The following is a 57,671-nucleotide window of genomic DNA, read 5'->3' on the forward strand; positions in this document are numbered from 1 at the left end:
ATGATTTTATGGCGGCTACTTTACACGCAAGACAGGGGGGAAACCGAGGGAAATTGCGGGGTGCAGAGGGGGGCGTCCTCCTTGACGCCGACGCAGCTTAGAGACAGTGTGATTGATTCTCAAGTGCTATTTTTACATTGGTTTGGCCCAATGATGCCGGGCTTCTCTTGCCAACCGATATTCTTTTGATATTATCCGCGCCATCGAATTTGCAGCACCCAAAGACTTCATTAGCCTGAAGGTAAAAGCCAGAATAACTGGCAAAAAAAAGACCCGGCAAAAAGCCGGGTCAAAAACCGTGATTAGCCTGATGAGGAGATAGTCCAGAAGACCGACCTAAGGTCATTTGGACAATCGACTGATCTCGCGATCAGCTGCATGCAATAATAATCATTCTCGTTTGGAAGTCAAATGAATTTATCTGCACGATGGGAAAATTCTTTCCCGTCTTCCCCAGAAGTACCTTCGCTTCACACGTTCTGATGCGCTTGCAATGACCGATCGATCATCGCCTTGGCCATGTCGATCATGTGCACCGTCGAAAACGCCAGGTCGCGGCTTGCACCGTGCAGGTTACTGGCGGACTCGTGTGCAGTCGCCGCAGCGCATCGCAACAAATCCGAGGCATGAACCAGTGCTTCTTCAGCACTGATACCCGGGTTCACATCAAAGAAACGCTCGACCGTCGCGGCTTCGGACACAGTTGGTTTCAAGTAGTAATCCAATGCTCGTTGCGCGGCAGCACTGCCTTTTGGCGAGGTCAGGGTGGTATCGATTTGCATGTCTGGCAGGTCGTTGCTGGGTAACGTCATGACGATGGCAAGCTCCGTGATAGATTCAGATCCGTGAATCCATCCTAGTACGAACTGTATTTGTGACAGGGATTTAAATACTACAATTTGTGTTTTGTTGGTCGGAGTACCCCACGTATCGTGCCGCACATGGATAAATGGATTGAGTTGGTCAAAGCCAAGATGAGTGAGCTCAAAGTCACTCAAGAGGTACTCGCCGACCGCCTCGGGATGTCCCAGGGTGGCGTGGGTCACTGGCTGAATAAACGCCGTTCGCCGAGCATCGAAGACATGAATCGTGTCTTGCGCGCGCTCGGGATGGATTTTCTGGAAGTGGCGATGGTGATTCGCGAGGTCTTGCAGGATGACGAGCCTTGCCTGACACACAAGTACAACCCGTACTTCCGCTACCCGGTCAGTGACTGGCGGGAGCCCGCGCAAGTGCGTGACGGTGAGTTATCGGTCTACGGCAAGCCGCGTTTCGAACTGACCGATTACCACGCGCAGGGTGCTGCGTTCTGGCTGGAGGTGGTGGGCGATGCGATGACTGCGCCAACGGGCATAAGTATCGCCGAGGGCATGATGATCCTGGTCGATCCGGCCATTGTGCCAGAGCCCGGAAAACTGGTGATCGCGCAGTGGTCGGACAGCACCGAGGCGACCTTTCGCAAACTGATCGAAGAGGGCGGGCAGCGTTACCTGGTCCCGCTCAATCCGACGTATCCGAAAGCCCTTTTCACCGAGGAGTGTCGAATACTCGGCGTAGTGGTTCAGGCAACGGCCAAATTCTAATCAGATCGGTCCTCGCAAAACGTAGGACCGATCTTCATTTCACGCTTCTTCCAGTTCGACCAACGCACTGCCTTCGCTGACCATTTCGCCTTCCTGGCAATACAAGGCCTTGATCACACCCGCGTGGGGCGCACGAATGCTGTGCTCCATTTTCATTGCTTCCAACACCACCAATTGCGCCCCGGCTTCGACCGTTTGCCCGGCCTCCACCAGGACTCGCACGATGCTGCCGTTCATCGGGGCCGTGAGACCGCCCTGATGGCTGTGGCTGGCTTCGACGGCGCTGATCGGGTCGTAGGACTCGATACGGCGCAGTTCACCTTCCCATTGCAGATAGACAGAGTCGCCACGACGGAGGGTCCGATGCTGGCGGCGCACGCCGTTGTGCTCGGTCAGCAATTGCTCGCCTTTGAGTTGCGCCGTGCAGATGTCGCCCAGGGTCAACGCCCGGTCCTGGTTTTCGCAGCTCAGGTGCAGGGTGATTTCCTTCGGCAATCCGGCACGGAAACCATTACTGATCCCCCACGGCGAACTCACGTCATCAGCGCGCGGTGAAGCTGGCTGGCTCTGGGCGACCGCCTGCGCAGCGGCTTGCCAGAACGCGTCATCGAGGTCCGAGGGCGCTGGCAACAATTGCTCCTGAAAACGCGGGATAAACCCGGTGTCCAGCTCTGCCGCCGCAAACGCAGGGTGCGCGATGATCCGGCGCAGGAAGTTGATATTGGTCTTGAGCCCGCCAATCGCAAACTCATCGAGCATGCTCAGCAAGCGCAGACGCGCCTGTTCGCGGTCCTCGCCCCAGGCAATCAGCTTGCCCAGCATCGGGTCGTAGAATGGCGAAATTTCATCGCCTTCCTCGACACCGCTATCAACCCGACGTCCGGGGCCTGCGGCGGATTCGCGATACAGGTCCAGGCGGCCGGTGGCCGGCAGGAAGTCATTGGCCGGGTCCTCGGCGTACAGCCGCACTTCAATCGCGTGACCGATCAGCGGAACCTCGGCCTGAGTCATCGGCAGCGCTTCGCCACGAGCCACACGAATCTGCCAGGCCACGAGATCGAGCCCCGTGATGGCTTCGGTGACCGGGTGTTCCACCTGCAAGCGCGTGTTCATCTCCATAAAGAAGAACTCACCGCGCGAATCCAGCAGAAACTCCACGGTGCCGGCGCCGACATAACCGATGGCTTGCGCCGAACGCACAGCCGCCTCGCCCATGGCACGACGCAGTTCCGGGCTCAAGCCTGGCGCGGGGGCTTCCTCGACGACTTTTTGATGGCGACGCTGGATCGAGCAGTCACGTTCATTCAAGTACAAGCAGTTGCCATGCTGATCGGCGAAGACCTGGATTTCCACATGACGCGGTTTGAGGAGGTACTTCTCCACCAGCATCCGCGAATCGCCGAAGGACGATTTCGCTTCACGCTGGGCCGAGGCCAGGGCTTCGGCCAACTGGCTGACATCCTCGACCACTTTCATGCCTTTGCCGCCACCGCCGGCGGTGGCCTTGAGCAGCACCGGATAACCGATGCGTTCGCAGGCATCGCGGAAGGTGTCGAAGTCTTGCGCTTCGCCGTGATAGCCGGGGACCAACGGTACGCCGGCGGTTTCCATCAGCGCTTTGGCCGCGGATTTACTGCCCATGGCGTCGATGGCCGAGGCGGGTGGGCCGAGGAAAATCAGGCCTGCCTCTTCAATCGCGCGGGCGAACCCGGCGTTCTCCGACAAAAAGCCATAACCCGGATGAATCGCCTGAGCACCGCTGGCCTTGGCGGCAGCAATCAGTTTGTCGATTTGCAGGTAACTGTCGGCGGCTTTGCTGCCACCGAGGTCGACGCGGATATCCGCTTCGCGGCTGTGGCGCGCGTCGCGGTCAGTGGCGCTGTGCACGGCCACGGTGGTCAGGCCCAGGGCTTTGGCGGTGCGCATCACGCGGCAGGCGATTTCGCCACGGTTGGCCACCAGCAGGGTGGTGAGAACAGGTGCGCTCATCAACGCGGCTCCTTCGTGGTGGGGGCCTGCCAGCTCGGCGGACGTTTTTGCAGAAAAGCGCGCAGGCCTTCCTGACCTTCAGGGCTGACGCGGATACGGGCGATGGCATTTTCGGTGTAGCGGCGCAGTGCCGGAGTCAATTCGCCGTGACTGACTTCGCGCAGCAGATCCTTGCTGGCGCGCATGGCGGCCGGGCTGTTGAGTAGCAGGTTGTCGATCCACTGATCGACCTTTTGCTCCAGCTCAGTGGCCGGATAGCTCTCCGACAACAAGCCGATTTCCCGCGCCCGTTGCCCGCCGAAACGTTCGGCAGTCAGGGCATAACGGCGTGTCGCGCGTTCGCCAATGGCTTGCACCACGAACGGGCTGATGACCGCCGGCGCCAGGCCGATGCGCACTTCCGACAGGCAGAACTGCGCGTCATCGGCGCCAATGGCCATGTCGCAGCAACTGATCAGGCCCAGTGCACCGCCGAATGCCGCGCCTTGCACCACGGCCACTGTCGGGATTTTCAACTTGGCGAGGTTGTACATCAATTCCGCCAGTTCCCGGGCGTCGTCGAGGTTGGTGTTGTAATCGAGCTCGGCCGACTGCTGCATCCACGCCAGGTCTGCGCCGGCGCTGAAATGCTTGCCGCGCCCGCGCACCAGCAAAAAGCGCAGGCTGGTGTCGCTGGCCACGGTATCCAGCGCGAGGATCAGTTCGCGGATCATTTCAGCATTGAACGCGTTGTTCTTTTCTTCACGGCTGAGCCACAGGGTGGCGAAACCCCGTGGGTCGGTCAGCAGTTCGAGGGTATTGAAGTCGCTCATGGTTTTCTCCCGATCACATCCGGAACACGCCGAAGCGGCTCGGTTCGATAGGCGCGTTCAACGACGCGGACAAGGCCAGGGCCAGCACATCGCGAGTCTGCGCCGGGTCGATGACACCGTCGTCCCACAGCCGTGCGCTGGAGTAGTAGGGGTGACCCTGTTCTTCATATTGATCGAGGATTGGTTGCTTGATCTCGGCTTCCTGCTCGGCGCTGAAACCATGACCACTGCGCTCGGCCTGCTCGCGTTTGACCTGCACCAACACCCCGGCGGCTTGCTCGGCGCCCATCACGCCGATGCGAGCGTTCGGCCACATCCACAGGAAGCGCGGGTCGTAGGCTCGCCCGCACATGCCGTAGTTGCCGGCACCAAAACTGCCGCCAATGATCACGGTAAATTTCGGCACTTTGGCGCACGCCACAGCGGTCACCAGTTTCGCGCCATGCTTGGCGATGCCACCAGCCTCGTATTTCTGGCCGACCATGAACCCGGTAATGTTTTGCAGGAACAGCAACGGAATGCCGCGCTGACAGGCCAGTTCGATGAAGTGCGCGCCTTTCTGCGCGGCTTCGGCGAACAGGATGCCGTTGTTGGCGAGGATCGCGATCGGGTAACCGTGCAAGTGGGCAAAGCCGCAGACCAGTGTGGTCCCGAACAGTGCCTTGAATTCGTCAAACACCGAACCGTCGACCAGGCGCGCAATGACTTCGCGTACATCGAACGGTTGCTTGGCGTCCGCCGACACCACGCCGTACAGCTCGTCGTTGCTGTACAGCGGAGCAATCGGCGCACGTTGTTGCAGCTCGCCGAGTTTGCGCCAGTTGAGGTTGGCGACACTGCGTCGGGCAATGGCCAGGGCGTGTTCATCGCTCTCGGCGTAGTGGTCGGCCACCCCGGAAATCTTGCAATGCACATCGGCCCCGCCAAGGTCTTCGGCGCTGACCACTTCACCGGTCGCGGCTTTCACCAGCGGTGGGCCGGCGAGGAAAATCGTCGCCTGCTGACGAACCATGATCGCTTCGTCAGCCATCGCTGGCACATACGCGCCACCGGCGGTGCAGGAGCCCATGACCACCGCAATTTGCGGAATGCCCATGGCGCTCATGTTGGCCTGGTTGAAGAAGATTCGTCCGAAGTGCTCGCGATCCGGGAACACTTCATCCTGGCGCGGCAAATTGGCGCCGCCAGAGTCCACCAGATAGATGCACGGCAGGCGATTCTGCTGGGCGATGGTCTGGGCGCGCAGGTGTTTTTTCACCGTTAGCGGGTAGTACGAGCCGCCTTTGACCGTGGCGTCGTTGGCGACGATCATGCACTCGACGCCTTCCACGCGGCCGATCCCGGCGATTACGCCAGCGGCTGGAACGTCTTCACCGTAGACCTCGTAGGCCGCCAGTTGACTGATCTCAAGAAACGGCGAACCCGGATCGAGCAAGCGGTTGATCCGCTCGCGGGGCAGCAATTTGCCCCGCGAGGTGTGGCGTTCTTGTGCCTTCGGGCCGCCACCTTGCTGCACTTGGGCGAGCAGGGTGTGCAGGGCGTCGACCTGTTTGAGCATCGCCGCGCTGTTGGCCGCGAACTCCGCCGAACGGGGGTTGAGCTGGGTATGCAGGATAGCCATGGACAGCTCCGTTTAGCGGGTTTCGTTGAACAGTTCGCGACCGATAAGCATGCGACGGATCTCGCTGGTACCGGCGCCGATTTCGTACAGCTTGGCGTCACGCAGCAGACGACCCGCCGGGAATTCATTGATGTAACCGTTGCCCCCCAGAATCTGGATCGCGTCGAGGGCCATTTGCGTGGCGCGTTCGGCGCTGTAGAGGATCACGCCGGCAGCGTCCTTGCGCGTGGTTTCGCCACGTTCGCAAGCCTGGGCCACGGCGTACAGGTAGGCGCGGCTGGCGTTGAGCTGGGTGTACATGTCGGCGACTTTGCCCTGGATCAACTGGAATTCGCCGATGCTTTGGCCGAACTGCTTGCGGTCGTGGATGTAGGGAACGATCAAGTCCATGCAGGCCTGCATGATGCCGGTCGGGCCACCCGAAAGGACGACGCGCTCGTAGTCGAGGCCGCTCATCAATACTTTCACGCCGCCGTTGAGCACGCCGAGGATGTTTTCTTCCGGCACTTCGACGTCATCGAAAAACAGTTCGCAGGTGTTCGAGCCGCGCATGCCGAGCTTGTCGAACTTGTTGCTGCGGCTGAAGCCTTTCCAGTCGCGCTCGACGATGAATGCGGTGATGCCGTGCGGACCTTTTTCCAGGTCGGTCTTGGCGTAGATCACGTAGGTGTTGGCGTCCGGACCGTTGGTGATCCAGGTCTTGCTGCCATTGAGCACGTACTTGTCGCCACGTTTGTCAGCGCGCAGTTTCATCGAGACCACGTCGGAACCGGCATTCGGCTCACTCATGGCCAGGGCGCCGATGTGCTCGCCGCTGATCAGCTTCGGCAGGTATTTGGATTTCTGTTCGTGGTTGCCGTTGCGGTTGATCTGGTTGACGCAGAGGTTGGAGTGGGCGCCGTAGGACAAGGCAACCGACGCCGAGCCGCGGCTGATTTCTTCCATGATCACCACATGGGCCAGGTAACCCAGGCCAGCACCGCCGTACTCCTCTGGCACGGTGACGCCGAGCAGGCCCATGTCGCCGAATTTGCGCCACAGGTCAGCGGGGAACAGGTTGTCGATGTCGATCTGAGCGGCGCGCGGTGCGATCTCTTTGGCGACGAAGGACTGAACCTGATCGCGCAACATGTCGATGGTTTCACCGAGGGCAAAATTCAGGGATGGGTAGCTCATGGGTCACCTTTTGGCTTTTTTGTAGGGTGGGGAGGGCAGTGATTCGGCTCTCACCTTTACGTTAACGTAAGCCTGTGACGAATGGCTGTCAATCACCCTTTACGTTAACGTCAACTTGAGCGAGAGTAGAGGCAGTTCTGAACGATCGGGGCTACTCATATGCCTCGGTCCAACAACCCACTAATAAAGACAATAGGGGTCGTCATGGATCAACCCAGTGCAAGCCCGCAGCGCAGCTATACCCGAGGTTCCCAAAACAAAGCCTTGCTGGCGATGACCATCGGCCAGGCATTTGATAACACCGTTGCGCAGTACCCGACCGGGGAGGCGCTGGTCGTGCGCCATCAGCAGTTGCGATACACCTGGCAGCAACTGGCCGACGTCGTAGACCTGCACGCCAGAGCGCTTCTGGCGCTGGGCCTGCAAGCGGGTGACCGTCTCGGCATTTGGGCACCGAACTGCGCCCAGTGGTGTATCACCCAGTTCGCCACGGCGAAAATCGGCGTGATTCTGGTCAACATCAACCCGGCCTATCGCAGCTCCGAACTCGAATATGTGCTCAAGCAGTCGGGTTGCCAATGGCTGGTCTGCGCCGGCGCGTTCAAAACCTCCAACTATCACGGGATGCTGCAAGGCCTCGTTCCCGAACTGGCCGAGCAATCCATCGGAAAGTTGCACAGTGAACGCCTGCCCGACCTGCGCGGTGTCATCAGTCTGGATGTGCAGCCGCCTTCAGGTTTCCTGCCGTGGTCACAATTGGCCGATCTGGCCGCTAGCGTTTCGACTGAGCAGTTGCAAGAACGCCAGGACAGCCTGCATTTCGATCAGCCGGTGAACATCCAGTACACCTCCGGCACCACCGGGTTCCCGAAAGGCGCGACCCTCAGTCACTACAATATTCTCAACAACGGTTACATGGTCGGCGAAAGCCTGGGCCTGACCGCCAATGATCGCCTGGTGATCCCGGTGCCGCTGTATCACTGCTTCGGCATGGTCATGGGCAATCTCGGCTGCGTCACTCATGGCAGCACCATGATTTACCCGAGTGATGCCTTCGATCCGCTGCTGACCCTGACCACTGTCGCTGAAGAAAAAGCCACAGCGTTGTATGGCGTACCGACCATGTTCATCGCCATGCTCGATCAGCCCAGCCGGGCCGAATTCGACCTGTCGAGCCTGCGCACCGGGATCATGGCCGGTGCAACGTGCCCGATCGAGGTGATGCGCCGGGTCATCAACGAAATGCACATGAACGAAGTGCAGATTGCCTATGGCATGACGGAAACAAGCCCGGTGTCGTTGCAGACCGGTCCGTCAGACGAACTGGAGTTGCGCGTAACCACGGTCGGTCGCACCCAGCCGCAACTGGAAAGCAAAATCATCGACGAGGCCGGCAACCTCGTGCCGCGCGGCACCATTGGCGAACTGTGCACCCGTGGTTACAGCGTGATGCTCGGCTATTGGAACAACCCGCAAGGCACGGCGGAAGCCATCGATCAGGCCGGCTGGATGCATACCGGCGACCTGGCGAGCATGAATGACGAGGGCTACGTGTGCATTGCCGGACGCAACAAGGACATGATCATCCGTGGCGGTGAAAATGTTTACCCGCGGGAGTTGGAAGAGTTCTTCTTCACCCACCCGGCGGTGGCTGACGTGCAGGTGATCGGCATCCCGTGCTCGCGTTATGGCGAAGAGATTGTCGCCTGGATCAAATTCCACCCTGGCCACAGCGCTACCGAGCAAGAGCTGCAAGCCTGGTGCAAGGATCGCATCGCGCACTTCAAGACGCCGCGTTACTTCAAATTCGTCGAGGAGTTTCCGATGACGGTGACTGGCAAGATCCAGAAATTCCGTATGCGTGAGATCAGTATCGAAGAACTGCGCGGTAACCAAGACTGAAGGGAACCCCTGTGGGAGCGAGCTTGCTCGCGATAGCGGTAGCACATCCAGCAAAGATGTCGACTGACCCACCGCTATCGCGAGCAAGCTCGCTCCCACAGGGGATAGTGAAAACCTGAATGCCAGAAAGCACAAAGGGGAGCCGAAGCTCCCCTTTAATTTTGTCGTTGCGCGTGCTCTTTTTTTATTATTGAGGGGCGGTCTGTTTTTGTTTTTAGTGACCGTGACCCTTTACCGCTGTTTTTGTCGATCCCCATCCGGGATCAAGAGCAAACGTATTTTTTTGAGCGCTGATCTACTTTTTCGCTAAGCGATCCAACCAGTTCGGGAGCTACCTGAGGGTAGTTTTATTGTTCTCTGCCCGGTTGCGGGTGACTCCGAAAAGCACCCTGAAAAGCACACCTTCTCCAAAAAAATCTGTTAGCTGCGTCTCTGCCGTGTTGTTTTTGTTATGTCAGAGTCGTTACGTCTTATTTTTATTAGGTTTGCTGCTTTTTTTGTTCTTGTTATGCAGTAGAGATAGCAGAAGCCGTGCCAACTTTTAAAAACCCTTTAAAATCAAAGCTTTGTGATTTTGTAAGGTTTTGCGCCTCAGGTAAAACCCTAGAATCTGTTTCCGTGTTACTCGCTTGCGCCCACCATTGAGACCGCGCGGTAACACCCAGACACACTCACTGTGCGCTGCGAGCCTTGGCCACGCGCGAACCGGTCACACGCCCCAACACCGTGCAAATCTGCTGACCGGCCAGAATCAATGCATCCAGATTGATACCCGTCTCGATTCCCAGGCCGTTGAGCAGGTAAACCACATCTTCAGTGGCAACGTTACCGCTGGCGCCCTTGGCGTACGGGCAGCCGCCGAGGCCGGCGATGGAACTGTCGAACACCGAGATACCTTCCAGCAGGCTGGCGTAGATGTTGGCCATGGCCTGGCCGTAGGTGTCGTGGAAGTGCCCGGCGAGTTTTTCGCGGGGCACGCTGGCCGAGACCACTTCGAACATCTTGCGGGTGGCGCCAGCGGTGCCCGTGCCGATCGTGTCGCCCAATGACACTTCATAACAGCCCATCGCATAGAGCTCGCGCGCAACCAGGGCGACTTGCTCGGGGGCGACGTTACCTTCGTAAGGGCAGCCCAGCACGCAGGACACGTAACCGCGCACGCTCACGCCGTGTTGTTTGGCCGCCTCCATGATGGGCACGAAACGCTCCAGGCTTTCGCTGATCGAGCAGTTGATGTTGCGTTGGGAAAACGCCTCGGAGGCGGCGGCGAACACGGCCACCTCCTTTACACCCGCCGCCATTGCGTCTTCAAACCCGCGCAGGTTGGGGGCGAGCGCGCCGTAGGTGACGCCCGGCTTGCGCTGGATCTGAGTGAAGACCTCGGCGGAACCGGCCATTTGCGGCACCCACTTTGGCGAAACGAAACTGCCGACTTCTATATAGCCAAGGCCTGCGGCGGTCAGCGCGTCGACCAGTTGCACCTTGTCGGCAACGCTGATGGGCTGGGCTTCGTTTTGCAGACCGTCGCGTGGGCCGACTTCGACAATGCGTACGTGGGTAGGAAGGGACATGGCGTTGGACCTGTTGTAATTGTCTGAATGTTCACAGAACCCTGTAGGAGCCAAGCTTGCTCGCGATAGCGGTATGGCCTTCAACATCGATGTCGACTGACCTGACGCTTTCGCGAGCAAGCTCAGCTCCTACACGACCTGTTGGCTCTTGATCGTTTGCTCCAGCGCCTGGACGCAACGCTCCTGCGCGGTATCCAGTTCCAGCTTCATCTGTTCGATGTCGAGCATTTGCTGCTCCAGCTGTTCGCGGCGTTCGGCGATTTTGGTCAGCATGGTTTGCAGCTGTTTCTGATTGCCGCCGGTGGGGTCATACAGCTCGATCAGCTCGCGGCATTCAGCCAGGGAGAAGCCGATGCGCTTACCCCGAAGGATAAGCTTCAGACTGACCTTGTCGCGGGGTGAATAGATGCGTTCCTGACCGCGACGTTCGGGGCTGAGCAGGCCTTGCTCTTCATAAAAGCGGATGGCCCGCGTGGTGATGTCGAGCTCGCGGGCGAGGTCGGAAATGCTATAGGTCTGGCTGCTCATGGAGGCGCTCGAAAAAGGTCATGGCGCTAAGCTAATGGCAGGTTGACGTTTACGTCAAGGGGCAGGGGCCATCAGTGTTCTTGCTGGCCTCTTCGCGAGCAAGCCCGCTCCCACATTGGATCTGCGTCGAACGAAAATGCTACGTTCACTGGAGATCTAGTGTGGGAGCGGGCTTGCTCGCGAAGGGGGCGCCTCGGTCTACAGTCCTACACTTTTTCGAGCTTCTTCTCATGCGCCGTCACCTGCTGGCACAACTCGATCATCTGCTCGCGCATCCAGCGGTTGGCCGGGTCCTGGTCGGTGCTTTCATGCCAGTAGAGGTGCGTTTCCACCGGTGGCACGTCGTTGACCGGCAGGCTGAAGGCGTGCAAGTCATTGCGACGGGCGAAGCGCTCCGGCACGGTCATGACCATGTCGGTCTGCTGTAACACTTGCGAGGCCATCAAATAGTGCTGGGACCGAAGCGCGATCTTGCGCTGGATGCCCATCTTCCCCAGAGCCAGGTCGACATGGCCCAGACCGCTGCGGCGGCTGGAAATGTGGATGTGGGTCAGCGACAGGTAATCATCCAGGGTGAATTTCTCTTTACCCGCCAGCGGATGCCCCTTGCGCATGGCGCACACGTAGCGGTCTTCCATCAACTTGACGTGACGCACCTGCGGGTCGGTGTTGAGCGGCGCATCCACCGCGAAGTCGAGACGCCCGGCCGCCAGTTCCTTGGTGGTCTCGCGGCGCTTGGACAGGAAGCTTTCGATGATCACTGTCGGGGCCAGACGGCGCAGGCGCTGGAACAGCGGCGGCAGGATCACCGCTTCAGTGAGGTCGGTCATGCTGATGCGGTAGGTCTTGACCGCCTGCAGCGGGTTGAATATGCGGCTTTCCTGCACCGATACGCGCAGTAGAGAGAGGGCGTTACGCACCGGCCCGATGATGTTCTGCGCCATCGGCGTCGGCACCATGCCTTGGGCGGTGCGTACAAACAACGGATCGTTGAAGGTCTCGCGCAGGCGAGCCAGAGCGTTCGAGACCGCTGGCTGAGTAATGCCGACAATCTGCCCGGCACGGGTCAGGTTGGCTTCGGTGTAGATCGCGTCGAAGACGATGAAAAGGTTGAGGTCGACCTTGCTCAGATTCATTGCGCTGCACTCTTATTGTTTGGGGCATTTCGTTGTGGCCGGAGGCCTTGGCGATCACCCGATCATATATCGGTGATGAATGTTAATACACGCCGAGAATAGGCTAGGTAAATTATCAGCGCTGTTCTAGCATCAATCGCATGACCTAAACAACCTCTGCCCAAGAAGGTAATTGCTCATGGATTTCGCTTATTCGCCCAAGGTGCAAGAACTGCGTGAGCGCGTGACCGCGTTCATGGACACTTACGTTTATCCCGCCGAAGCCGTGTTCGAGCGCCAGGTTGCCGAAGGTGATCGCTGGCAGCCGACCGCGATCATGGAAGAACTTAAACTCAAGGCCAAGGCTGAAGGTCTGTGGAATTTGTTTCTGCCTGAGTCCGAACTCGGTGCCGGCCTGACCAACCTCGAATACGCGCCATTGGCTGAAATCATGGGCCGCTCGTTGCTGGGGCCAGAACCGTTCAACTGCTCGGCACCCGACACCGGCAACATGGAAGTGTTGGTGCGTTACGCCAACGAAGAACAGAAACAACGCTGGCTCGAACCACTGCTGCGCGGCGAGATCCGCTCGGCGTTCGCCATGACCGAGCCGGACGTTGCGTCCTCCGACGCCACCAACATGGCCGCCCGCGCCGTGCGTGATGGTGACGAGTGGGTCATCAACGGCAAAAAATGGTGGACCTCAGGTGCCTGCGATCCACGCTGCAAAATTCTGATTTTCATGGGCCTGAGTAACCCGGATGCACCGCGCCACGCACAGCACTCGATGATTCTGGTGCCGGTGGATGCCCCGGGCGTGAAGATCGTGCGTCCGCTGCCTGTGTTCGGTTATGACGACGCGCCTCACGGCCACGCCGAAGTGCTGTTCGAAAACGTCCGCGTGCCGTACGAAAACGTCCTGTTGGGCGAAGGGCGCGGCTTCGAAATCGCTCAGGGCCGCCTTGGCCCAGGCCGGATTCACCACTGCATGCGTTCGATCGGCATGGCTGAACGGGCGCTGGAATTGATGTGCAAACGCTCGGTCAGCCGTACTGCGTTCGGTAAGCCGTTGGCACGCCTGGGTGGCAATATCGACAAGATTGCCGACTCGCGGATGGAAATCGACATGGCACGCCTGCTGACATTAAAAGCGGCGTACATGATGGACACCGTGGGCAACAAGGTGGCGAAGAGCGAAATCGCGCAGATCAAGGTGGTTGCGCCAAACGTGGCATTGCGGGTCATCGACCGGGCGATCCAGATCCATGGCGGGGCCGGGGTGTCCAACGATTTCCCGCTGGCCTACATGTATGCGATGCAGCGCACCCTGCGCCTGGCCGACGGCCCGGACGAAGTACACCGCGCAGCCATTGGCAAGTTCGAGATCGGCAAGTACGTGCCCAAAGAGATGATGCGTAGCGGGCAGTAAGTTAGACCGCGTCATCGTTCATCGCGGGCAAGCCCAGCTCCCACAGGTACAGCGTGACCCCTGTGGGAGCCGAGCTTGCTCGCGATAGCGTCAGCCGATCCACCGTATCAGCATCTGACTCAATACACCCAAACCTCAACCCGCCGATTCTTGATCCGCCCCTCATCGCCGCTATTGGTCGCCACCGGCATTTCGGCGCCAAAACCGCGGATCTCGCGAAACACCACACCGCTTTTCACCAATTCCCGCCGCACGGCCATCGCCCGCAGCTTCGACAGCAGATCGGCACGCGCCGGGTCACTCTTGGCGTCACCAAACCCTACCAGCGTGACCTCGCGGTTGGTCTTGCCGTGCTGCTTTATATAGTCGAGCACCCGTGACAGGTCTTGCTGGGCCTTGTTGTCCAGCGTGGCACTGCCTTCTTCAAAGCGGAAATTCACCGACAGTCGCTGAGCATGGCGACTGAGCGCCTGGTAAGCCTCGGGCATCAGCGCGTTCGGCGTCACCGTGATGGCCTGGACGGTCTGAGCGATAAAACCGTTGGCCGCGACAATCGCCTGGCCTTTATTGCTTTGAGCGAACGTCGCCAAGGCCTCGGCCCAAGGGTTTTGGGCGTGGGGCGGCAGGTAAAAGAACAGCCGGCGCGACAGCGGATAGTCTTCCGTGGCGATCAGGCTATTGAGTGGCAGCATTGCCTGGGATTGGCCGTCGACGATGGCCACGGCTTTGGCCTGGCGCACATACGGCAGGCCGATGAAACCGATGCCTTGCGGGTCCAGACTGACCGCGTCGGACAATTGCTCACTGGATTCGAAGCGTTTCGCAGCGCTGTTGAGCGTTTTTCCACGACGGCTGAGGACTAATTCCTTGAAGGTGTCGTAGGTGCCCGATTGGTCATCCCGCGCATACAAATGAATGGCGCCGCCTCTGCCGCCGAGTTCTTCCCAGGTTTTGACTTCGCCACTGAAAATTCGCGCCAGTTGTTCGGTATCGAGTTGGTTCAGCGGGTTTTGCGGGTGCAGGATGATGGCCAGCCCATCGATCGCGATGACTTGTTCGGCGTCGGGGCTTTTGAAGTCGCCCAAGGGTTCTAGGTCGACCCGTTCGCTGTCCTTGATCGGGCGCGAAGACGCGGCGAGGTCGGCGGACCTGTTTTTCAGCGCGGTGAAACCGGTGCTGGAACCGTGGGCCGCGACCTCCACCACGACGCGATGGCCTTGGGCCGTTTCGCCGACAACTTGCAGTTCGTTGGCTTTGTCCGGTGCTTCGCTGTGAACCTTGAGCAGGCCCTGTTCGCGCAGCATGCCTTCGACCAGCGCCGGACCCAAGGCCGCACCGATGGTGTTGGAACCCTGGATGCGCAGCACCGGGCCATTGGCGGTTGTCGGTAAATCACCGGCCGATGCCGTCAATGGCAGGCCGGCGCACAGCATCAACACAAACAAAACGCGCAGCGTCATGCCCGCACCTTAAAAAAACAAAGAAAGTGCGGGGACAATAAGTCAGCAAGGTTTCCGAAAGATGACAGTTAACTTATGTGGGAGCGAGCTTGCTCGCGATGACGGTGGCACTTCCAACATCTATGTTGGCTGAAAGTCCCCAATCGCGAGCAAGCTCCCACATTTTGATTTGTGTAAAGCCTGGGATCAGCTCAACTCAAGCCAGATCGGCGCGTGATCGGACGGTTTTTCCATCCCGCGCAGGTCGTAATCCACGCCGGCGTCCTTGATCCGTGGCAACAAGCCATGGGAGGCCATGATCAAGTCAATCCGCAGCCCGCGCTTGGGTTCATCTTCAAAGCCACGACTGCGGTAGTCGAACCAACTGAAACGATCGGCCACGTCCGGGTTGAGGTGACGGAAACTGTCCACCAGGCCCCAGTTTTTCAGACGTGCCATCCATTCGCGCTCTTCCGGCAAGAAACTGCATTTGCCGGTTTTCAGCCAGCGTTTCATGTTGTCCGGGCCGATGCCGATGTCGCAGTCTTCCGGGGAAATATTGACGTCACCCATCACCACCAGCGGCTGATCGTTGCTGAACTGGCTTTCCAGCAATTGTTGCAGGTCGCTGTAGAAACGTTCCTTGGCCGGGAACTTGGTTGGGTGATCGCGGCTTTCGCCCTGTGGGAAATAGCCGTTCATGATCGTCACCGGCACGCCGTTGGCGTCGGCGAATGTGCCCCAGATGAAGCGGCGCTGAGCGTCTTCTTCATCGGTGGCGAACCCTTTGTGCAGTGCCAGCGGTTCTTTGCGCGAGAGCAGGGCGACGCCGTAATGGCCTTTCTGCCCATGGAAGTACACGTGATAGCCCAGCGCCTGAACCTCGGCCAGGGGGAACTGGTCGTCGTGAACCTTGGTTTCCTGCAGGCCGATGACGTCTGGCTGATGTTTTTCAATCAGCGCCGCCAGCTGATGTGGGCGAGCACGCAGCCCGTTGATGTTGAAGGAGACGATCTTCATGGTCGGCAGTCCTGGCAAAAGGGCGATGCTAGCTGACATGTAGGAATCGGGCCAGCGTGGGGTGAGGGGATTCGTGTCCGGAGGTAGGTCTTTCATCGCCAATGCGGGCCTCATCGCGAGCAGGCTCACTCCTACAGTCCGAGTCTGGTCTATACCTTTGTGGGAGCCGAGCTTGTTCCGGGCGGCGTTCCGACGATGGCGTCATCACAGTCAACACTGATATCGATCAGTAGGGAACTGTGTCAGCACCGATAGGCTCGTACCAAGAAGAGCACAGCCATTTGAGCTGTACCGGGGAGATTAACCGTTATGCCTGAAACCTCTACCGCCCTTGCCGATATCCACATGCTCGACAGCGGCTATGCCCACGAAGCGCGCTCCCTGCTTTACCACGCTTACCGCCACGAACCGACCTTCGGTTACCTGTTCGAGGCCGAACGCCCCGGTTATGAACATCGCGTGCGGGCGACCGTGCGTGAGCTGGTCAAGCAGCACTTTGTCCAGGAGTTGCCGGCCATTGGCCTGCTGGTCAACGACCGTTTGATCGGTATTGCGCTGATCGCGCCGCCGCAACGACGCCTGGGCATCACCGAAAGTTGGGCCTGGCGTTTACGCATGGTGCTCAGTGCCGGGTTTCGTTGCACCCGCCGCTACCTCGACTACCACGCCGCCGTCGCGGCCTGTCTGCCCACGGACTCGGTCCATGTGTTGCCGCTGCTGGGCATTCACCCGCAATTTCAGGGCAAACATTTTGGCGAGCAACTGCTGCAAGCGGTGCATAACTGGTGCGCCGTCGATGAAACCTCCGAGGGTGTGATCCTCGACACCGGGAATCCTCGCTACCTGGAGTTCTATAAACGTCAGGGTTACGAGGAAATCGGCGAGGTCGCTGTAGGACCCATCCGCGAGCACGTTTTTTTCCATGCCAATCCGCAGGTTTTGCACACCGCGACGGCATAAACGGTAGAACTTTAACGCCTCCCCACGCTCTATCACGCTCCCAAGCTCGTGATAGCATCCGTGCCTATGAAGTTTCCAGGAAGATTTACCAGTGGCGTACTGATGCTGTTAACCAGCAGTGCGGCACTGGCCCAAAGTGAATTGGATGTGCGGATCAAACCGTCCAATGATGAGCTGAAAGCCAATGTAGAGGGCTATATCGGCAACCTCGGCGATCGTGACGAAGAAGCGCTGCTGCGCTTCAGTCGTGGCGCCGAGCAGCAGGCGCGCAAGGCCGCCCAGGCCTTGGGTTATTACCAGCCGCAGATCGACAGTAATGTGAAGGGTGGCAAGACGCCGCGCCTGGTGCTCAACATCGACCCCGGCGAGCCGGTACACCTGCGCAATGTCACGATTCGCGTCGACGGCCCGGCGGCTTCCCTCAAATCTTTTCGTGTGCCCCAAGGCGCGTCGCTGAAAACTGGCGCGGTGCTCAATCATGGTCATTACGAAGACGCCAAGCGCCTGATCCAGAATCAAGCCTCGCGCTTCGGCTTTTTCAGTGGTCACTTCACCAGCCAGAAGTTGTCGGTGGACCCGCGCGCCGGCGTGGCCGATATCGAACTGATCTACAACAGCGGCCCGCGTTATGCGCTGGGCAAGGTCAGTTTCGAAGGCGACACGCCTTTCGATGAAGACCTGCTGCAACGCATGGTGCCGTTCAAGGCCGGCGCGCCTTATGACTCTGAGCTCATCGCCGAGCTCAATCAGGCGTTGCAATCGAGTGGCTATTTCGAAGGTGTGCGCGTCGATGCAGCACCCACGGCATCCAAAGATGACGTGATCCCGGTGGACGTCAAACTCGAAACGCGCAAGCCGCGAACCATGGGCCTGGGCCTGGGTTATTCCACGGACGTCGGTCCCCGGATCAAGGCCAACTGGACCCGGCACTGGGTCAATCCGCAGGGGCATAGTTATGGCTGGGAAGCCGAGCTATCGGCGCCCCGGCAAAACGTCGGGCTGTTCTACGACATCCCGCTGGACCCGCCACTGACCGACAAACTGCGTTTTGCCGGTGGTTACCAGAACGAAGACATCGCCGGCACCGACACCCACAGCAAGCTGCTGACCCTCGGCCCGGAATGGCACAGCAAGTTACCCAGTGGCTGGCAGCGCGTGGTGTCGTTGAAATGGCAGCGTGAGGATTACTCACTGGGTGACGACGCGGGTTTGAGTACGTTGCTGATGCCCGGCGTCAGCTATTCCTACCTGAAAAGTGACAACCGCATCGACCCGCACAACGGCTATCGCCTGCAATTCGAGTCCAAAGTGGCGAAAGAAGGCCTGGGTTCAGACAGCAACTTGCTATACGGCACCGCGTTGGTGAAAGGCTTGACCACGGTCTTTGACAAACACCGCTTTCTCGGCCGGGTGCAGGTGGGCGGCAGCGCCACCAATGGCTTCAGCTCAGTCCCGCCGTCGCTGCGGTTTTTCGCCGGTGGTGATCAGAGCGTGCGCGGTTACGACTATCAAAGCCTGTCCCCGGAAAACTCCGAGGGCGACCGCATCGGCGGCCGCTACATGGTCGCAGCCAGCGCCGAATACCAATATTCCGTCGCCGAAAAATGGCGGGTCGCGACCTTCGTTGATCAGGGCAACGCCTTCAATACACTCGAATTGCCGAACCTCAAGACCGGTGTGGGTATCGGCGTGCGCTGGGTCTCGCCGGTAGGGCCGATCCGTCTTGACCTGGCCCATGCGCTGGACGACGACGGCGGCATTCGACTGCACTTTTCCATGGGGCCTGAGCTTTGAATCGTGGTTTGAAAATAACGCTGCTGGCGATTCTGGCGCTGCTGATGCTGGTGCTGCTGAGCGTGGTGTCGGTGCTGGGTACAGCCACGGGCAGCCGCTGGGCTTTAGGGTTTGTACCGGGTCTGACCGTCGAGAATTTCCAGGGCCGTTTGGGCGGACAGTGGAGCGCCGATCATGTGCTGTGGCAGCAAGACACCCGCCGGGTTGAACTGAGCAAGGTGATTTTCGCCTGGTCACCGTTGTGCCTGACGCGCATGACCCTGTGCCTTGAGCAAGTGAAGGCTGACCAGGTCAGCCTGCAATTTCCCCCGGGCGCTGAAGAGCAAAGCAGCGGGCCGCTCAGCCTTCCGGAATTGAAGTTGCCCGTGGCGATCGAGCTGGGTGACGTCCAGGTCGGCAGCCTGCTGTTCAATGGCAGCGAAGCGCTCAAAGGCCTGCAATTGGCGGCGCACTGGACGGTGCAAGGCTTGCAGATCGACTCGGTGAAGTTGCAACGCGATGACCTGAGCCTGAACCTCTCCGGCCTGTTGCAGCCCAGCGGTAATTGGCCACTCAAGGCTGAAGGCAATCTGACCCTGGCGACCCCGGGGCCTTGGACACTGGCGTTGAAGGTTGACGGCGATCTGCTGAAAACCCTGAACTTGAAAGCCGACAGCAGCGGTTACCTGAACGGGCAACTGACCGCTGAACTGCAACCCTTGGTGGAAAACCTGCCGGCCAAGGTGCGGATCACCGCCTATGGCTTCAAGGCCAGTGCCGACCTGCCGGACACGCTGCAACTCAATCAACTGGAACTGACCGGCGACGGCGACCTGAAAAACGGTTATCAATTGCTCGGCAAAGCCTCTTTGCCCGCCGAGCAAGGCCCGGTCGCGTTACTGCTGCAAGGCAAGGTCGACGCCAAGGGCGCGCAGATTGCCGGGTTGGACCTGACGGCCAACGACAAGCAATCCCTCAAACTCACCGGGCAGTTGGACTGGAGCAAAGGCCTGAGCGCCGATGCGAAGATCGACTGGCAGGATTTCCCGTGGCACCGACTCTATCCGCTGATCGACGAACCGGACGTCGCGTTGCGCCGCTTCAATGGCGACATCTCCTACACCGACGGAAAATACCTTGGCAGCTTCAACGCTGCACTGGATGGGCCGGCCGGCGCTTTCACCCTGAACAGCCCGTTCAGCGGCGACCTGACGAGAATCTACCTGCAACAGATTGAGCTCCAGGCGGGGCAGGGCAAGGCCGAAGGGCATCTGAACCTGCAATTCGCCGACGGCATTGCCTGGGATACGGCGCTCGACCTCTCGGCGATCAACCCGGCGTATTGGGTGGCGGAACTGCCGGGCACCCTCGCTGGGCCCTTGCGCAGCAAAGGCGAGATGAAAAATGAACAGCTCAGCCTGACCGCCGACCTCGATCTGAAAGGCAAACTGCGTGGCCAGCCGGCGGTGATTCAGGCCAAGGCTGACGGTGGCGGCGAGCAATGGAACCTCAATGCGCTGCACGTTCGTCTGGGCGACAACAGCATCAATGGCAAAGGCAGCCTGCAGCAGAAACTCGCCGGGCAGATCGACATCAACCTGCCGCGTCTGGCGCAACTCTGGCCGCAACTTCGTGGGCAACTGAACGGGCGCATCGATGTCGCCGGTACGCTGAAGGCGCCGCAAGGCAAGCTAGGGCTGCAAGGTTCGCAACTGGCGTTCCAGGACAATCGCCTGCAAAGCCTGAACCTGGACGCGACCCTCGACAGTGCGCAACGGGCGAAAATCGAGCTCAAGGGCAGCGGCATCCAGGCCGGTGATACGTCGCTGGGAACGCTGACCGCCAGCGGTCAGGGCGACATCAAAAACCAGAAACTGACGCTCGACCTGCAAGGGCCGAAGCTCAAATTGGCGCTCGGCCTCGATGGCAATCTGAATCAGGGCAACTGGCGCGGGCGCTTGGCCAACGGCGATATCCAGGCCGGCGGGCAAGACTGGAAGCTGCAAAGCCCGGCGAAACTGGAACGACTGGCGGACGGCCAAATCACCTTCGGGGCACATTGCTGGGCGTCCGGCCCGGCCAGTCTGTGTGGTGAGGATTCGCGCCTGATGCCTGAGCCGAAGTTGCGTTATCACCTCAAGCAGTTCCCGATCGACAGCCTGGCGCAGTGGTTGCCGAAAGATTTCGCCTGGAAGGGCAGTCTCAATGCCGACCTGCAACTGGACTTGCCGGCCAGCGGTCCGAACGGCCAGATCAGCATCGACGCCAGCGGCGGTACGTTGCGCATGAAGGAAAAGGACCAGTGGCTGGACTTCCCGTACCAGACGCTGAAAATCACCAGCAAACTCACGCCCAAACGCATCGACACTGACCTCAACTTCGTCGGCGGCAAGCTCGGCGAGCTGATGGTCCAGGCGCAGATCAATCCGCTGCCCAAGAGCAAACCTGTGAGCGGCTCGTTCCGCCTCAGTGGGCTGGACCTGTCGGTGGCGCGGCCATTCGTGCCGATGGTCGAAAAGCTGACCGGGCGTTTGAATGGCAGTGGCACGATTTCCGGTGGCCTGTTGGCGCCGCAGGTCAACGGCAGCCTGCTGCTCAGCGACGGTGAAGTCTCCGGGGCCGAGTTGCCGATGGCGCTGCAAGCCTTGCAACTGCGCGCGGTAATTGCCGGTGAAACCGTGCAATTGGACGGCGACTGGAAAAGCGGCAAGACCGGGCAGGGTACTCTCAGCGGCAACATCGACTGGGGGCAGGCACTCATGGTCGACCTGGCGCTCAAGGGCTCGCAATTACCGGTCACCGTCGAGCCTTACGCCAAGCTGGAAGTCGCGCCCGACCTGAAGATCTCGATGAAAGGTGACGAGTTGGCCATCGCCGGCAAAGTACTGGTGCCCAGAGGCGAGATCACCATTCGTGAGTTGCCGCCTTCCACAGTCAAGGTGTCCGATGACGTGGTGATCGTCGGTCAGCAGACCGAAGAGGGCAAACCACCCCTGGCCATGAAGATGGACATCGATGTGGTGGTCGGCGAAGACAAACTGAGCTTTGCCGGGTTTGGCCTGACCGCGAATGTGCAGGGGCATGTGCACATTGGCGACAACCTGGACACACGCGGCGAGTTGTGGCTCAACGACGGGCGTTATCGCGCCTACGGTCAGCGCTTGACCGTGCGCCGGGCGCGCTTGTTGTTTGCCGGCCCGCTCGATCAGCCTTACCTGGACGTCGAGGCGATTCGCCAGACCGATGACGTGATTGCCGGTATACGCCTGAGCGGCAGCGCCGAACAACCGACCACGCAGATCTTCTCCGAGCCGGCCATGAGCCAGGAGCAGGCCTTGTCCTATCTGGTACTGGGTCGTCCGCTGAGCAGCAACGGCGAAGATAACAACATGCTTGCCCAAGCTGCGCTTGGGTTGGGCTTGATGGGCAGTTCGGGAGTGACTGGCGGGCTGGCCAAGGACCTGGGGATTCAGGATTTCCAGCTCGATACCCAGGGCAGTGGCAGCACCACCAGCGTGGTTGCCAGCGGCAATATCTCCGAGAAGCTCAGTTTGCGTTATGGCGTTGGCGTGTTTGAACCGTCCAACACCATTGCCTTGCGCTACAAGCTGAGCAAGAAGGTCTACCTCGAAGCCGCCAGCGGCGTGGCCAGTTCGCTGGACATCTTCTACAAGCGGGATTTCTAAGACCCCGTCACTTTTTCAAACCGAGTCGCTGCCATCGCGGGCAAGCCCGCTCCCACAGGGGATTACACCGATCCTGTGGGAGCGGGCTTGCCCGCGATAGCGTCCGTGCGCGCGCCACAATATCCGACGCCTTTGGTCAACTAAATACGAAGCAACCTAACTATTGCGTTGACATTGGCTGCCTAGGCAGTAACATCTCGTCATACATTCTCTGCCTAGGCAGCTAATTGGTGGCCAGATGAAACATTTCTCTCCGGACGATTTCCAGAATTGCCACCTCGGGCTCCTGCTCGGGCGCGCCGCGCTGCTCAAGGACCGGATTCTCGACACCCATATGGAACCCCACGGCATCACCGCCGCGCAGTTCAAAGTGCTGATCATCATTGGCCAATACGGCGTCGATACGCCGGCCGAGCTGTGCCGTCATCTGTCGCTGGACAGTGGTTCGATGACCCGCATGCTCGATCGTCTGGAACAGAAGGGTTTCCTCGCCCGCCAACGCAGCGAGGCGGATCGCCGCCAGGTTCAACTGGTACTGACCGAAGACGGCCAGAAGCTCGCCGACCGCCTGCCGCACATCGGTGCAGAAGCGATGAACGAACTGGCCGGCGCCATCACCCCTGAAGAACTCAAGACCCTGGAACACATCCTCAAGAAAATCCTGGTGGCTGCCGGTGACTCGATCACCCTGCTGCGGGTAGGTGACAAATGAACAGTAAAACCCTGCGCACGAGCCTGAGTCTGGTGCTGTTGGCCATGACGCTGGCGGGTTGCGCCAGCTACAGCGGCCTGACCACCGAAGGCGTCAGCCTCGATGCGAAAAACCTGAAGGCCGGACAATCGTTGAACGGCGTCACGTTGTCGCCAGCGGCCTGGCCAAAAAACGATTGGTGGAAAAGCCTCGGTGATCCGCAGCTGGACGGTTTGATCCACGAAGCTTTGCACGACAGCCCGGACATGCAAATTGCCGACGCCCGTGCCCACCAGGCCAGCGCTGCCGCTTACGCCGCCGACGCCGCCCGCATGCCGACCCTCGACGCGAGCGCTGGCGTCAGCCGTTCGCGACTCTCCCGGGATCAGGACCCGAGCGGGCAGGGCGGTACTTACGCCACCGTGCGTAACATCGGTGCCAGCTTCAATTACAACTTCGACCTCTGGGGCGGTCAGCGTGACGCCTGGGAAGCGGCGTTGGGCGAAGCCCGCGCTGCCGAAGTCGATCAGCAGGCCGCCCAGTTGACCTTGTCCGCCGATGTTGCCCGCGCCTACAGCGATCTGGGTCAGGCGCACATCGTTTACGACCTGGCCAACGAGGACCTCAAGCGCACCCGGCAAATGCTCGATCTGGGCCAGCGTCGCTTGAGTTCGGGCATCGACAGCCAGTATCAGTTCCAGCAAACCGAAAGCCTGGAAGCCACTTCCGAAGCCAGCCTGATCGACGCTGAAAAACGCCTGAACAGCGCAAAAATCGCCCTGGCGGTGTTGCTCGGCAAAGGCCCGGATCGCGGCAACGAAATCGCCCGTCCAAAAATCCTCCAGGCCAGCGCCGTGGCATTGCCGTCGGTATTGCCCGCCGAGTTGCTGGGTCGCCGCCCGGACCTGGTGGCTGCACGCTGGCGGGTCGAGGCGGCGAGCAAGAACATTGCCGCCGGCAAGACCCAGTTCTATCCCAACTTGAACCTCAGCGCCGCCGCCGGTGCCGAATCGTTGTTAGGGGATGCCATGTTCGGGTCGGCCAGTCGCTTCTTTAATGTCGCGCCGACCATTTCGGTGCCGATTTTCGACGGCGGCCGGCTGCGCGCCGACCTCGATTCGCGCGATGCCGATTACGACCTCGCGGTGGCGCAGTACAACAAAAGCCTGGTGAAAGCGCTCGGCGATGTCAGCGACACGATCAACCAGTTACGCGATATCGGCCGGCAAATCGGTGCTCAGCAGCACGCCACCGACATTGCCCAGGATTCTTACAACACCGTGGTCCAGCGGTACGGTTCCGGCATCGGTAACTACCTGGACGTGCTCAGCATCGAGCAGCAATTGCTCCAGGCCCAGCGTCAGCTGGCCAACCTGAATGCCGAGCAGATCGACTTGTCGATCCAATTGATGCAAGCGCTGGGCGGCGGATTTCAGGGCGAAACCCTGACCGCAGCCAACGCCATCCCAGCCACGCAGCACAACTAATTCAAGGTATTTGTCATGGCCACCGTCGATACACCTCAAGCCCCGCATAACGCTCAAGACACGGGCAATCCGCGTAAACGCAAAGTCATGCTGGTCGCTCTGGCCATCGTGGTTGTCCTCGCCGGAGTCGGCGTCTGGGGTTATCACGAACTCTACGGGCGCTGGAATGAAAGCACCGACGACGCCTACGTCAACGGCAACGTCGTGGAAATCACCCCGCTGGTGACTGGCACCGTGGTCAGTATCGGCGCTGATGATGGCGACCTCGTCCACGAAGGCCAGGTGCTGATCAACTTCGACCCGAACGACGCCGAAGTCGGCCTGCAAAGTGCCCAGGCCAATCTGGCCCGCACCGTGCGCCAGGTGCGTGGTTTGTACAGTAACGTCGATGGCATGAAGGCTCAGGTCAACGCGCAACAAGCCGAAGTGCAGAAGGCGCAGGACAACTTCAATCGCCGGAAAAACCTCGCCGCCGGCGGTGCGATTTCCCAGGAAGAGCTGTCCCACGCTCGCGATGACCTGACTTCGGCGCAAAACGCCCTGGCCAACGCCAAACAGCAGCTGAAAACCACCAGCGCGCTGGTCGATGACACCGTGGTTTCGTCGCACCCGGACGTGATGTCGGCCGCCGCGCAACTGCGTCAGGCCTACCTGAACAACTCGCGCAGCACCTTGATCGCGCCGGTCACCGGTTACGTGGCCAAACGCTCCGTGCAATTGGGTCAACGGGTTCAGCCGGGCACTGCGCTGATGGCCGTGATTCCACTGGATCAGCTGTGGATCGATGCCAACTTCAAGGAAACCCAACTGCGTGACATGCGCATCGGTCAACCTGTGGACATCGAAGCCGACCTGTACGGCAGCGACGTGAAATTCAGCGGCACCATCGACAGCCTTGGCGCCGGCACCGGCAGCGCGTTTGCCCTGCTCCCGGCGCAAAACGCTACCGGTAACTGGATCAAGATCGTGCAACGGGTGCCGGTGCGGATCCACATCAACGCCGAAGAACTGGCCAAGCATCCGCTGCGGGTTGGTTTGTCGACGCTGGTCAATGTGAACCTGCGCGACCAGAGCGGCCCGGTACTGGCACAACAACCGCCGCAAAAGGCCTCGTTCAGCACCAATGTCTACGATCGTCAGTTGGCCGAGGCCGACGCAATGATCACCCAATTGATCCACGACAACAGCGCCGCGGTCAGCAAAACCGCGCAACGCTGATTCGCCCTGTGGGAGCGAGCTTGCTCGCGATGGCGCATTAACATTCAACAGCTTTGTTGGTTGACCCACCGCCATCGCGAGCAAGCTCGCTCCCACAAGGTCAGCTGCGTCAGTAACAGGCGCTGCGCCCACCCGGTTTCAAAGGATTCGCGATGAGCAATAACGCCTCTTTCACGCCGCCCAGCCTGTTGCTCAGCACCATCGGCCTGTCGCTGGCGACCTTCATGCAAGTGCTCGACACCACCATCGCCAACGTGGCGCTGCCGACCATTTCCGGCAACCTGGGCGTGAGTTCGGAGCAGGGCACCTGGGTGATTACTTCATTTGCCGTGAGCAACGCCATTGCGCTGCCGCTGACCGGTTGGCTCAGTCGGCGCTTCGGTGAAGTGAAGCTGTTTCTGTGGGCCACGGTGCTGTTTGTGCTGGCCTCGTTTCTCTGCGGTATCTCGACCTCGATGCCGGAGCTGATCGGCTTTCGGGTGTTGCAAGGGCTGGTCGCCGGTCCGTTATACCCAATGACCCAAACGCTGCTGATCGCGGTTTATCCGCCCGCCAGACGCGGCATGGCCCTGGCGTTGTTGGCGATGGTCACGGTGGTGGCGCCGATTGCCGGGCCGATTCTCGGTGGCTGGATTACCGACAGCTACAGCTGGCCGTGGATCTTCTTCATCAACGTGCCCATCGGCATTTTCGCGGTGATGGTGGTGCGCCAGCAGCTCAAGGCACGGCCGGTGGAAACCAGCCGTCAGCCGATGGATTACGTTGGTTTGATCACACTGATCATTGGTGTCGGGGCCTTGCAGGTGATTCTCGACAAGGGCAATGACCTGGACTGGTTCGAGTCGAACTTCATCATCCTCGGCGCGGCCATTTCAGCGATTGCGCTGGCGGTGTTTGTGATCTGGGAAATGACCGACAAGCATCCGGTGGTCAACCTGCGGCTGTTTGCCTATCGCAACTTCCGCATCGGCACGCTGGTGCTGGTGTTGGGGTACGCCGGGTTCTTCGGCATCAACCTGATCCTGCCGCAGTGGCTGCAAACCCAAATGGGCTACACCGCGACCTGGGCCGGTCTGGCCGTGGCGCCAATCGGGATTCTGCCGGTGATCCTGTCGCCATTTGTTGGCAAGTATGCGCACGATTTCGACCTGCGATTGTTGGCCGGGTTGGCGTTTTTGGCGATTGGCCTGAGTTGTTTCATGCGCGCCGGGTTCACCAATGAAGTCGACTTCCAGCACATTGCCCTGGTGCAACTGTTCATGGGCATTGGCGTGGCGCTGTTCTTCATGCCGACCCTGAGCATCCTGATGTCAGACCTGCCACCGCACCAGATCGCCGATGGCGCGGGCCTCGCGACCTTCCTGCGCACCTTGGGCGGTAGTTTTGCGGCGTCGTTGACCACCTGGATCTGGATTCGCCGGGCGGATCAGCACCACGCGTACCTGAGTGAAAGCATCACCACTTACGACCCGGCAACCCGCGATGCGTTGAACACGCTGGGCGGGGCGGGGAGTCCGGCGTATGCGCAACTCGATCATGTGCTGACCAGTCAGGCGTACATGCTTTCCACCGTGGATTACTTCACGTTGCTGGGGTGGGGGTTCATGGGGTTGATACTGATTGTGTGGCTGGCGAAACCACCGTTTGCGGCCAAAGCAGGGCCGGCGGCATCCGGTCACTAGAGTCAGGTGAAGAGCCAATGTGGGAGCGGGCTTGCTCGCGAATGCGGTGTAACAGTCAACTAAGATGTTGAATGCTAATCCACCTTCGCGAGCAAGCCCGCTCCCACAAGGGATTTGTGTTGAGCCGTTAGTTGGTGGGGGCCGCAAGTTGCGGCGGCGGGGCGAAGTCGAACGGTGCCAACGCAAACCCGTTCTCATCCACCTGCAACGCCCAACCCTGACGATCCCAATCCCCCAACACAATGCGCTTGGCCGCCTGCTCGCCAAGTTGCAGTTTATGGATGGCAGGGCGGTGGGTGTGCCCGTGGATCAAGGTCTTCACCCCGTATTCCTGCATGATTCGCGGAATTTCCTCGGGCGTGACATCAACAATGTCATTGGCCTTCATCCGCGTTTGCGTGCGGCTTTCACTGCGCAGCTTGCGGGCCAGTTTATGGCGCGTGCGCAGCGGCAAGTGACGCAGGATGAACAGGGTGACGGGGTTGCGCAGGTAACGACGCAGCTTCATATAGGCTTCGTCGCGGGTGCAGAGGCTGTCGCCGTGCATCAACAGCACCGGCTCGCCATAAAACTGCACGACACTCGGGTCCTTCAACAACGTGCAGCCGGCCTGTTTGCAGAAGGCCTGGCCGAGCATGAAGTCGCGATTGCCGTGCATCAGAAAAATGGCCGTGCCGCTGTCGCTCAATTCGCGCAGGGCCTGGCAGATGGAGCGCTGAAAGGGCGTCATGGCATCGTCGCCAATCCACGCTTCGAAAAAGTCGCCCAGAATGTACAACGCACTCGCCGAGCGGGCGCGTCCGGCGAGCAAATCCAGAAACGCCCGGGTGATGTCCGGGCGCTCCTCTTCCAGATGCAAGTCTGAAATCAGCAATATCACTCAATGATCTCGGCTTTCTCGATGATCACGTCGTCTGCTGGAACGTCCTGGTGGCCGGACTTGGAAGTGGTGGCCACGCCTTTGATCTTGTCGACAACGTCGGTGCCGGCAGTCACTTTACCGAATACCGCGTAGCCCCAACCCTGGACATTCTTGCCGCTGTGGTTCAGGAAGCTGTTGTCAGCCACGTTGATGAAAAACTGGGCGGAAGCCGAATGCGGCTCCATGGTGCGGGCCATGGCAACGGTGTACTTGTCGTTGGAAAGACCGTTGTCAGCTTCGTTCTGGATGCTTGGGCGCTTGTCTTTCTTTTCTTTCATGCCTGGCTCGAAACCGCCGCCCTGGATCATGAAGTTACCGATGACGCGGTGGAAAACGGTGTTTTCGTAGTGACCGGCTTTAACGTATTCGACGAAGTTGGCCACGGTGATCGGGGCTTTCTCGGCGTTCAGTTCCAGGACGATGTCGCCATGGTTGGTGGTCAGTTTGACTTGGGTCATGATCGGTACTCTATCTGGGAATTCGTGGGTTTCGGGGCATTACAGCCCCCAACCGGTTTGGCCAGTAACAGCCAAGGTGCGCAGTTTAGCGTGCCGGACGCGAATTTCGAGGCTGTTTTTCATTTATGGCCTATTAAATACGACCGTTTGCAGGCGCGCTCTGTCAGGTGCTTGACAGCATCGGCTATGATAGCGGCTTTGTTTTATCTGGCCCTTCTTCTGGCCGCGCACTTGTACGTTCAAGGATCCTATGAGCAAGCCCACTGTCGACCCTACCTCGAATGCCAAGACCGGCCCTGCCGTGCCGGTCAATTTCCTGCGCCCGATCATCCAGGCGGACCTGGACTCGGGTAAGCACACGCAGATCGTCACCCGTTTCCCGCCTGAGCCCAACGGCTACCTGCACATCGGTCACGCCAAGTCGATCTGTGTGAACTTCGGCCTGGCCCAGGAGTTCGGCGGCGTCACGCACCTGCGTTTCGACGACACCAACCCGGCCAAGGAAGACCAGGAATACATCGACGCGATCGAAAGCGACGTCAAATGGCTGGGCTTCCAATGGTCCGGCGAAGTGCGCTACGCCTCGCAGTATTTCGACCAGTTGCACGACTGGGCCGTCGAACTGATCAAGTCCGGCAACGCCTATGTCGACGACCTGAGCCCTGAACAGGCCAAGGAATACCGTGGCACCTTGACCGAACCGGGCAAGAACAGCCCGTTCCGCGAGCGTTCCGTGGAAGAAAACCTGGACCTGTTCGCCCGCATGAAGGCTGGCGAGTTCCCGGACGGCGCACGCGTGCTGCGAGCCAAGATCGACATGGCCTCGCCGAACATGAACCTGCGCGACCCGATCATGTACCGCATCCGTCACGCTCACCACCACCAGACCGGTGACAAGTGGTGCATCTATCCGAACTACGACTTCACCCACGGTCAGTCGGACGCCATCGAAGGCATCACCCACTCGATCTGCACCCTGGAGTTCGAAAGCCATCGTCCGCTGTACGAGTGGTTCCTCGAAAACCTGCCAGTGCCGGCCAACCCGCGCCAGTACGAGTTCAGCCGTCTGAACCTGAACTACACCATCACCAGCAAGCGCAAGCTCAAGCAACTGGTCGATGAAAAGCACGTCAACGGCTGGGACGACCCGCGCATGTCCACGCTGTCGGGCTTCCGCCGCCGTGGCTACACGCCGAAATCGATCCGCAACTTCTGCGAAATGATCGGCACCAACCGTTCTGACGGCGTGGTCGACTTCGGCATGCTCGAATTCAGCATCCGCGACGACCTCGACCAGAGCGCGCCGCGTGCCATGTGCGTGCTGCGCCCGCTGAAAGTCGTGATCACCAACTACCCGGAAGGCCAGGTCGAGAACCTCGAACTGCCGTGCCACCCGAAAGAAGACATGGGCATGCGCGTTCTGCCGTTCGCCCGTGAAATCTACATCGACCGTGAAGACTTCATGGAAGAGCCGCCAAAAGGTTACAAGCGCCTGGAACCGGCCGGCGAAGTGCGTCTGCGTGGCAGCTACGTGATCCGTGCCGACGAAGCGATCAAGGACGCCGACGGCAACATCGTCGAGCTGCGTTGCTCATACGACCCGGACACCCTGGGCAAGAACCCTGAAGGCCGCAAGGTCAAAGGCGTGGTGCACTGGGTGCCAGCGGCTGCCAGCGTCGAGTGCGAAGTGCGCCTGTACGATCGCCTGTTCCGTTCGGCCAACCCTGAGAAGGCCGAAGACAGCGCCAGTTTCCTGGACAACATCAACCCTGATTCGCTGCAGGTACTCACCGGTTGTCGTGCCGAGCCTTCGCTGGGCAACGCACAGCCGGAAGACCGTTTCCAGTTCGAGCGCGAAGGTTACTTCGTCGCGGATATCAAGGACTCGAAACCAGGTCAGCCGGTATTCAACCGTACCGTGACTCTGCGTGATTCGTGGGGCCAGTGATTTAGTGACAGGCCTGACCGGCCTGTATAGAAAGGCAACTAACGTGCTTACGATCTACAACACGCTCACCAAGAGCAAAGAAGTCTTCAAGCCGCTGGATGGCAACAAGGTGCGCATGTACGTCTGCGGGATGACCGTGTACGACTACTGCCACCTGGGCCATGGCCGCAGCATGGTTGCGTTCGACCTGGTGACCCGCTGGTTGCGGTTCAGCGGTTACGACCTGACCTACGTGCGCAACATCACTGACATCGACGACAAGATCATCAATCGTGCCCGCGAGAACGGCGAGTCGTTCGAAGCCTTGACCGAGCGCATGATCGCGGCGATGCACGAAGACGAAGCGCGCCTGAACATCAAGAAGCCGGACATGGAACCGCGCGCCACCGGGCATATCCCCGGCATGCACGCGATGATCCAGACCCTGATCGACAAGGGTTACGCCTACGCCCCGGGCAATGGCGACGTGTACTACCGCGTCGCCAAGTTCATGGGCTACGGCAAGCTGTCGCGCAAGAAAATCGAAGACCTGCGCATCGGCGCGCGGATCGAAGTCGACGAGTCCAAGCAGGACCCGCTGGACTTCGTGCTGTGGAAGGGCGCCAAGCCGGGCGAGCCGAGCTGGGAATCGCCGTGGGGCGCCGGGCGTCCGGGCTGGCACATCGAGTGCTCGGTGATGTCGACCTGCTGCCTGGGCGAGACTTTCGACATTCATGGCGGCGGCAGCGACCTTGAGTTCCCGCACCACGAAAACGAAATCGCCCAGAGCGAAGCGGCCACCGGCAAGACCTACGCCAACGCGTGGATGCATTGCGGCATGATTCGTATCAATGGCGAGAAGATGTCCAAGTCCTTGAACAACTTCTTCACCATTCGCGACGTGCTCGACAAGTACCACCCGGAAGTCGTGCGTTACCTGCTGGTGTCGAGCCACTACCGCAGCGCGATCAACTACTCGGAAGACAACCTCAAGGACGCCAAAGGCGCACTCGAGCGTTTCTACCACGCGTTGAAAGGCCTGCCGAACGTGGCACCGGCTGGCGGCGAAGCCTTCGTCGAGCGTTTCACTCAGGTGATGAACGACGACTTCGGCACGCCAGAAGCCTGCGCCGTGCTGTTCGAGATGGTGCGTGAGATCAACCGCCTGCGCGAGAGCGATCTCGATGCAGCGGCCGGTCTGGCTGCGCGCCTGAAAGAACTGGCCAGCGTGCTGGGTGTGTTGCAGCTCGAAGCCGATGACTTCCTGCAAGCGGGCGCCGAAGGGCGTGTCGATGCCGCTGAAGTGGATGCGCTGATTGCTGCGCGTCTGGCGGCACGTGCTGCCAAAGACTGGGCCGAATCCGACCGCATCCGCGACCAGCTCACCGCCATGGGCGTGGTGCTGGAAGACGGCAAGGGCGGTACGACCTGGCGCCTGGCTGACTGATTGCCTTGATCGCTACAAAACAAAACCCGCCTTGTGCGGGTTTTTGTTTTTTTTTGGGGGGGCTCAAGTGCAGCAGTGGCTCGGCTGATGCTATCGCGGGCAAGCCTTGCTCCTACGGGACAGAGTCGTTCACCGAACCTGTGTACGGCGCAATCCTGTAGGAGCAAGGCTTGCCCGCGATTGACTGCGTAGCAGTCAGCTTTCTGACTGGCGCAATCGCTTGTAAAGGGTATTACGACTAACCCCCAGTCGCCGCGCCAGATACGAAATGTTCCCCCCGGCCGCCGGCAACTGCCGATTCAAATCCTTGACATCGTAGACCCATTCGAGCGAATGCTTTCAGTCTATAGTCGCAGGTGCTCTATTAACTCATTTTTTGAGCAACCAATTTTACGGTGGCATATTTTTTATCGGGACCAACAAGTCGCTCTGTGTAGTGTTTGATAATAAACGTTTTCTCCAAAATTTTTTTTACCTCTCCGGAAACACCCAGTTCACGCCAGTTTTCACCGTTGCCACCGATACTTTCATAAATTAAAAAACCAGATGGTTTAATTATGTCGATTAAATTTTCTATTAAATATTTATTGTAAAAATGAATGATGATTGCGGCTGAAAAAGAATTGCTTTTGAATGGTAGTGGTTTTCTGCAGTCCAAAACAATTGGGTTTATATTCTTATGGTCTAAGTACCATGAATTGCTAAAGCTTTTATGAGAAAAATCTGCAGCCACTACATTTAAATTATATTTGGATAATAGTGCCGAATTACGACCGTACCCGCATCCCGCATCAAGAACAGCTGACCCTTCATGTAAAGTCAAGGCTGAAAGCACCCCCTCTAAGAAACTAGAAGGGTCGTCGGATAGCGGCTTTTTATGTCGACTGTAATGACTGTCGAATTGACTATTTCTTAATCTCATAAGGAGCCTGCGAAAATTGCTCTGCAAATTAAAAACAAAATTACCACTGCATGCCCCATAAGCAATTTTAAAGCCATCAGGTCCTGTTGACCTGCGCTGAAAGTTTAAGATAGCTCAAGAGGTTCGATAACGCCTTCTCGTGCCTGGTGGGGAGTCTCAATTTTCGTGAAAGGCTTTGCGCCGCATCCGTCAAGGACGGTAATAGAGGAATTATATGGCGCCATCTCTGTGCTCCCGTTTTTCGCTCTTCTATAGCCTTTACTAAAAAGCGTGTCGTCTGTCAGGTTATGGGCGAGTAAAAGGCCACTAGTCGATTCCATATTGACATCACTGATATGTGTCAGCGAGACTCCTAAAAACCACAAGAACGATAGGGAAATTCGAGATGAAAAAACGCTCCTTTCTGGTACCGATGGCCACTCTTGCAGCTGCGATGGCAACTGAACAAGCATCAGCAATAGCGACCCACGAGGTTATAGAACCAATAACCGACGCCCCAAACACATTCCCGGCTGAAGCTCAAAGCGAAAACCTTTCGGTGCGCGGTGGCAGTGATCAATTCGCCTTTGTTCTCAAACGCGGAGACCAAGGTCAGATGATGGCCTACCACACCTCCCATGCCTCGCACGCCTCGCATGCCTCGCACACCTCTCACACTTCAGGCTCCTGATGGGTTACTCACATAAGCTCGTTTTTGATGAGCGGCTTTACGACGCGCAGGTTTTGCAGAAAGCCGCTTATCGTTCGATGAATTTTCTGACGGTTGATATCGCGGCCGATAAGGGGATGTTTATCTGCGCCTTGTCCTCGAATATCGGCGTTGATGAGTTGTCCTTCCTATCTGCCGTTCAAGAGTTCAAGAAGGATGTGCTCGACTATCAATTGCGCCACCAGTTGAGCACTGAGACGCAGCCGATCAAAAATTTGATCCTTGGACTGGCCTTTTCAAAAACCGGGCTTATCAGTGAGTAAATTCCAAAAGCTTGAGTTCTACGCGCAGCAACGTCCTTACGAGTTGCTGCCCTTCAAGTTTGATCGCCTGAATGACGACGAGTATGTCATCACCAACATGGCAGGCGAGTTCCACGTTATACCATCGCCTATGCTTGAGCCGATCATTAGAAAGACGCTTCCACTCTCATCAGAGCTGATCCCCACGCTCCGGTCCAAGCAATTCATTCGCTTCACCAATGAGCAAGCGCCACTTCAGCTCTTGGCACTCAAAATACGCACACGGCTGTCCAGGCTGGCCCAGTTCACCAATCTACATATCTTTGTGGTGACCCTTCGCTGTGACCACAGCTGTCCGTATTGCCAGGTATCAAGGCAGTCGGAAAGCAAAGGCGAATTCGACATGACCACGGAGATGGCAGACAAGTCGTTGGATTTCGTTTTTAGGTCACCGAATCCAGCGATCAAAATCGAATTTCAAGGTGGCGAACCACTGCTGAATTTCGAGATGGTGAGATACGTCGTTCTTGAAGCAAAAAAGCGCAACATCAAGGAAGGGCGAGATCTGCGGTTCGTCATCGCGACCACACTGTCGCTTCTGACGGATGACATGCTCGAGTTCTGTAAGCGGCACAGCATCGTGCTTTCATCTTCTCTGGACGGGCCAATGGATCTGCATAATGCAAATCGCCCACGTCTAGGCAGAGATAGTCATCAGCGTTTCGAGGAAGGCTTGAAAAAAGCCCGCGCAGCCCTCGGCTATGACCAAGTGTCAGCCCTGATGACAACCACAGATAAGAGCCTGCCACGCGCACGTGACATCATTGATGAATACTTGCGGCTGGGCTTTGATGGGATCTTCTTACGTACGCTTTCCCCTTACGGCTTTGCGATTAAAACCAAGAAATTCATGTCGTATGACACGGAGCGTTGGCTCGAGTTTTACAAGGAAGGTCTTGAGTACATTATTGAACTGAACAAGTCCGGCATAAGATTTGTAGAGCAGTACTCCTCGATTGTGCTGACGAAAATGTTGACATCAGGGGACCCTGGGTTTGTTGATTTGATGAACCCTGCCGGTGCTGGCATCGCAGCCATCGTGTTCAACTACGACGGATCGGTCTACGCCTCAGATGAAAGCCGAATGCTTGCCGAAATGGGCGATCATACGTTTCGGTTGGGCAACATTCTTATGCATTCCTATGAGGACATAATCCTCTCTGATCAGCTTCTGGATGCACTGGAGAATTCGTTCACTTTAAGCGCGCCAATGTGTTCTGACTGTGCGTTTGAGCCTTACTGCGGCGCCGAGCCCGTCTACCATCACGCCATTCACAAGGACGTGGTTGCAAGAAAACCCGAGTCCTCTTTCTGCAAGCGAAATATGGCGATTTTCAAGCATCTCATTGAGCTGATGGAAAGCGATGAGCAAACGAAACGGATTTTTATGGGGTGGGCCAATCGATGCTGAAGCTCGGCGGAAAGATTATCCGTATCCATGCGGTTGATGTTCACAAGGACCTCACCTTACTCAAAGTGGCGGCCAGCCGGAATCTGCCTGAAGTATTGCGACGAGAAATGGCCTATCTGGTTTCTGATCACCAGATTCCCCGAGGATTCGCACACTACCTACTGCTTGAAAAGCATCGTGAGTTGTTTGAAGTGCTGCCTCCCGACTCTGATTACTCACTCCTACCGAATGACTACAGCTACATTGGCGATGGTGACATAGTCAGGCTTTCAGCAGATCGTCGGACAATTCGTGTGCTATTTCGGGCATCGGCGCCCAACAACAGCATTCTGATTACTGAACAGTGCAATCATTACTGCCTGATGTGCTCACAACCGCCTAAGGCTGCTGATGATTCATGGTTGCTCGATGAAACGGAAAACCTGATCCCGCTAATTCCAAAGGACACCCCAGAATTGGTGTTTACTGGCGGCGAGCCAACGACCAATCGGGAGCGCTTCCTTAAGATCATCAGTCTGACAAAAAGTTATCTACCAAGAACTGCAATCCACATTCTCTCGAACGGGCGCAGTTTTAAAGACCCTGCGTTCGCCGAAAAGTATGCGCAGATTGAATTGCCCGACGCGATGATCGGAATACCTGTCTATTCGGACGATCCGACGCTGCATGACTACATCGTCCAGGCCCAAGGCGCATTCGATGAAACCCTTCAGGGCATTCTCAATCTGAAGCGTTTGGGTCAGAAGGTTGAGATCCGAGTTGTCATTCACAAGCTATCAGTGCGGCGCCTGCCTGAGCTGTGTGAGTTCATCGCACGCAATCTGCTGTTTGTTGATCATGTGGCGTTGATGGGTCTTGAGATGATGGGCTTCACTAGGGCAAATCTTGAGGAGCTGTGGATTGACCCAATCGAGTACAAAGACACACTTAGTAAATCAGTTGGCATTTTGGCCAAGTACGGCATGAATATCTCGGTATACAACCATCAGCTGTGTTTGGTGAATCCGGACATTCAACCCTACTACCGTAAATCAATCAGCGACTGGAAGAACGAGTACGCTTCTGAGTGTCAGAGCTGTAAAAAACAACGCGAATGCGGAGGTTTTTTCGCATCGGGTGTCAAATTCGGTTACAGCAAGCACCTAGTCCCATTCTGACTTCGGCATCATTTTAGTGAGTCACATAGCGTCATTAGTGCATGCACGTCCGCAAATGGTGTTTGCTGCCGTAATGGTCGCTGATTAGTAGTGGTCAGCTCCGATGCGATGTTAGGTCACGTTGAATGCTTGTGGGTGAGAGAGCAAGTCTGTGTAACTGGGCATTCAACAGCAGTCGCCGCTATAGGCACTTTATGTGGGTTTTGTTTATGTGCAGGGCTTTAGGTTTGCGTTGACAGGGCTGACGCCATCGCGAGCAGGCTCCCACAGGGGATTTGTGTCGTGCAGAAGATCAAATGTGGGAGCGAGCCTGCCCGCGATTGACTGCGCAGCAGTCAGCTTTCTGACTGACGCAACCGCTTGTAAAGCGTATTACGACTAACCCCAAGCCGCCGCGCCAGATACGAAATGTTCCCCCCGGCCGCCTGCAGCTGTCGATTCAAGTCTTCGACATCATTGAGATCCACCTCCAACGCCTGCGGCGAATCCACCGGCTCCATCTCCAGATCGACAAAAAAATCATCCGGCAAATGTTCCAGTCGCACCGGTTGTTCCTCCGCCATGGCCAGCGCCACCTGCATCACGCTGCTGACCTGACGCAAATTCCCCGGCCACGGGTGGCGGCCGAACAACTCCAAAACTTCCCGGCTCAACCCGGCCCATTGCGTCGGTTCGCGATGTTGCTCCCACAGCCGCTTGAACAGTGCTTCCTTGTCACTGCGTTCCCTTAGCGGCGGCAGCTCCAGGGTCAGGCCGCCAATGCGGTAATACAGGTCTTCACGAAAGCGGCCGAGCTGCACCTGTTCACGCAACGCACGGTTGGTGGCCGAAATAATCCGGATATCGACCGGGAACAGTTCGCTGCTGCCCACTGGTTGCACGCAGCGCTCCTGCAAAACCCTCAACAACCGGGCTTGAGTCGGCAACGGCATATCGCCGATTTCATCGAGGAAGAGGGTGCCTTTGTCGGCCTTGCGAATAAGTCCGATGCTGCCTTTCTGATTGGCACCGGTGAATGCACCTTTCTCGTAGCCAAAGAGCTCTGATTCCACCAGTTCGGCGGGGATCGCCGCACAATTGACGGCAATGAACGGTTGTTTGCTCCGCGAACTGGCCTGGTGCAGGGCTTTGACGAAAACTTCCTTGCCGACCCCGGTTTCGCCGTGGATCAACAGCGGAATGTCTTTCTCCAGCAGGCGTTCCGCCTGACGCACAGCCTTTTCCACGCGGCTGTCACCAAAATGCAGGGTGTTGAGGCTGATGGCTTCGGGCGCCGCCACCACCGGCTCGGCGCTCTTGGGTTCAGAAAACAGTCGAGGTTGTATGGGCACTTGTTTCGGCCGCTTCAACAGGCACTGAAAGCGGTTGCGGCCGGAGGCTTGCAGGGCAAACGGCAGGCCGTCGGGTTGGTTCAGCAGTTCCAGCAACGAGACCTTGAACAGGCTTTCGATGCTGACCCGCGACAGGCTGATGCCTAACAGATTGTCGGCCCGGCGGTTCGCCGACAGCACCTGGCCGCTCTCATCAAAAATCAGCAAACCGGCCCATTGGCTGTCGAGGTTGTTTAGCCCGGTGTTGAAGGTCAGTTGAAAATGCTGGCCATGGAACAGGTTGAGGATCAGCCGGTTTTCCACGGTCTGGCTCATCATCTTGACCATGCCCAGGGTGTGCGATGGCGGCAGGTAGCTGTCGCTGGACACATCCAGTACCGCGATCACTTTGCGCTCGGCATCGAAAATCGGTGCGGCGGAACCGGTCATGAAGCGGTTGGCTTTCAAAAAGTGTTCATCGTGTTCAATGTGCACCGCCTGCTCACAGGCCAGGGCGGTGCCGATGGCGTTAGTGCCGCTGCAACGCTCCATCCAGCTGGCGCCGGCGCTGAAACCACGGGCCAGGGTCGGCTCGATAAAGCGCTGAGTGCCCCACGACGTCAGCACCTGGCCCTGATTATCGGCAAGCATGATCAGGCAGTTGGAATTGCTCAGGATGTTTTCGTAATACGGCAGCACTTCCTGATGCGTGGTTTGCACCAATGAATGCTGGCTCTCCAGCAACTGCGCAATGCCTTCGGCCGGCAGTTGATCAAACGCCGGAGCGCTTTGGTGATTGAGGCCGAACGCGCGGCAACGGGACCAGGAGTCCTGAATGATGGCGTCGTGGGAGAGCGGCGTGGCGGGTGCGGCCATGGCAGTCGATCTCTAAGCATTTATTGTTTTTGTTTTGGGTAAACGCAATCTGCACGCATCTCGACATACCGCCGAACGCGATTTTGTAGCAGCTGGCGAAGGCTGCGTCCGGCGACGCAGTCGTCGTAAAACCTGTATTCGCGGTCTTTCTTATACACCGCGACACCTGGTCTAACGACGACTGCGTCGCCGGACACAGCCTTCGGCAGCTGCTACAAGGTTGTGCGTAATTCGGAAATTTTCGCAGTAAAACTGTTTGTAGAGTGTTGTTCACTATTGTTCATTGTCAACCGACGGATTGTTCAGTTGTTCAGTCCAGGTTGTTCATTTGTGTTCAGCAACGAAAGCGATGACGCCGTCCATTCGAGGATTTTCAAGCCAGATCAATGGCTTGTGATTTTTGGCACGAAAGTCGCTCTGTAGCTCCGGTCGCTTGACTCCAAATAATAAAAAAGGCCGAGCCATGTCATTAACCCTGGAGCACGTCAGCCGCACCGTCGAGGGCCAGACCTGGATCGATGATGCGTGCCTTAGTTTTGAACCCGGTTCCTTCAACGTTTTGCTTGGGCGAACACTGTCCGGCAAAACCAGCCTGATGCGCTTGATGGCAGGGCTGGACAAGCCCGACAGCGGCCGCATCCTGATGAACGGCGTCGACGTCACCCAGCGCCCGGTGCGCTTGCGCAATGTGTCGATGGTCTATCAGCAATTCATCAACTATCCGACCATGACGGTGTTCGAGAACATTGCTTCGCCGTTGCGCCAGGGCGGTGTTTCCAACGAACTGATCCAGAGCAAAGTGCTGGAAACCGCGAAGATGCTGCGCATCGAGAAGTTCCTCCAGCGCCATCCTCTCGAACTGTCCGGCGGCCAGCAACAGCGCACGGCCATGGCACGGGCGCTGGTCAAGGATGCCGAACTGATTCTGTTCGACGAACCGCTGGTCAACCTTGATTACAAGCTGCGCGAAGAGCTGCGCCAGGAAATGCGCGAGCTGTTCAAGGCGCGGCACACCATCGCCATTTACGCCACCACCGAACCCAACGAAGCCCTGGCGCTGGGCGGCACCACGACCATTCTTCACGAAGGCCGGGTGATCCAGAGTGGCAAGTCTTCCGAGGTCTATCACCAGCCGCAAACGGTGCTGGCGGCCGAGCTGTTCTCCGAGCCGCCGATCAACCTGATGCCCGGCCGGATTGCCGGCAACGAAGTGAGCTTTGCCAACTTCGTGCACTTCCCGTTGAACGTGGATTTGCGGCCAGTGGGCGAGGGCGAGTTCCGCTTTGGCGTGCGGCCCAGCCACATCTCGTTGGTGCCGAGCAACGACGATGACCTGGAGCTGGCCGTGACCGTCGAGGTCGCCGAGATCAGCGGTTCGGAAACCTTCCTCCACGTGCGCAATGAGCATTTCCTGCTGGTGCTGCACCTGCCCGGTGTTCACGAATACGACGTCGATGCGCCGATTCGCATCTATATCCCCACCCACAAACTGTTTGTGTTCGATGCGCAGGGGCGTTTGGTCCAGGCGCCCGGTCGCCGTATCGCGAGGGTTGCCTGATGGCCGAAATTCGTTTGCAAAACCTCGCCCACAGCTACACCCGCACGCCAACCGGCCCTGAGGATTACGCCATCCGCGAGATGGACCACATTTGGGAGCAGGGTGGTGCCTACGCGTTGCTCGGGCCTTCGGGTTGCGGCAAATCCACCTTGCTCAACATCATTTCCGGATTGCTCAGCCCGTCTCAGGGGCATGTGTTGTTCGACGGCAAAGCGGTCAACGACCTGACCCCCGAGAAGCGCAACATCGCCCAGGTTTTCCAGTTTCCGGTGGTCTACGACACCATGACGGTGTTCGATAACCTGGCATTTCCGCTGCGCAACCAAGGCATGGCCGAGGCAAGAATTCACAGCAAGGTGCAGGAAATTGCCGAGGTGCTGGACCTTCAGGCGCTGCTGAGCAAGAAGGCCAGCAACCTCACCGCCGACGAGAAACAGAAAGTCTCCATGGGCCGTGGGCTGGTACGCGACGACGTCTCGGCCATCCTGTTCGATGAACCACTGACGGTGATCGATCCGCACTTGAAGTGGAAGCTGCGGCGCAAGCTCAAGCAGATTCACGAGCAGTTCAACATCACGATGGTCTACGTGACCCACGATCAACTGGAGGCCTCGACCTTCGCCGACAAAATTGCGGTGATGTACGGCGGGCAGATCGTGCAGTTCGGTACGCCGCGAGAATTGTTCGAACGCCCAAGCCACACCTTTGTCGGCTATTTCATCGGCAGCCCGGGGATGAACCTGATTGAGGTCACGCCGCAGGCCGGGGGCGTGGGGTTCGCTTCGACGCATCTGCCGCTGTCCGAGGCGCAGCAAAAACGCATCGCCGAATCCGAGTGGAAAACCTTGAAAGTCGGTATCCGTCCGGAGTTTGTGCATGTGTGGGAAGAGCCCTTTGATGACGCGATGAGGGCTCAAGTCGTACACATCGAAGACCTTGGCACCTACAAGATCCTGACCCTGAACCTCGACGGCGCCCCATTGAAAGTGCGCCTGGCCGAAGACAAGCCGGTGCCGGAAGGCACGGCGTACATCAGTTTTCCGGCGCAGTGGTTGATGGTGTATGCCGATGAATACTTGCTGGAGACACAGCCATGAACAAGGTGCAAAACAACAAGGCCTGGTGGCTGGTGTTGCCGGTGTTCCTGCTGGTGGCCTTCAGTGCGGTGGTCCCGATGATGACGGTGGTCAACTATTCGGTGCAGGACATTTTCGACCAGTCCAGCCGCTACTTCGTCGGCGCCGACTGGTACAAACAAGTGCTGCTCGATCCGCGCCTGCATGACTCGCTGCTGCGCCAGTTCATCTACTCCGCCTGCGTATTGCTGATCGAAATTCCGCTGGGCATCGCCATCGCACTGACCATGCCCACCAAGGGACGCTGGTCGTCGCTGGTGCTGATCGTCCTGGCCATTCCGTTGCTGATTCCGTGGAACGTAGTCGGCACGATCTGGCAGATTTTCGGTCGAGCCGATATCGGCCTGCTTGGGTCGAGCCTCAATGCCATGGGCATCAGCTACAACTATGCGGCGAACACCATGGACGCCTGGGTCACGGTGCTGGTGATGGACGTCTGGCACTGGACGTCGCTCGTGGCGCTGTTGTGTTTCTCCGGGTTACGGGCGATTCCGGACGTGTATTACCAGGCCGCGCGGATTGACCGAGCGTCCGCCTGGGCGGTGTTCCGCCACATCCAGTTACCCAAGCTCAAAAGCGTGCTGTTGATCGCGGTGATGCTGCGGTTCATGGACAGTTTCATGATCTACACCGAGCCGTTTGTGTTGACCGGTGGCGGCCCGGGGAATGCGACGACGTTCTTGAGTCAGACGCTGACCCAGATGGCGATTGGGCAATTCGACCTGGGGCCGGCAGCGGCATTCTCGCTGGTGTACTTCCTGATCATCCTGTTGGTGTCCTGGCTGTTCTACACCGCCATGACTCACTCTGACGCCAACCGCTGAGGCCCGCCATGAGTAAAAGAAAGCTCATCCCGTTGCTGATCTACATCCTGTTCCTGCTGGTGCCGATCTACTGGCTGCTGAACATGTCCTTCAAGAGCAACACCGAAATCCTCGGTGGCCTGACGCTGTTTCCCCAGGATTTCACTTTCCACAACTACAAGGTGATCTTCACCGATCCGGCCTGGTACACCGGTTACCTCAACTCGCTGTATTACGTGAGCCTGAACACGGTGATCTCCCTGAGCGTGGCGTTGCCGGCGGCGTATGCGTTTTCACGCTACCGTTTCCTGGGCGACAAGCACCTGTTCTTTTGGCTGCTGACCAACCGCATGGCGCCACCGGCCGTATTCCTGTTGCCGTTCTTCCAGCTGTATTCCTCGATCGGGTTGTTCGACACCCACATCGCCGTGGCACTGGCTCACTGCCTGTTTAACGTACCGCTGGCGGTGTGGATTCTTGAAGGCTTCATGTCCGGCGTTCCCAAGGAAATCGACGAAACCGCCTACATCGATGGCTACAGTTTTCCCAAGTTCTTCGTCAAGATTTTCATCCCGCTGATCGGTTCCGGCATCGGTGTCACGGCGTTTTTCTGCTTCATGTTTTCCTGGGTTGAACTGCTCTTGGCGCGCACGCTGACGTCGGTCAACGCCAAGCCGATTGCCGCGGTGATGACCCGCACGGTCTCGGCATCCGGCATCGATTGGGGCGTGCTGGCAGCGGCGGGGGTGTTGACCATTCTGCCGGGCATGCTGGTGATCTGGTTTGTTCGCAACCACGTGGCCAAGGGCTTTGCCCTGGGTCGGGTATGAGGAGCTGATGATGGAATGGATGAGTTGGACCGGTCCCACGGCGGCGTTCTTCTGTGTCATTGCCCTGATCCTGGTGGGGATGACGACCTGGGAGTTGCGCTCGCCGAGCATTCTCAAACGAGGTTTCTTGCCGATTGCCACCACCCGTGGCGATCGGCTGTTTATCGGTCTTCTCGGCAGCGCCTACCTGCATTTGCTGGTAATTGGCGCGACCGACTGGAGCATCTGGGTAGCGTCCGCGTTGTCCCTGGTGTGGCTGTTGGCTGTGATGCGTTGGGGCTAGTCGAATCGCTCGGCAATGTTGCTCCGAAAATCAAACAGGAGGTCTCTATGTTCGACAAAAACAATAAGCTGCGACATAGCATTTCATTGGCAGCCATGCTGGCACTCAGTGGGTTGAGCGCTTCGGCCTGGGCCGACGCCTATGAAGACGCTGCTAAGAAATGGATTGGCGACGAGTTCAAACCGTCCACCCTGACGGCCGATCAGCAACTCGCGGAGTTGAAGTGGTTCATCAAGGCCGCCGAGCCGTTTCGCGGGATGGACATCAAGGTCGTCTCGGAAACCCTGACCACTCACGAATACGAGTCCAAGGTACTGGCCAAGGCCTTCACCGAGATCACCGGGATCAAGGTCACCCACGACTTGCTGCAAGAAGGCGACGTGGTGGAGAAGCTGCAGACAGTGATGCAGTCGGACAAGAGCATTTATGACGGCTGGGTCAACGACTCTGACCTGATCGGTACGCATTTTCGCTACGGCAAGACTGAAGCGATCACCGACCTGATGGCTAACGAAGGCAAGAACTTCACGTCGCCGACGCTGGACCTCAAGGACTTCATTGGCACGTCTTTCACCACGGCCCCGGACGGCAAGCTCTACCAACTGCCCGACCAGCAGTTCGCCAACCTCTATTGGTTCCGCGCCGACTGGTTCGAGCGGCCGGAGCTGAAAGCCAAGTTCAAGGAGAAATACGGCTACGAGTTGGGCGTACCGGTGAACTGGTCGGCTTATGAAGACATCGCCAAATTCTTCAGCGAAGACGTCAAGGAAATCGACGGCAAGCGCGTCTACGGGCACATGGACTACGGCAAGAAAGACCCGTCCCTGGGCTGGCGTTTCACCGACGCCTGGTTCTCCATGGCCGGTGGCGGCGACAAGGGCCTGCCCAACGGTTTGCCGGTGGACGAGTGGGGCATTCGTGTCGAGGATTGCCATCCGGTGGGTTCCAGCGTGACGCGTGGTGGCGACACAAACGGTCCGGCAGCGGTGTTCGCCACCACCAAGTACGTGGACTGGCTGAAAAAGTACGCGCCACCGGAAGCCGCCGGGATGACCTTCTCCGAATCCGGCCCGGTCCCATCCCAAGGCAACATCGCCCAGCAGATCTTCTGGTACACCGCCTTTACCGCCGACATGACCAAGCCAGGCCTGCCAGTGGTGAACGCCGATGGCACGCCGAAATGGCGCATGGCGCCGTCGCCGCGCGGTCCGTACTGGGAAGAGGGCATGAAACTGGGTTATCAGGACGTGGGCTCGTGGACATTCATGAAGTCCACGCCTGAGAAACAGAAACTTGCTGCCTGGCTCTATGCGCAGTTCGTGACGTCGAAAACCGTGTCGCTGAAGAAAACCATCGTTGGCCTGACGCCGATCCGCGAATCGGACATCAACTCGCAAGCGATGACCGACCTGGCACCGAAACTCGGTGGTCTGGTCGAGTTCTACCGCAGCCCGGCCCGTGTGCAATGGACCCCGACCGGGACCAACGTGCCGGACTATCCGCGCCTGGCGCAACTGTGGTGGAGCCACATCGCCGAAGCCGCCAGTGGCGACAAAACCCCGCAAGAAGCCCTGGATGGCCTGGCCAAGGATCAGGACGCCATCATGACCCGTCTGGAACGTTCCAAGGCGCAGCTCACCTGCGCACCGAAAATGAACCCGGAGCGCGATGCACAGTACTGGTTCGACCAACCGGGCGCACCGAAACCGAAACTGGCGAACGAGAAGCCGAAAGGGGAGACCGTGAGCTACAACGAACTGCTGAAATCGTGGGCGGATGCGCGTAAGTAAGCTGTTGTGAAATGCAAACGGCACCGAAAGGTGCCGTTTTTGTTTGGGTCTGTTCCACCGTCTTCGCGGGCAAGCCCGCTCCCACAGGTTTCAGTGGTGTTCACACATTCCACGGACGACGGTGATCACTGTGGGAGCGGGCTTGCCCGCGAATGCGGTGGTTCGGGCAGCGAAAATCTCAAGTCTGATACCTCAGAGAGCTACACCCTTAACCGCAGGAAACCCCAGCTGAAACACCGTCATTCCCCCGGGCAAGCTCTTCACCTGTGCCACCCCCTGATGCAGGCTCATGATCGACCGCACAATGGCCAGCCCCAGTCCGGTGCTGCCCTGTGAACGCGAACGGCTGCTGTCGACCCGGTAGAAACGGTCAAACAGATGCGGCAGATGCTGCGCGTCGATTCCGGTGCCGGGGTTGCTGACCAGCAGCGAAGCCTGTGTCGTGTCTTGTTCAATCAGCAACGAAACCGTTTTCCCGGCGGGGCAGTGGCGCAGGGCATTGGACAGCAGGTTCGAGATCGCCCGTTGAATCATCAATCGATCGCCCATCACCTGGGCACTGCCGCTTACGTTCAATTTGATCTGCTTGTCCTGCGCCGACAGGGAAAACAACTCGGCGACTTTCCACGCTTCATCTTCCAGTGCAATCGACTCGAACGGTGCGAGCGCCGACGGATGATTGGCCTGCGCCAGAAACAGCATGTCGGAAACAATCCGTGCGACGCGCTCCAGCTCTTCGGTGCACGACACCAGAACGTTTTTGTACTCCAGCGTCGTGCGCTCCCGAGACAGCGTCACCTGTGCCTTGCCCATCAGGTTGTTGATCGGCGTGCGCAATTCATGAGCCAGATCATCGGAGAACTGCGACAACTGCTGCACGCCGTTGTCGAGGCGGTGCAGCATGAAATTGATGCCGTGTGCCAGTTCACTGAGTTCCTGTGGCATGTTCACCACCGAGAGTCGATGGTCGAGGTCCTGTGTCGAAACCATCGCCGCCACTTTGCGAAACTCGCGCATCGGCGCCAGACCTCGCTGCACCGCCACCCAGGCACTGAGACCGATGAACATCAGCAGCAACGGCAAAGCGATCAGCGTCGAGCGCAGATAAGCGCTGAGCAACGCCTGATCGTGAGCATTGTCCATCGACAACAATACCGGGACACGGGTGCCGTCCTTCAGGCGGATCATTTTGGAGGCCGTGAGGAATTTCGCCCCCTGTGCATCGGTGCTGGTGGAGTAAGACAGCTGATCGGTGGCCGCCCGCACGGCCTTCAGCTCAAGGCGCGGATCGGCCATGCCGGTGCCAGACTTCAACAGTGGGGAGCGCAGATTACTGCGCTCGTAAATGCTCAGCGTGAGGTTGTCATGTCCCATGACTTGATCGAGCAAGATATGCGGCTTCGAGTTGATATCGCCGGTATCGGCGTACAGCACCAGACTGTGTTCAACCTGCCGCATTTTCTTATCCAGACTGTCCCTGGCTAACGTGTTCAGTTCGTGGGTGAGGGCGACATATGCCAGGATCGCCAGGAACACCACCAGTACCGCCCCGAGCGTGCTGACCGTCAGAGCGAGGCGTAGCGACAGGCTTGCCGGCTTCATTCCCGCGCCTCCAGCACATAGCCGACACCGCGCAGGGTATGAATCAACTTGCTGTCGAACGGGTCATCTATTTTCGCCCGCAATCGCCGGATCGAGACTTCGACCACGTTGGTGTCGCAGTCGAAATTCATGTCCCACACCAGCGAAATGATCTGGGTGCGGGTGAGCACCTCACCGGACTGGCGCATCAGCAGATGCAGCAGGGCGAACTCCTTGGTGGTCAGGTCGATGCGCTGATCGGCGCGAAAGGCGCGGTGGCGCCCCGGATCGAGTTCCAGATCGGCGACTTTCAGCACCTGCGGCACCGGGATGTTCTCGCTACGGCGCATCAGGCTGCGCACCCGTGCCAGCAACTCGGGGAACTCGAACGGTTTGACCAGATAATCGTCGGCACCCAGATCCAGACCGCGAATCTTGTCGGCCAGTCGACCCCGCGCGGTGAGCATCATCACCCGGGTTGCGCGAGTACGCCGCAGTTGTTCAAGAACCCCCCAGCCGTCCAGTTCGGGCAAGTTAACGTCCAGTATCACCAGGTCATAAACCTGTTGTTGGGCCAGATGCAGTCCATCGGCGCCCGTTGCCGCGAGGTCAACGATATACCCACTTTCCGTCAACCCCTGATGTAAGTACTCGGCAGTTTTAAGCTCGTCCTCGACGACAAGGATTCGCATGATCAGTCACCACTTTCATTGAATGAATGTTTGATTAAGGTGGCCGGGAAAGTTGTTTTTTTTATAGGTGGTTCCGGACAGGCTTTGATAACGGTTAAAGATGTGGATTGCTGTTTTGCTTCGGCGGCTTCTCCGTTTGAAGGCGTACAAGGTAAAGGCTGTAGTAGCTACAGGGTCAACCGAAAGCCTTGGGTTTTAGCCTTGAAATTGGGGCTCTGCGTCGCCTTGTCGCAGTGGTTGCGGCTTAAAGTTCATCCGCTGCATGAGAACTGAATTCGGGCAAGTATTGTTCGGCGGATAACGACAGGGTATTTGTTTCTATGTATTGCTATGTCGGTGTTTGTTCTTTGCATGTTAGAGCAAAACAACTTGCCAGGGGTGTGAATAACGGATTTGTAATGTTTCAGTCACCTTGTCGATAAGCTCTAAACCCTACCGTGGCGGCATCGAAGATTCTTGATTTAAAGAAGGAAGTATTCAATTGCCCGGGTTTAAAGAACTGACGGCGCGATCACGCCTGAAAAAAACAGCACGCGTGGCGGCGACCACCTGCTTTTTGTTGCTGGCCGGCCCGTGTCTGGCGGCTGTCTCGTCCGGCACGACATTAACCCTCGATGAGGCCCTGAAAACCGCGTTCGCCGGCAATCCCGAGTTGGCGGCCGCCCAGTGGGAGATCGGCATTGCCGAAGGGGATCGACAGCAGGCCGGTTTGATCCCCAACCCTGAAGTGTCGTGGGAGGCCGAAGACACGCGGCGTGAGTCGCGAACCACCACGGTGATGCTCAGCCAGCCGATTGAACTGGGCGGCAAGCGCGGCGCGCGGATCGATGTGGCCAGTCGTGCGCAAGACGCCGCCGGGATTGATCTGGAGAGCAAGCGAAATGCATTGCGAGCGGACGTGATCCAAGCGTTTTCCAGTGCGCAGATCGCGCAGCAGCAAGTGCAACTGTCCCGCCAGTCGCTGGAACTGGCCGAGCAGGGTTTGCGGGTGGCGCAGGGTCGCATTCAGGCGGGCAAATCATCGCCGGTCGAAGGCACCCGGGCGCACGTGCAATTGTCCGAAGTGCGACTGGAGCTGAGCCGGGCCGAGCGTGATCAGGCCAATGCCTATCAGCAATTGGCACAGGTCATGGGCGCACCATTGCCGACGTTGGTCAGTGTGCAAACAGCCGCTCAAGGCATGCCCGTCGTACCACCGCCGACCCAATTGCTCGAGCGGCTGAATGAAACCGCCGAATTGCGTCTGGCCAAATTGCAGATCGACCAGCGTGAAGCCTCATTGGCACTGGAGAAGACGCAGCGGATTCCCGATCTGACGGTGAGTGTCGGCAGCCAGTACAGCGAGCTGGAGCGCGAGCGAGTGAATGTCGTCGGGCTATCGATGCCGATTCCTCTGTTCAACCGCAATCAGGGCAACGTGTTGGCGGCGGCGCGGCGCACCGATCAGGCGCGGGATTTGCGCAATGCCACTGAGCTGCGGTTGCGCACGCAAATCCAGACCACGCTTGCGCAATGGCAGACCGCCAACGGCGAAGTCAAAGCGTTCAACCAAACCATCCTGCCCGCCGCGCAGAGTGCCGTCGACAGCGCCACGCGCGGTTTCGAAATGGGCAAGTTCGGCTTCCTCGACGTGCTCGACGCGCAGCGCACCCTGATTAGCGCCCGCACCCAATACATCCAGGCCGTTGCCGAAGCGACGGACGCGCGGGTGCGCATTGAACGCATTTTTGGCGATCTCGGCGCGCTCACCGTCAGCCCTTGAATTTCACCTTTTAGATAACTGCGCGATGGCCTGGCGCAGAGGAGTTTCCATGGATAAAAAATTGATCGTTGTCGCTGTAGCGACGTTGGCCCTGGGCATTGGTATTGGCTCGTCGTGGGTGGGCAATTCGCCCATTGACGCCCACGCCGATGAAGCGTTGGAGCATGCCGATCATGCCGAAGGTGAACCAGAAGAAGGGCACCTGAGCCTCAATGCTGAACAGATTGCGGCGGCGGGCATTCAATTGGCCGAAGCCCGCACGCAGACCATCAGCCTCGGCTTACCGTTCCCCGGTGAGGTGCGTTTCGATGAAGACCGCACGGCGCATTTGGTGCCTCGGGTGCCGGGGGTGGTCGAGTCGGTGCAGGTCAACCTGGGGCAGTCTGTGAAAAAGGGTCAGTTGCTGGCGGTGATCGCCAGTCAGCAAATCTCCGATCAACGCAGTGAACAGGCTGCGGCGCAACGACGCCTGACACTGGCGCGTACCACTTATGAGCGTGAGCGGCAGTTGTGGCAGGACAAAATCTCTCCCGAGCAGGATGTCCTCCAGGCGCGGCAGGCGCTGGAAGAGGCCGAAATCGCCCTGAGCAATGCCCGACAGAAAATCAGCGTACTGAGTGGCAGCGTTGTCGCCAGTGGCGGTAATCGTTATGAATTGCGAGCGCCCTTTGACGGCGTAGTGGTGGAAAAACACCTGACGCCGGGGGAGGTGGTCAACGAAACCAGCAACGCGTTCACGCTCTCGGACCTGTCCCGGGTGTGGGTGACGTTCGGCGTTTCACCCAAGGATCTGAACAAGGTGCAGGTGGGCAAACCGGTTTCCGTCAGCGCCCCGGAGCTGGAGGCCGAAGTCGCCGGCACCGTGGCGTACGTCGGCAGTTTGCTGGGTGAACAGACGCGCACCGCAACGGTTCGCGTCACGCTGGAAAACCCGCAAGGTTCGTGGCGTCCCGGGCTGTTTGTGACGGCGTTGGTCGCTACCGACAGCCGGCAAGCCAAGGTCGCTGTACCTGAAGCCGCGATCCAGACGGTCGAGGACAAACCCACGGTGTTCGTGCGCACCGCCGACGGCTTCAAGGCGCAGCCGGTGGAGCTCGGCAGTCGCGCGGCGGGTCAGGTGGAAATCACTCAGGGCTTGGAGTCGGGCATGCAAGTCGCCAGCACCGGCAGCTTCATTCTCAAGTCGGAATTGGGCAAAGCCTCGGCTGAGCACTCCCACTAAAGACGCCCACTAAAGACGCTCACCGATCCGCCCCTCGACGAGAAGGTCCTCATGTTCGAACGCCTGATCCAGTTTGCCATTGAGCAGCGCATCATCGTGCTGCTCGCCGTGCTCCTCATGGCCGGCCTCGGCATCGCCAGCTATCAAAAGCTGCCGATCGACGCCGTGCCGGATATCACCAACGTCCAGGTACAAATCAATACCGGCGCTGCCGGGTTTTCACCGCTGGAAACCGAGCAGCGCATCACGTTCCCGATTGAAACGGCGATGGCGGGCTTGCCGTCGCTGGAGCAGACCCGCTCGCTGTCACGCTCGGGGCTGTCGCAGGTCACGGTGATCTTCAAGGACGGCACCGATCTGTTCTTTGCCCGGCAATTGGTCAATGAGCGTTTGCAGATCGCCAGGGAACAATTGCCCGAGGGCGTAGAAGCGGTGATGGGGCCGATTTCCACGGGGCTGGGTGAGATCTTTCTGTGGACGGTGGAGGCGCAGGAAGGCGCGCTCAAGGACGATGGCACGGCGTACACGCCGACCGATCTGCGGGTGATTCAGGACTGGATCATCAAGCCGCAGTTGCGCAACGTGCCGGGTGTCGCCGAGATCAACACCATCGGCGGGTTTGCCAAGGAGTATCAGATCGCCCCCGATCTAAAACGGCTGGCGGCTTACAAACTGACGCTTACCGATCTGGTCACAGCGCTGGAGCGCAACAACGCCAACGTCGGCGCCGGGTACATCGAGCGCAGCGGCGAGCAGTTGCTGATTCGTGCGCCCGGCCAGGTGGCAAGCACAGAAGACATCGCCAACATCGTCATGGCCAATGTCGACGGTACGCCCATCCGCATCAAGAACGTCGCCACCGTGGACATCGGCCGCGAACTGCGCACCGGTGCAGCGACTGAAAACGGCCGCGAAGTGGTGCTCGGTACGGTGTTCATGCTGATCGGTGAGAACAGCCGCACGGTCTCGCAGGCAGTGGCCGGCAAACTGGAGCAGATCAACCGGTCGCTGCCCAAAGGCGTGGTCGCCGTGCCGGTGTACGACCGCACACATCTGGTCGACAAAGCCATCGCCACGGTGAAGAAGAACCTGGTGGAAGGCGCGATCCTGGTCATCGCGATCCTGTTCCTGTTTCTGGGCAACATCCGGGCGGCACTGATCACCGCCATGGTGATTCCGCTCTCGATGCTGTTCACCTTCACCGGCATGTTCAGCAACAAGGTCAGCGCCAACCTGATGAGTCTCGGCGCACTGGACTTCGGCATCATTGTCGACGGCGCGGTGGTGATCGTCGAAAACACCCTGCGCCGGCTGGCGCATGCGCAGCAACATCACGGGCGTTTGTTGACGCGTTCCGAGCGTTTTCACGAAGTGTTTGCGGCGGCCAAAGAGGCGCGCCGACCGCTGATTTTCGGCCAGTTGATCATCATGGTCGTGTACCTGCCGATCTTCGCCTTGAGCGGTGTCGAAGGGAAAATGTTCCACCCGATGGCCTTCACCGTGGTCATTGCGCTGCTCGGCGCCATGCTGTTGTCAGTGACGTTTGTCCCGGCGGCCATTGCGTTGTTTGTCACCGGCAAGGTCAAGGAAGAGGAAGGCGTGGTCATGCGCGGTGCGCGGCAGGTCTATGCGCCGGCCCTGGCGTGGGTGATGAGCCATCGGGCCGTGGCCGTGAGCATGGCGCTCGGGGTGATCGTGCTCAGTGGCGTGGTCACCAGCCGGATGGGCAGCGAGTTTGTGCCGAGCCTCAGCGAAGGTGATTTTGCCCTGCAAGCGTTGCGGGTGCCGGGCACCAGCCTGACCCAGTCGGTGGACATGCAGCAGCGTCTGGAGACCCTGATTCTCAACAAAGTACCGGAAGTCGAGCGCGTGTTTGCCCGCACCGGCACCGCTGAAATCGCCTCCGACCCGATGCCGCCGAACATCTCCGACAGCTACGTGATGCTCAAGCCCAAAGAGCAGTGGCCGGACCCGGGCAAGTCCCGCGAAACCCTGATGGCCGAACTCCAGCAAGCTGCCGCGACGTTGCCGGGCAGCAACTATGAACTGTCGCAGCCGATCCAGTTGCGGTTCAACGAACTGATCTCTGGTGTGCGCAGCGATGTGGCGGTCAAGGTGTTTGGCGATGACATGGCCGTGCTCAATGCCACCGCGACGAAAATTGCCGCCGCGATGCAGAAGGTCAATGGTGCGTCCGAGGTCAAGGTCGAGCAAACCACCGGCCTGCCGGTGCTGACCATCAACATCGACCGCGACAAGGCTGCGCGCTATGGGCTGAATGTCGGTGATGTGCAAGACACCATTGCGGTGGCGGTCGGCGGGCGTCGAGCGGGGACGTTGTATGAAGGTGATCGGCGTTTCGACATGGTGGTGCGTCTGTCCGATGCCATGCGCAAGGACATCGAAGGCTTGTCGGCGTTGCTGATCCCGGTGCCGGCGCCGCTCAATGGGGCTGCCAGTCAAATTGCCTTCATCGCCCTCAAGGACGTCGCCAGCCTCGATCTGGTGCTGGGGCCGAATCAGGTCAGCCGCGAAAACGGCAAGCGTCTGGTGATCGTCAGCGCCAACGTGCGGGGGCGCGATATTGGCTCTTTCGTTAAAGAGGCCGGCGAGGTGATCGAGCGTGAGGTTCAGGTCCCGGCGGGTTACTGGACCAGTTGGGGCGGGCAGTTCGAGCAGTTGCAGTCGGCGGCCAAGCGCTTGCAGATCGTGGTACCGGTGGCCTTGCTGCTGGTGTTCGGCTTGCTATTCATGATGTTCAACAACCTCAAGGACGGGCTGCTGGTGTTCACCGGGATTCCGTTTGCCTTGACCGGTGGCGTCATGGCGTTGTGGCTGCGGGACATCCCGCTGTCGATTTCGGCGGGCGTCGGGTTTATTGCGCTGTCGGGGGTGGCGGTGCTCAACGGTCTGGTGATGATTGCGTTCATCCGCAACCTGCGTGAGGAGGGGCGCTCACTCAGCGATGCGATCAACGAAGGTGCGCTGACCCGTCTGCGGCCCGTGTTGATGACGGCGCTGGTGGCGTCCCTGGGGTTCATTCCCATGGCGTTGGCGACCGGCACGGGTGCTGAGGTGCAGCGTCCGCTGGCGACAGTGGTGATTGGCGGGATTGTGTCTTCGACCATCCTCACGCTGCTGATCTTGCCCGCGCTGTATCAGCTCGCCCATCGCAGGGATGAGGACCCAACTGATCCCTTGTAGGCGTGAGCCTGCTCGCGATAGCGGTCTACCCGTCAGATTTGCATTGGCTGACCCACCGCCATCGCGAGCAGGCTCACTCCTACAGGTTTTGTGTCTTGAGTCAGCAGAGTTTCATGCACATAACGGATATGTAATTTGCGCGCCACCGTCACGAAAGGTTCGGATTGTTACCTTGATCCCGTCAGTTAATTAAATGAGGAATCAAAGATGAAACTTGTACAACTGAGTACCTTTGTAGCGGCGCTGGTGATGTCTTCTGTGGTGCTGGCCGCAGGGGGTGGCGACAAAACGTTCGCCAGGATGATGGCGGCCAAAGACCGCTCGATGGAGGCGTATGTCGCCAAAGAGCAGGCGCGTGACCCCGTTGTTGTGAATGAAAAGAAAGAGGACAAGAGCAAAGCTTTGTAAGCGTGTCGCACTTGAACAAGCCCGTCATCGAGTGCCGATGTCGGGCTTTTTTATGAGCCGGGTTCGAAGGAATCGGATATGAAAATTTTCAAGATGATGGCGTTCGCCGGGGTGATGGCGATGTCCTTGAATGCGCTGGCTGAAGGCGGCGGTGACCGTACTTTTGAGCGCGCCCTCAGCGCCAACACCAAAGCCATGGAACAGTACGCCGCCAACCAGGGCAAACCGGCGCCGGTGGTGAAGGATTACAAGTACGGGATGAAGCTGGATGTGGTGAAAGTGGTCAGCGTTGTGCGCCCGCAAGCGGTTTGCACTGTGGTGTCTGCGGCTATGACCTACGAAGACTCGAAAGGCCAGCTCAACACCATCAAATACAGCGTGGCGGGGGATTGCCGGGAGCGTGGAGGGTGAGGCTTACAGTTGGTATTTCAATTCGCGATGTTTAAGTCTGTGAATGAATAGCAGACCCTTCCCTCAGTGTTTTCAGGTTGTGCGTCGGACGTCCGCTCTCTAGCCTGTGAGCGTCGCTGCCAATTCAGCGATCGGGATTGGAACCCCGTGGCTCAACTGACGCAAAACGCACCTTTTATGACGTATGCTTGCGCACTTTCATGTGTGCACTCCGTTATGGCGGCTGTGCGCGGGAGACTTCGAGTCTGTCGGGTTTTGCTCAGTTGCCCGGGTTCCAACCTGCGTACAGCTGCCACCTATTCGCGTGGAACCGAATGGGCCAGCTCCACCGTCAAGCTGAGTGAAAACATCATGAAAAAGCCTACTCCCAATCCCCCCGAAGCAGACACCGTCGCGGACGCCGATTCAACATCCCCCTACGCCTTCATCGACACCAAAAAACTCCACGCCGCCGCTGAGCGCGCACTCGACTATTACCTCAATCCCGCCGCTCACATCATGGGAGCGCCTTACAAACCGAACGCGATGTTTCTCGCCAATCCCAAAGCCGATACCGAATCCCTGCTGGCAAACGCCAGCGAATCATTGTCCTCGGCGACGGTCATGCTCGGTGACTTCGCCGCGCTGCTGGAAGGCACCCATCGCAAGACCTTGCTAGGCATAACGCAAGTCGTCATGTTGGGCGAGTTGGCGGTCAATCAGGCACTGGATAACGTCGAGCCGGCTGCATAACCCTGTGGGAGCCGGGCTTGCCCGCGATAGCGGTGGGTCAGTCGGTGAGGATGCTGAAGGTGCCGGCGCCATCGCGGGCGAGCCCGGCTCCTACAGTTTTTCGTGGTGTGTTGAGTTCCGGACAAAAAAAGGCGCCCCGAAGGACGCCAAAAAATTCACCTCTTTCCAAAGGAGCAAGGAGCTTCTAAAGGTGAATGGTGTAGACGCGGTAAACCTAGAGAATCGCCAGCGGGTACTCGACAATCACCCGCACTTCATCCAGATCCGATTCATACGCCGTGGCGCGGGTAGTGGCCTGGCGCAAACGCAGCGACAGGTCTTTCAATGAGCCGCTCTGCACCACGTATTTGACTTCGATATCCCGCTCCCAGCGCTTCTGGTCGGTCAGCGGATTGCCTTCGGCATCGCGGCGCATGTACACGCTGTTGGCATTGGAATAGTCAGCGTCGGTGCCGCGGGCGTAGCGGGTCATGAACGACAATCCCGGTACGCCATAGGTGGTCATGTCGAAGTCGTAACGCGCCATCCACGAACGCTCCTTCGGCGAGTTGAAGTCGCTGTACTGGATGGAGTTGTCGAGGAAGATTGAATCGGACTGACGCAGGTAGTCGAAGTCGTCACTGCCGTTGTTGCGCTGGTGCGACAGCGCGACGGAGTGGGCGCCGAGTTTCACGCCAACCCGACCGCTCCAGATGTTGTTGTCGAACTGCCCGAGTAATTGTTTGCCCTCGTCGACGGCCTTGTAATAGTTAAGGCCGCCAAACAGCGACAGGTCATCCATCAACGGGTAAGTCCATGCGGTGCCGGCGTAGTATTGATTCCAGGCGTCTTTAAGGCGACTGGAGTACAGGCTGACACTGAGGTTCTGGTTCAGCGCGTAGTCGCCGCCACCGTAAGCGATCCACGGCGAATTGACCGGGCCGGCGTAAAACGTCGCGAAGTTCTCGCGCAGGTCGCTGGACACCGGTTGGCTCATGGCATGCAACCGACCGCCCTGAACCGATAAGCCTTCGATGCTGGTGTTGGTGGCCGTGACACCTCGGAAACTTTCCGGCAGCAATCGCGAGTCACCTGCCGCGACGACCGGGGTGGCGGGGAACACATCGCCGATTTTTATCTCCGTGTCAAAGGCCCGGACTTTGGCGGCGCCCCCCACCTTGGTGTATTCGTCCTGCGCTTGGCCGTCACTGTCGACCGGCAGCACGTCGAACGAACTGTTGCCACCGTTGCGACCGTCACCGGTATCGAGTTTCAAGCCGATCATCGCAAACGCATCGATCCCTAACCCGACGGTGCCTTGGGTGTAACCGGATTCGAACTTGCTGATGATGGCCTGGGCCCAGGCCTCGGAGTAGCCATTGCCGGTGGGGCTGGACTGGCCTTTGCGGTAATCACGATTAAAGTAGAAGTTGCGGTTGAGCACCGTCAGGCTGCTGCCTTCGACAAACCCCTCGGCTTTATCTTGCGCCAACACCATGGACGGCCCGGAGCCGATCACCACCGCTAAAGCGGCCATCGACATTTTTGTATGGTTAACCATCAATCACTCCTTGGGTTCGGCAGAACGGGAACGTGCTTCGGCGTGGGTTTTATTGTTCGGCGGGCAAAGGCCCGCCGGCATGGTCGCCGGGTGACATCGTTGCAAGCTGCGGATAACGCCAAGGTGATGGGGGAGTTACAATTTCGTCATGTGGGTCGGGGTGACGCCTCGGCGGGTCAGGTCAAGGCTGCGAGCTGCTCGATGGTTTGCGGGAAGCGTTCAACGAGGCGGATCAATGTCGTGGCTTGAGCATTGGGTGTTGCCCGTCCTTGTTCCCAGTTTTCGAGGGTGCGGGTGTTGGTGCGCAGATACATCGCGAACACCGACCTGGAGAGGTTGAGCTGTTGGCGGATGGCGACCACTTCCTCGGCAGTGATCGGCATCAGTTTCGGCAATTGAACCTTGTGGCTTCGCAGCGTGATCTTGCCTTGGCGCTCGTCGGCCAAGGCGTCGAGGCCTTCGATCAGTTCGGAAAAAATGTCACGTTTCATAGTGGGTTCTCGTATTGATTTCTCTATTCAGCATTTGTCTGAACAGTTTTTTCTGGGCAGGCGACAGATCGTCGTGCTCGTTTTTGCTGTACACGGTGAACAGCC

47 protein-coding genes and 1 pseudogene (1 of these 48 cut by a window edge) are annotated in these 57,671 nt (G+C 58.6%); 28 read left to right on the forward strand and 20 right to left on the reverse strand.

Features of this window, described 5'->3' with window-relative positions; genetic code table 11:
• Positions 1 to 470: 470 nt before the first annotated feature.
• A complete protein-coding gene (locus BMS17_RS22905) occupies positions 471 to 812 on the reverse strand; it encodes a DUF6124 family protein (protein ID WP_046032536.1) in 342 nt (113 codons plus the stop codon).
• 129 nt (positions 813 to 941) lie between these two features.
• On the opposite strand from BMS17_RS22905, the gene BMS17_RS22910 reads away from it, so the two are divergent.
• Positions 942 to 1,583, forward strand: coding sequence for a LexA family transcriptional regulator (locus BMS17_RS22910; RefSeq protein ID WP_046032535.1), 642 nt, complete (start codon positions 942 to 944; stop codon positions 1,581 to 1,583).
• A 39-nt stretch (positions 1,584 to 1,622) separates the two neighbouring features.
• Here BMS17_RS22910 and BMS17_RS22915 read toward each other — a convergent pair whose 3' ends face one another.
• From BMS17_RS22915 to BMS17_RS22930, 4 genes are read right to left on the reverse strand one after another with little or no spacing between them, the layout of a single operon-like run.
• Positions 1,623 to 3,572, reverse strand: coding sequence for an acetyl/propionyl/methylcrotonyl-CoA carboxylase subunit alpha (locus BMS17_RS22915; protein WP_046032534.1), 1,950 nt, complete (start codon positions 3,570 to 3,572; stop codon positions 1,623 to 1,625).
• Complete coding sequence (locus tag BMS17_RS22920) at positions 3,572 to 4,384, reverse strand: gamma-carboxygeranoyl-CoA hydratase (RefSeq protein ID WP_046032533.1); 813 nt, start codon at positions 4,382 to 4,384, stop codon at positions 3,572 to 3,574. Before BMS17_RS22920 ends, BMS17_RS22915 begins: the two co-directional genes overlap by 1 nt.
• Before the next feature lie 13 nt (positions 4,385 to 4,397).
• Positions 4,398 to 6,005, reverse strand: a complete 1,608-nt coding sequence (locus BMS17_RS22925) for a carboxyl transferase domain-containing protein (RefSeq protein WP_077431854.1) — start codon at positions 6,003 to 6,005, stop codon at positions 4,398 to 4,400.
• Between the two features lie 12 nt (positions 6,006 to 6,017).
• Positions 6,018 to 7,181, reverse strand: coding sequence for an isovaleryl-CoA dehydrogenase (locus BMS17_RS22930; RefSeq protein WP_046032531.1), 1,164 nt, complete (start codon positions 7,179 to 7,181; stop codon positions 6,018 to 6,020).
• 204 nt (positions 7,182 to 7,385) lie between these two features.
• Here BMS17_RS22930 and BMS17_RS22935 point away from each other — a divergent pair, with 204 nt between their 5' ends.
• On the forward strand, positions 7,386 to 9,083 hold the full coding sequence (locus BMS17_RS22935; RefSeq protein WP_046032530.1) for an AMP-binding protein: 1,698 nt from the start codon (positions 7,386 to 7,388) through the stop codon (positions 9,081 to 9,083).
• 671 nt (positions 9,084 to 9,754) lie between these two features.
• Here the strand turns inward: BMS17_RS22935 and BMS17_RS22945 are convergent.
• The 3 genes from BMS17_RS22945 to BMS17_RS22955 form a co-directional block, all read right to left on the reverse strand.
• On the reverse strand, positions 9,755 to 10,654 hold the full coding sequence (locus BMS17_RS22945) for a hydroxymethylglutaryl-CoA lyase (RefSeq protein WP_077431855.1): 900 nt from the start codon (positions 10,652 to 10,654) through the stop codon (positions 9,755 to 9,757).
• Between the two features lie 129 nt (positions 10,655 to 10,783).
• Positions 10,784 to 11,182 (reverse strand): MerR family DNA-binding transcriptional regulator, encoded by a 399-nt coding sequence (locus BMS17_RS22950; protein ID WP_046032528.1) that lies wholly within the window; start codon positions 11,180 to 11,182, stop codon positions 10,784 to 10,786.
• Positions 11,183 to 11,388: 206 nt separating this feature from the next.
• Complete coding sequence (locus BMS17_RS22955) at positions 11,389 to 12,318, reverse strand: LysR family transcriptional regulator (protein WP_046032527.1); 930 nt, start codon at positions 12,316 to 12,318, stop codon at positions 11,389 to 11,391.
• A gap of 178 nt (positions 12,319 to 12,496) precedes the next feature.
• On the opposite strand from BMS17_RS22955, the gene BMS17_RS22960 reads away from it, so the two are divergent.
• Entirely contained in the window at positions 12,497 to 13,726 is a 1,230-nt protein-coding gene (locus tag BMS17_RS22960) for an acyl-CoA dehydrogenase (RefSeq protein WP_046032526.1), read from the forward strand.
• A 119-nt stretch (positions 13,727 to 13,845) separates the two neighbouring features.
• Here BMS17_RS22960 and BMS17_RS22965 read toward each other — a convergent pair whose 3' ends face one another.
• Complete coding sequence (locus BMS17_RS22965) at positions 13,846 to 15,186, reverse strand: substrate-binding domain-containing protein (protein WP_077431856.1); 1,341 nt, start codon at positions 15,184 to 15,186, stop codon at positions 13,846 to 13,848.
• Positions 15,187 to 15,372: 186 nt separating this feature from the next.
• Complete coding sequence (xthA, locus tag BMS17_RS22970) at positions 15,373 to 16,185, reverse strand: exodeoxyribonuclease III (RefSeq protein WP_046032524.1); 813 nt, start codon at positions 16,183 to 16,185, stop codon at positions 15,373 to 15,375.
• Positions 16,186 to 16,494: 309 nt separating this feature from the next.
• Between xthA and BMS17_RS22975 the strand changes: the two genes are divergently transcribed.
• The 7 genes from BMS17_RS22975 to BMS17_RS23005 all read left to right on the forward strand — a co-directional run bounded on the left by BMS17_RS22975 (position 16,495) and on the right by BMS17_RS23005 (position 27,682).
• Positions 16,495 to 17,145, forward strand: a complete 651-nt coding sequence (locus tag BMS17_RS22975) for an N-acetyltransferase (protein ID WP_046032523.1) — start codon at positions 16,495 to 16,497, stop codon at positions 17,143 to 17,145.
• Positions 17,146 to 17,211: 66 nt separating this feature from the next.
• Positions 17,212 to 18,939, forward strand: coding sequence for an autotransporter assembly complex family protein (locus BMS17_RS22980; protein WP_077431857.1), 1,728 nt, complete (start codon positions 17,212 to 17,214; stop codon positions 18,937 to 18,939).
• Entirely contained in the window at positions 18,936 to 22,604 is a 3,669-nt protein-coding gene (locus tag BMS17_RS22985; RefSeq protein ID WP_077431858.1) for a translocation/assembly module TamB domain-containing protein, read from the forward strand. The genes BMS17_RS22980 and BMS17_RS22985 overlap by 4 nt, the downstream gene beginning before the upstream one ends.
• Before the next feature lie 238 nt (positions 22,605 to 22,842).
• Positions 22,843 to 23,316 carry a MarR family winged helix-turn-helix transcriptional regulator gene (locus tag BMS17_RS22990; protein ID WP_046032520.1) on the forward strand — a complete coding sequence of 158 codons (474 nt, stop codon included), beginning with the start codon at positions 22,843 to 22,845 and terminating at the stop codon, positions 23,314 to 23,316.
• A complete protein-coding gene (locus tag BMS17_RS22995) occupies positions 23,313 to 24,782 on the forward strand; it encodes an efflux transporter outer membrane subunit (protein ID WP_077431859.1) in 1,470 nt (489 codons plus the stop codon). The genes BMS17_RS22990 and BMS17_RS22995 overlap by 4 nt, the downstream gene beginning before the upstream one ends.
• Positions 24,783 to 24,797: 15 nt before the next feature.
• On the forward strand, positions 24,798 to 26,000 hold the full coding sequence (locus BMS17_RS23000; RefSeq protein WP_046032518.1) for an efflux RND transporter periplasmic adaptor subunit: 1,203 nt from the start codon (positions 24,798 to 24,800) through the stop codon (positions 25,998 to 26,000).
• A 152-nt stretch (positions 26,001 to 26,152) separates the two neighbouring features.
• Complete coding sequence (locus tag BMS17_RS23005) at positions 26,153 to 27,682, forward strand: DHA2 family efflux MFS transporter permease subunit (protein WP_046032517.1); 1,530 nt, start codon at positions 26,153 to 26,155, stop codon at positions 27,680 to 27,682.
• 127 nt (positions 27,683 to 27,809) lie between these two features.
• On the opposite strand, the gene lpxH is transcribed toward BMS17_RS23005, so the two are convergent.
• Complete coding sequence (lpxH, locus tag BMS17_RS23010; protein WP_077431860.1) at positions 27,810 to 28,562, reverse strand: UDP-2,3-diacylglucosamine diphosphatase; 753 nt, start codon at positions 28,560 to 28,562, stop codon at positions 27,810 to 27,812.
• Positions 28,559 to 29,062 (reverse strand): peptidylprolyl isomerase, encoded by a 504-nt coding sequence (locus tag BMS17_RS23015; RefSeq protein ID WP_034146890.1) that lies wholly within the window; start codon positions 29,060 to 29,062, stop codon positions 28,559 to 28,561. Before BMS17_RS23015 ends, lpxH begins: the two co-directional genes overlap by 4 nt.
• Before the next feature lie 250 nt (positions 29,063 to 29,312).
• Between BMS17_RS23015 and BMS17_RS23020 the strand changes: the two genes are divergently transcribed.
• Together BMS17_RS23020 and cysS are read left to right on the forward strand one after the other, a co-directional pair.
• Positions 29,313 to 31,010 (forward strand): glutamine--tRNA ligase/YqeY domain fusion protein, encoded by a 1,698-nt coding sequence (locus BMS17_RS23020; protein WP_046032515.1) that lies wholly within the window; start codon positions 29,313 to 29,315, stop codon positions 31,008 to 31,010.
• Positions 31,011 to 31,053: 43 nt separating this feature from the next.
• Positions 31,054 to 32,436, forward strand: a complete 1,383-nt coding sequence (cysS, locus tag BMS17_RS23025) for a cysteine--tRNA ligase (protein WP_046032514.1) — start codon at positions 31,054 to 31,056, stop codon at positions 32,434 to 32,436.
• A 195-nt stretch (positions 32,437 to 32,631) separates the two neighbouring features.
• Here cysS and BMS17_RS23030 read toward each other — a convergent pair.
• A pseudogene (locus BMS17_RS23030) lies at positions 32,632 to 32,751 on the reverse strand (helix-turn-helix domain-containing protein); the annotation flags it as partial.
• A gap of 49 nt (positions 32,752 to 32,800) precedes the next feature.
• Positions 32,801 to 33,358 carry a class I SAM-dependent methyltransferase gene (locus BMS17_RS23035; RefSeq protein WP_077431861.1) on the reverse strand — a complete coding sequence of 186 codons (558 nt, stop codon included), beginning with the start codon at positions 33,356 to 33,358 and terminating at the stop codon, positions 32,801 to 32,803.
• Positions 33,359 to 33,743: 385 nt separating this feature from the next.
• Between BMS17_RS23035 and hxsA2 the strand changes: the two genes are divergently transcribed.
• From hxsA2 to hxsC, 4 genes are read left to right on the forward strand one after another with little or no spacing between them, the layout of a single operon-like run.
• Positions 33,744 to 34,028: a His-Xaa-Ser repeat protein HxsA2 gene (gene hxsA2 / locus BMS17_RS23040; RefSeq protein WP_077431862.1), complete on the forward strand. Its 285-nt coding sequence runs from the start codon at positions 33,744 to 33,746 to the stop codon at positions 34,026 to 34,028.
• Entirely contained in the window at positions 34,028 to 34,330 is a 303-nt protein-coding gene (gene hxsD / locus BMS17_RS23045; RefSeq protein WP_077431863.1) for a His-Xaa-Ser system protein HxsD, read from the forward strand. The genes hxsA2 and hxsD overlap by 1 nt, the downstream gene beginning before the upstream one ends.
• Positions 34,323 to 35,780, forward strand: a complete 1,458-nt coding sequence (hxsB, locus tag BMS17_RS23050) for a His-Xaa-Ser system radical SAM maturase HxsB (protein WP_077431864.1) — start codon at positions 34,323 to 34,325, stop codon at positions 35,778 to 35,780. The genes hxsD and hxsB overlap by 8 nt, the downstream gene beginning before the upstream one ends.
• Positions 35,774 to 36,937 carry a His-Xaa-Ser system radical SAM maturase HxsC gene (gene hxsC, locus BMS17_RS23055; RefSeq protein WP_077431865.1) on the forward strand — a complete coding sequence of 388 codons (1,164 nt, stop codon included), beginning with the start codon at positions 35,774 to 35,776 and terminating at the stop codon, positions 36,935 to 36,937. Before hxsB ends, hxsC begins: the two co-directional genes overlap by 7 nt.
• A 335-nt stretch (positions 36,938 to 37,272) precedes the next feature.
• Here hxsC and BMS17_RS23060 read toward each other — a convergent pair whose 3' ends face one another.
• The gene (locus BMS17_RS23060; RefSeq protein WP_077431866.1) at positions 37,273 to 39,123 is read right to left on the reverse strand and encodes a sigma-54-dependent Fis family transcriptional regulator; all 1,851 of its coding nucleotides are present in this window, start codon (positions 39,121 to 39,123) and stop codon (positions 37,273 to 37,275) included.
• 463 nt (positions 39,124 to 39,586) lie between these two features.
• Between BMS17_RS23060 and BMS17_RS23065 the strand changes: the two genes are divergently transcribed.
• Genes BMS17_RS23065 through BMS17_RS23090 form a run of 6 tightly spaced genes read left to right on the forward strand, consistent with a single transcriptional unit; the run spans position 39,587 to position 45,523 of the window.
• Positions 39,587 to 40,681, forward strand: coding sequence for an ABC transporter ATP-binding protein (locus BMS17_RS23065; RefSeq protein WP_046032511.1), 1,095 nt, complete (start codon positions 39,587 to 39,589; stop codon positions 40,679 to 40,681).
• Complete coding sequence (locus BMS17_RS23070) at positions 40,681 to 41,778, forward strand: ABC transporter ATP-binding protein (protein ID WP_046032510.1); 1,098 nt, start codon at positions 40,681 to 40,683, stop codon at positions 41,776 to 41,778. The genes BMS17_RS23065 and BMS17_RS23070 overlap by 1 nt, the downstream gene beginning before the upstream one ends.
• Positions 41,775 to 42,641 carry a carbohydrate ABC transporter permease gene (locus BMS17_RS23075; RefSeq protein WP_046032509.1) on the forward strand — a complete coding sequence of 289 codons (867 nt, stop codon included), beginning with the start codon at positions 41,775 to 41,777 and terminating at the stop codon, positions 42,639 to 42,641. The genes BMS17_RS23070 and BMS17_RS23075 overlap by 4 nt, the downstream gene beginning before the upstream one ends.
• An 8-nt stretch (positions 42,642 to 42,649) precedes the next feature.
• The gene (locus tag BMS17_RS23080; RefSeq protein WP_046032508.1) at positions 42,650 to 43,450 is read left to right on the forward strand and encodes a carbohydrate ABC transporter permease; all 801 of its coding nucleotides are present in this window, start codon (positions 42,650 to 42,652) and stop codon (positions 43,448 to 43,450) included.
• A 10-nt stretch (positions 43,451 to 43,460) separates the two neighbouring features.
• Positions 43,461 to 43,733 (forward strand): DUF2160 domain-containing protein, encoded by a 273-nt coding sequence (locus tag BMS17_RS23085; RefSeq protein WP_077431867.1) that lies wholly within the window; start codon positions 43,461 to 43,463, stop codon positions 43,731 to 43,733.
• A 47-nt stretch (positions 43,734 to 43,780) separates the two neighbouring features.
• Positions 43,781 to 45,523, forward strand: a complete 1,743-nt coding sequence (locus BMS17_RS23090) for an ABC transporter substrate-binding protein (RefSeq protein WP_046032506.1) — start codon at positions 43,781 to 43,783, stop codon at positions 45,521 to 45,523.
• 192 nt (positions 45,524 to 45,715) lie between these two features.
• Here the strand turns inward: BMS17_RS23090 and BMS17_RS23095 are convergent, their stop codons facing one another.
• Together BMS17_RS23095 and BMS17_RS23100 are read right to left on the reverse strand one after the other, a co-directional pair.
• Positions 45,716 to 47,125, reverse strand: coding sequence for a heavy metal sensor histidine kinase (locus tag BMS17_RS23095; RefSeq protein WP_077431868.1), 1,410 nt, complete (start codon positions 47,123 to 47,125; stop codon positions 45,716 to 45,718).
• On the reverse strand, positions 47,122 to 47,796 hold the full coding sequence (locus BMS17_RS23100; protein WP_046032504.1) for a heavy metal response regulator transcription factor: 675 nt from the start codon (positions 47,794 to 47,796) through the stop codon (positions 47,122 to 47,124). The genes BMS17_RS23095 and BMS17_RS23100 overlap by 4 nt, the downstream gene beginning before the upstream one ends.
• 481 nt (positions 47,797 to 48,277) lie before the next feature.
• Between BMS17_RS23100 and BMS17_RS23105 the strand changes: the two genes are divergently transcribed.
• The 6 genes from BMS17_RS23105 to BMS17_RS23130 all read left to right on the forward strand — a co-directional run bounded on the left by BMS17_RS23105 (position 48,278) and on the right by BMS17_RS23130 (position 55,535).
• Positions 48,278 to 49,558 carry a TolC family protein gene (locus BMS17_RS23105; protein WP_046032503.1) on the forward strand — a complete coding sequence of 427 codons (1,281 nt, stop codon included), beginning with the start codon at positions 48,278 to 48,280 and terminating at the stop codon, positions 49,556 to 49,558.
• Positions 49,559 to 49,607: 49 nt separating this feature from the next.
• Positions 49,608 to 50,780, forward strand: a complete 1,173-nt coding sequence (locus BMS17_RS23110) for an efflux RND transporter periplasmic adaptor subunit (RefSeq protein WP_046032502.1) — start codon at positions 49,608 to 49,610, stop codon at positions 50,778 to 50,780.
• A gap of 51 nt (positions 50,781 to 50,831) precedes the next feature.
• Positions 50,832 to 53,984 (forward strand): CusA/CzcA family heavy metal efflux RND transporter, encoded by a 3,153-nt coding sequence (locus tag BMS17_RS23115; protein ID WP_077431869.1) that lies wholly within the window; start codon positions 50,832 to 50,834, stop codon positions 53,982 to 53,984.
• Between the two features lie 207 nt (positions 53,985 to 54,191).
• Positions 54,192 to 54,392, forward strand: coding sequence for a co-regulatory protein PtrA N-terminal domain-containing protein (locus BMS17_RS23120; RefSeq protein WP_046032500.1), 201 nt, complete (start codon positions 54,192 to 54,194; stop codon positions 54,390 to 54,392).
• Positions 54,393 to 54,470: 78 nt separating this feature from the next.
• Positions 54,471 to 54,803 (forward strand): DUF2790 domain-containing protein, encoded by a 333-nt coding sequence (locus BMS17_RS23125; protein WP_077431870.1) that lies wholly within the window; start codon positions 54,471 to 54,473, stop codon positions 54,801 to 54,803.
• Between the two features lie 351 nt (positions 54,804 to 55,154).
• Positions 55,155 to 55,535 carry a DUF6124 family protein gene (locus tag BMS17_RS23130; protein ID WP_077432214.1) on the forward strand — a complete coding sequence of 127 codons (381 nt, stop codon included), beginning with the start codon at positions 55,155 to 55,157 and terminating at the stop codon, positions 55,533 to 55,535.
• A gap of 214 nt (positions 55,536 to 55,749) precedes the next feature.
• Here BMS17_RS23130 and BMS17_RS23135 read toward each other — a convergent pair whose 3' ends face one another.
• The 3 genes from BMS17_RS23135 to BMS17_RS23145 form a co-directional block, all read right to left on the reverse strand.
• Positions 55,750 to 57,075 (reverse strand): OprD family porin, encoded by a 1,326-nt coding sequence (locus BMS17_RS23135; RefSeq protein ID WP_077431871.1) that lies wholly within the window; start codon positions 57,073 to 57,075, stop codon positions 55,750 to 55,752.
• Between the two features lie 176 nt (positions 57,076 to 57,251).
• On the reverse strand, positions 57,252 to 57,566 hold the full coding sequence (locus tag BMS17_RS23140) for a DNA-binding transcriptional regulator (protein ID WP_046032497.1): 315 nt from the start codon (positions 57,564 to 57,566) through the stop codon (positions 57,252 to 57,254).
• Positions 57,556 to 57,671: the 3' portion of a toxin gene (locus tag BMS17_RS23145; protein WP_046032496.1), read on the reverse strand. Its footprint extends 235 nt past the window's final position; the window shows 116 of its 351 coding nt (coding positions 236–351); the start codon falls outside the window, past its right edge; the stop codon is at positions 57,556 to 57,558. Before BMS17_RS23145 ends, BMS17_RS23140 begins: the two co-directional genes overlap by 11 nt.

Origin of the sequence: Pseudomonas sp. C9, assembly GCF_002000165.1 — a bacterium.
In the GTDB taxonomy this organism is placed as follows: domain Bacteria; phylum Pseudomonadota; class Gammaproteobacteria; order Pseudomonadales; family Pseudomonadaceae; genus Aquipseudomonas.

Coding starts and splice junctions, on each gene's coding strand:
- BMS17_RS22905 (WP_046032536.1), bottom strand. CDS start 812: ATGACGTTACCCAGCAACGACCTGCCAGACATGCAAATCGATACCACC.
- BMS17_RS22910 (WP_046032535.1), top strand. CDS start 942: ATGGATAAATGGATTGAGTTGGTCAAAGCCAAGATGAGTGAGCTCAAA.
- BMS17_RS22915 (WP_046032534.1), bottom strand. CDS start 3,572: ATGAGCGCACCTGTTCTCACCACCCTGCTGGTGGCCAACCGTGGCGAA.
- BMS17_RS22920 (WP_046032533.1), bottom strand. CDS start 4,384: ATGAGCGACTTCAATACCCTCGAACTGCTGACCGACCCACGGGGTTTC.
- BMS17_RS22925 (WP_077431854.1), bottom strand. CDS start 6,005: ATGGCTATCCTGCATACCCAGCTCAACCCCCGTTCGGCGGAGTTCGCG.
- BMS17_RS22930 (WP_046032531.1), bottom strand. CDS start 7,181: ATGAGCTACCCATCCCTGAATTTTGCCCTCGGTGAAACCATCGACATG.
- BMS17_RS22935 (WP_046032530.1), top strand. CDS start 7,386: ATGGATCAACCCAGTGCAAGCCCGCAGCGCAGCTATACCCGAGGTTCC.
- BMS17_RS22945 (WP_077431855.1), bottom strand. CDS start 10,654: ATGTCCCTTCCTACCCACGTACGCATTGTCGAAGTCGGCCCACGCGAC.
- BMS17_RS22950 (WP_046032528.1), bottom strand. CDS start 11,182: ATGAGCAGCCAGACCTATAGCATTTCCGACCTCGCCCGCGAGCTCGAC.
- BMS17_RS22955 (WP_046032527.1), bottom strand. CDS start 12,318: ATGAATCTGAGCAAGGTCGACCTCAACCTTTTCATCGTCTTCGACGCG.
- BMS17_RS22960 (WP_046032526.1), top strand. CDS start 12,497: ATGGATTTCGCTTATTCGCCCAAGGTGCAAGAACTGCGTGAGCGCGTG.
- BMS17_RS22965 (WP_077431856.1), bottom strand. CDS start 15,186: ATGACGCTGCGCGTTTTGTTTGTGTTGATGCTGTGCGCCGGCCTGCCA.
- xthA (WP_046032524.1), bottom strand. CDS start 16,185: ATGAAGATCGTCTCCTTCAACATCAACGGGCTGCGTGCTCGCCCACAT.
- BMS17_RS22975 (WP_046032523.1), top strand. CDS start 16,495: ATGCCTGAAACCTCTACCGCCCTTGCCGATATCCACATGCTCGACAGC.
- BMS17_RS22980 (WP_077431857.1), top strand. CDS start 17,212: ATGAAGTTTCCAGGAAGATTTACCAGTGGCGTACTGATGCTGTTAACC.
- BMS17_RS22990 (WP_046032520.1), top strand. CDS start 22,843: ATGAAACATTTCTCTCCGGACGATTTCCAGAATTGCCACCTCGGGCTC.
- BMS17_RS22995 (WP_077431859.1), top strand. CDS start 23,313: ATGAACAGTAAAACCCTGCGCACGAGCCTGAGTCTGGTGCTGTTGGCC.
- BMS17_RS23000 (WP_046032518.1), top strand. CDS start 24,798: ATGGCCACCGTCGATACACCTCAAGCCCCGCATAACGCTCAAGACACG.
- BMS17_RS23005 (WP_046032517.1), top strand. CDS start 26,153: ATGAGCAATAACGCCTCTTTCACGCCGCCCAGCCTGTTGCTCAGCACC.
- BMS17_RS23015 (WP_034146890.1), bottom strand. CDS start 29,062: ATGACCCAAGTCAAACTGACCACCAACCATGGCGACATCGTCCTGGAA.
- BMS17_RS23020 (WP_046032515.1), top strand. CDS start 29,313: ATGAGCAAGCCCACTGTCGACCCTACCTCGAATGCCAAGACCGGCCCT.
- BMS17_RS23035 (WP_077431861.1), bottom strand. CDS start 33,358: ATGAGATTAAGAAATAGTCAATTCGACAGTCATTACAGTCGACATAAA.
- hxsA2 (WP_077431862.1), top strand. CDS start 33,744: ATGAAAAAACGCTCCTTTCTGGTACCGATGGCCACTCTTGCAGCTGCG.
- hxsD (WP_077431863.1), top strand. CDS start 34,028: ATGGGTTACTCACATAAGCTCGTTTTTGATGAGCGGCTTTACGACGCG.
- hxsC (WP_077431865.1), top strand. CDS start 35,774: ATGCTGAAGCTCGGCGGAAAGATTATCCGTATCCATGCGGTTGATGTT.
- BMS17_RS23060 (WP_077431866.1), bottom strand. CDS start 39,123: ATGGCCGCACCCGCCACGCCGCTCTCCCACGACGCCATCATTCAGGAC.
- BMS17_RS23065 (WP_046032511.1), top strand. CDS start 39,587: ATGTCATTAACCCTGGAGCACGTCAGCCGCACCGTCGAGGGCCAGACC.
- BMS17_RS23070 (WP_046032510.1), top strand. CDS start 40,681: ATGGCCGAAATTCGTTTGCAAAACCTCGCCCACAGCTACACCCGCACG.
- BMS17_RS23075 (WP_046032509.1), top strand. CDS start 41,775: ATGAACAAGGTGCAAAACAACAAGGCCTGGTGGCTGGTGTTGCCGGTG.
- BMS17_RS23080 (WP_046032508.1), top strand. CDS start 42,650: ATGAGTAAAAGAAAGCTCATCCCGTTGCTGATCTACATCCTGTTCCTG.
- BMS17_RS23085 (WP_077431867.1), top strand. CDS start 43,461: ATGGAATGGATGAGTTGGACCGGTCCCACGGCGGCGTTCTTCTGTGTC.
- BMS17_RS23090 (WP_046032506.1), top strand. CDS start 43,781: ATGTTCGACAAAAACAATAAGCTGCGACATAGCATTTCATTGGCAGCC.
- BMS17_RS23095 (WP_077431868.1), bottom strand. CDS start 47,125: ATGAAGCCGGCAAGCCTGTCGCTACGCCTCGCTCTGACGGTCAGCACG.
- BMS17_RS23100 (WP_046032504.1), bottom strand. CDS start 47,796: ATGCGAATCCTTGTCGTCGAGGACGAGCTTAAAACTGCCGAGTACTTA.
- BMS17_RS23110 (WP_046032502.1), top strand. CDS start 49,608: ATGGATAAAAAATTGATCGTTGTCGCTGTAGCGACGTTGGCCCTGGGC.
- BMS17_RS23115 (WP_077431869.1), top strand. CDS start 50,832: ATGTTCGAACGCCTGATCCAGTTTGCCATTGAGCAGCGCATCATCGTG.
- BMS17_RS23120 (WP_046032500.1), top strand. CDS start 54,192: ATGAAACTTGTACAACTGAGTACCTTTGTAGCGGCGCTGGTGATGTCT.
- BMS17_RS23125 (WP_077431870.1), top strand. CDS start 54,471: ATGAAAATTTTCAAGATGATGGCGTTCGCCGGGGTGATGGCGATGTCC.
- BMS17_RS23130 (WP_077432214.1), top strand. CDS start 55,155: ATGAAAAAGCCTACTCCCAATCCCCCCGAAGCAGACACCGTCGCGGAC.
- BMS17_RS23135 (WP_077431871.1), bottom strand. CDS start 57,075: ATGGTTAACCATACAAAAATGTCGATGGCCGCTTTAGCGGTGGTGATC.
- BMS17_RS23140 (WP_046032497.1), bottom strand. CDS start 57,566: ATGAAACGTGACATTTTTTCCGAACTGATCGAAGGCCTCGACGCCTTG.